Origin of the sequence: Sphingobium sp. BHU LFT2, assembly GCF_018604485.1 — a bacterium.
In the GTDB taxonomy this organism is placed as follows: domain Bacteria; phylum Pseudomonadota; class Alphaproteobacteria; order Sphingomonadales; family Sphingomonadaceae; genus Sphingobium; species Sphingobium yanoikuyae_A.
Genome location: NZ_JAFCGW010000004.1, coordinates 342,122 through 398,125 on the forward strand (window position 1 = coordinate 342,122; position 56,004 = coordinate 398,125).

The 56,004-nt window shown below is 65.0% G+C and carries 54 protein-coding genes (2 of these 54 only partly in view); 19 read left to right on the forward strand and 35 right to left on the reverse strand.

Features of this window, described 5'->3' with window-relative positions:
- A protein-coding gene (locus JQK15_RS11040) for an ATP-binding protein (RefSeq protein ID WP_004211373.1) crosses the window boundary here: on the reverse strand, positions 1-632 show its 5' portion. It extends 184 nt beyond the left edge of the window; the window shows 632 of its 816 coding nt (coding positions 1-632); its start codon is at positions 630-632; its stop codon lies off the left edge, out of view.
- A 110-nt stretch (positions 633-742) separates the two neighbouring features.
- On the opposite strand from JQK15_RS11040, the gene JQK15_RS11045 reads away from it, so the two are divergent.
- Positions 743-1,699: an L-threonylcarbamoyladenylate synthase gene (locus tag JQK15_RS11045; RefSeq protein WP_214865486.1), complete on the forward strand. Its 957-nt coding sequence runs from the start codon at positions 743-745 to the stop codon at positions 1,697-1,699.
- A 26-nt stretch (positions 1,700-1,725) separates the two neighbouring features.
- On the opposite strand, the gene JQK15_RS11050 is transcribed toward JQK15_RS11045, so the two are convergent.
- The 7 genes from JQK15_RS11050 to JQK15_RS11080 all read right to left on the reverse strand — a co-directional run bounded on the left by JQK15_RS11050 (position 1,726) and on the right by JQK15_RS11080 (position 8,384).
- A complete protein-coding gene (locus tag JQK15_RS11050; RefSeq protein WP_037517836.1) occupies positions 1,726-1,992 on the reverse strand; it encodes a hypothetical protein in 267 nt (88 codons plus the stop codon).
- 114 nt (positions 1,993-2,106) lie between these two features.
- Entirely contained in the window at positions 2,107-2,640 is a 534-nt protein-coding gene (msrA, locus tag JQK15_RS11055) for a peptide-methionine (S)-S-oxide reductase MsrA (protein ID WP_004211369.1), read from the reverse strand.
- 45 nt (positions 2,641-2,685) lie between these two features.
- Positions 2,686-4,407, reverse strand: coding sequence for a long-chain-fatty-acid--CoA ligase (locus tag JQK15_RS11060; RefSeq protein WP_026109646.1), 1,722 nt, complete (start codon positions 4,405-4,407; stop codon positions 2,686-2,688).
- Positions 4,408-4,555: 148 nt separating this feature from the next.
- A complete protein-coding gene (locus JQK15_RS11065; protein WP_010337928.1) occupies positions 4,556-5,239 on the reverse strand; it encodes a DUF1013 domain-containing protein in 684 nt (227 codons plus the stop codon).
- Between the two features lie 115 nt (positions 5,240-5,354).
- Entirely contained in the window at positions 5,355-6,383 is a 1,029-nt protein-coding gene (locus JQK15_RS11070) for a glycosyltransferase family 4 protein (protein WP_214865488.1), read from the reverse strand.
- Positions 6,384-6,397: 14 nt separating this feature from the next.
- Positions 6,398-7,261 carry a UDP-2,3-diacylglucosamine diphosphatase gene (locus JQK15_RS11075; protein WP_010337926.1) on the reverse strand — a complete coding sequence of 288 codons (864 nt, stop codon included), beginning with the start codon at positions 7,259-7,261 and terminating at the stop codon, positions 6,398-6,400.
- A gap of 115 nt (positions 7,262-7,376) precedes the next feature.
- Positions 7,377-8,384 carry an NAD(P)H-quinone oxidoreductase gene (locus JQK15_RS11080; protein ID WP_214865490.1) on the reverse strand — a complete coding sequence of 336 codons (1,008 nt, stop codon included), beginning with the start codon at positions 8,382-8,384 and terminating at the stop codon, positions 7,377-7,379.
- 102 nt (positions 8,385-8,486) lie between these two features.
- Between JQK15_RS11080 and JQK15_RS11085 the strand changes: the two genes are divergently transcribed.
- From JQK15_RS11085 to JQK15_RS11115, 7 genes are all read left to right on the forward strand, one after another.
- Positions 8,487-8,684, forward strand: a complete 198-nt coding sequence (locus tag JQK15_RS11085) for a DUF1192 domain-containing protein (protein WP_004211362.1) — start codon at positions 8,487-8,489, stop codon at positions 8,682-8,684.
- A gap of 156 nt (positions 8,685-8,840) precedes the next feature.
- The gene (clpA, locus tag JQK15_RS11090; protein WP_214865492.1) at positions 8,841-11,177 is read left to right on the forward strand and encodes an ATP-dependent Clp protease ATP-binding subunit ClpA; all 2,337 of its coding nucleotides are present in this window, start codon (positions 8,841-8,843) and stop codon (positions 11,175-11,177) included.
- 346 nt (positions 11,178-11,523) lie between these two features.
- Entirely contained in the window at positions 11,524-11,847 is a 324-nt protein-coding gene (locus tag JQK15_RS11095; RefSeq protein ID WP_214865494.1) for a hypothetical protein, read from the forward strand.
- A 294-nt stretch (positions 11,848-12,141) separates the two neighbouring features.
- Positions 12,142-12,822 (forward strand): esterase/lipase family protein, encoded by a 681-nt coding sequence (locus JQK15_RS11100; RefSeq protein ID WP_251007694.1) that lies wholly within the window; start codon positions 12,142-12,144, stop codon positions 12,820-12,822.
- 88 nt (positions 12,823-12,910) lie between these two features.
- Complete coding sequence (locus tag JQK15_RS11105) at positions 12,911-14,149, forward strand: hypothetical protein (protein WP_214865496.1); 1,239 nt, start codon at positions 12,911-12,913, stop codon at positions 14,147-14,149.
- A gap of 109 nt (positions 14,150-14,258) precedes the next feature.
- Complete coding sequence (locus tag JQK15_RS11110; RefSeq protein WP_214865498.1) at positions 14,259-16,322, forward strand: alpha/beta hydrolase family protein; 2,064 nt, start codon at positions 14,259-14,261, stop codon at positions 16,320-16,322.
- 62 nt (positions 16,323-16,384) lie between these two features.
- The gene (locus JQK15_RS11115) at positions 16,385-17,014 is read left to right on the forward strand and encodes a glutathione S-transferase family protein (protein ID WP_037516414.1); all 630 of its coding nucleotides are present in this window, start codon (positions 16,385-16,387) and stop codon (positions 17,012-17,014) included.
- Between the two features lie 77 nt (positions 17,015-17,091).
- Here the strand turns inward: JQK15_RS11115 and JQK15_RS11120 are convergent, their stop codons facing one another.
- The 8 genes from JQK15_RS11120 to JQK15_RS11155 all read right to left on the reverse strand — a co-directional run bounded on the left by JQK15_RS11120 (position 17,092) and on the right by JQK15_RS11155 (position 25,214).
- Positions 17,092-17,826 carry a Bax inhibitor-1/YccA family protein gene (locus tag JQK15_RS11120; RefSeq protein ID WP_214865500.1) on the reverse strand — a complete coding sequence of 245 codons (735 nt, stop codon included), beginning with the start codon at positions 17,824-17,826 and terminating at the stop codon, positions 17,092-17,094.
- A 123-nt stretch (positions 17,827-17,949) separates the two neighbouring features.
- Positions 17,950-18,621 carry a cyclase family protein gene (locus tag JQK15_RS11125; protein WP_048939074.1) on the reverse strand — a complete coding sequence of 224 codons (672 nt, stop codon included), beginning with the start codon at positions 18,619-18,621 and terminating at the stop codon, positions 17,950-17,952.
- Complete coding sequence (locus JQK15_RS11130) at positions 18,618-18,875, reverse strand: CBU_0592 family membrane protein (protein ID WP_037515777.1); 258 nt, start codon at positions 18,873-18,875, stop codon at positions 18,618-18,620. Before JQK15_RS11130 ends, JQK15_RS11125 begins: the two co-directional genes overlap by 4 nt.
- A 79-nt stretch (positions 18,876-18,954) precedes the next feature.
- Positions 18,955-21,624 (reverse strand): aconitate hydratase AcnA, encoded by a 2,670-nt coding sequence (gene acnA / locus JQK15_RS11135; protein WP_214865502.1) that lies wholly within the window; start codon positions 21,622-21,624, stop codon positions 18,955-18,957.
- Between the two features lie 318 nt (positions 21,625-21,942).
- Positions 21,943-23,697 (reverse strand): DUF885 domain-containing protein, encoded by a 1,755-nt coding sequence (locus JQK15_RS11140; protein ID WP_214865504.1) that lies wholly within the window; start codon positions 23,695-23,697, stop codon positions 21,943-21,945.
- Between the two features lie 54 nt (positions 23,698-23,751).
- Entirely contained in the window at positions 23,752-23,955 is a 204-nt protein-coding gene (locus JQK15_RS11145) for a DUF5818 domain-containing protein (protein ID WP_004211342.1), read from the reverse strand.
- A 3-nt stretch (positions 23,956-23,958) separates the two neighbouring features.
- On the reverse strand, positions 23,959-24,144 hold the full coding sequence (locus JQK15_RS11150) for a DUF1328 domain-containing protein (protein ID WP_017502243.1): 186 nt from the start codon (positions 24,142-24,144) through the stop codon (positions 23,959-23,961).
- A gap of 71 nt (positions 24,145-24,215) precedes the next feature.
- Positions 24,216-25,214: a 2-hydroxyacid dehydrogenase gene (locus tag JQK15_RS11155; RefSeq protein WP_214865506.1), complete on the reverse strand. Its 999-nt coding sequence runs from the start codon at positions 25,212-25,214 to the stop codon at positions 24,216-24,218.
- A gap of 102 nt (positions 25,215-25,316) precedes the next feature.
- Here JQK15_RS11155 and JQK15_RS11160 point away from each other — a divergent pair, with 102 nt between their 5' ends.
- From JQK15_RS11160 to JQK15_RS11170, 3 genes are all read left to right on the forward strand, one after another.
- The gene (locus JQK15_RS11160; RefSeq protein WP_004211336.1) at positions 25,317-25,814 is read left to right on the forward strand and encodes an SH3 domain-containing protein; all 498 of its coding nucleotides are present in this window, start codon (positions 25,317-25,319) and stop codon (positions 25,812-25,814) included.
- Between the two features lie 536 nt (positions 25,815-26,350).
- Complete coding sequence (locus tag JQK15_RS11165; protein WP_214865508.1) at positions 26,351-27,286, forward strand: hypothetical protein; 936 nt, start codon at positions 26,351-26,353, stop codon at positions 27,284-27,286.
- A 40-nt stretch (positions 27,287-27,326) separates the two neighbouring features.
- Positions 27,327-27,863, forward strand: coding sequence for a CAP domain-containing protein (locus tag JQK15_RS11170; RefSeq protein WP_214865510.1), 537 nt, complete (start codon positions 27,327-27,329; stop codon positions 27,861-27,863).
- A 250-nt stretch (positions 27,864-28,113) separates the two neighbouring features.
- Here JQK15_RS11170 and JQK15_RS11180 read toward each other — a convergent pair whose 3' ends face one another.
- The 4 genes from JQK15_RS11180 to JQK15_RS11195 form a co-directional block, all read right to left on the reverse strand.
- Complete coding sequence (locus tag JQK15_RS11180; RefSeq protein ID WP_169861497.1) at positions 28,114-28,311, reverse strand: hypothetical protein; 198 nt, start codon at positions 28,309-28,311, stop codon at positions 28,114-28,116.
- Positions 28,312-28,440: 129 nt separating this feature from the next.
- Positions 28,441-29,754 (reverse strand): amidohydrolase family protein, encoded by a 1,314-nt coding sequence (locus JQK15_RS11185; RefSeq protein ID WP_214865512.1) that lies wholly within the window; start codon positions 29,752-29,754, stop codon positions 28,441-28,443.
- Positions 29,751-31,154, reverse strand: a complete 1,404-nt coding sequence (locus JQK15_RS11190) for an amidohydrolase (protein ID WP_214865514.1) — start codon at positions 31,152-31,154, stop codon at positions 29,751-29,753. Before JQK15_RS11190 ends, JQK15_RS11185 begins: the two co-directional genes overlap by 4 nt.
- Entirely contained in the window at positions 31,151-32,680 is a 1,530-nt protein-coding gene (locus JQK15_RS11195) for a peptide MFS transporter (RefSeq protein ID WP_214865516.1), read from the reverse strand. The genes JQK15_RS11190 and JQK15_RS11195 overlap by 4 nt, the downstream gene beginning before the upstream one ends.
- A gap of 164 nt (positions 32,681-32,844) precedes the next feature.
- Here JQK15_RS11195 and JQK15_RS11200 point away from each other — a divergent pair, with 164 nt between their 5' ends.
- Both JQK15_RS11200 and JQK15_RS11205 read left to right on the forward strand, forming a co-directional pair.
- Positions 32,845-33,423, forward strand: a complete 579-nt coding sequence (locus tag JQK15_RS11200; protein ID WP_214865518.1) for a nitroreductase family protein — start codon at positions 32,845-32,847, stop codon at positions 33,421-33,423.
- Between the two features lie 73 nt (positions 33,424-33,496).
- Complete coding sequence (locus tag JQK15_RS11205; RefSeq protein ID WP_004211328.1) at positions 33,497-33,841, forward strand: GntR family transcriptional regulator; 345 nt, start codon at positions 33,497-33,499, stop codon at positions 33,839-33,841.
- 30 nt (positions 33,842-33,871) lie between these two features.
- On the opposite strand, the gene JQK15_RS11210 is transcribed toward JQK15_RS11205, so the two are convergent.
- From JQK15_RS11210 to JQK15_RS11240, 8 genes are all read right to left on the reverse strand, one after another.
- Complete coding sequence (locus JQK15_RS11210; protein ID WP_214865520.1) at positions 33,872-35,887, reverse strand: tetratricopeptide repeat protein; 2,016 nt, start codon at positions 35,885-35,887, stop codon at positions 33,872-33,874.
- Positions 35,888-35,890: 3 nt separating this feature from the next.
- Positions 35,891-37,255, reverse strand: coding sequence for a PEP-CTERM-box response regulator transcription factor (gene prsR, locus JQK15_RS11215; RefSeq protein ID WP_214865522.1), 1,365 nt, complete (start codon positions 37,253-37,255; stop codon positions 35,891-35,893).
- On the reverse strand, positions 37,255-39,336 hold the full coding sequence (gene prsK, locus JQK15_RS11220) for an XrtA/PEP-CTERM system histidine kinase PrsK (protein ID WP_214865524.1): 2,082 nt from the start codon (positions 39,334-39,336) through the stop codon (positions 37,255-37,257). Before prsK ends, prsR begins: the two co-directional genes overlap by 1 nt.
- A 10-nt stretch (positions 39,337-39,346) precedes the next feature.
- Positions 39,347-40,735 (reverse strand): TIGR03013 family XrtA/PEP-CTERM system glycosyltransferase, encoded by a 1,389-nt coding sequence (locus tag JQK15_RS11225; RefSeq protein ID WP_122129364.1) that lies wholly within the window; start codon positions 40,733-40,735, stop codon positions 39,347-39,349.
- 205 nt (positions 40,736-40,940) lie between these two features.
- Entirely contained in the window at positions 40,941-41,198 is a 258-nt protein-coding gene (locus JQK15_RS11230; protein ID WP_004211319.1) for a hypothetical protein, read from the reverse strand.
- An 82-nt stretch (positions 41,199-41,280) separates the two neighbouring features.
- Positions 41,281-42,027 (reverse strand): sigma-70 family RNA polymerase sigma factor, encoded by a 747-nt coding sequence (locus tag JQK15_RS11235; protein WP_251007695.1) that lies wholly within the window; start codon positions 42,025-42,027, stop codon positions 41,281-41,283.
- A gap of 82 nt (positions 42,028-42,109) precedes the next feature.
- On the reverse strand, positions 42,110-42,241 hold the full coding sequence (locus tag JQK15_RS27275; RefSeq protein WP_004211316.1) for a hypothetical protein: 132 nt from the start codon (positions 42,239-42,241) through the stop codon (positions 42,110-42,112).
- Between the two features lie 92 nt (positions 42,242-42,333).
- Positions 42,334-43,128 (reverse strand): response regulator, encoded by a 795-nt coding sequence (locus JQK15_RS11240; protein ID WP_004211315.1) that lies wholly within the window; start codon positions 43,126-43,128, stop codon positions 42,334-42,336.
- 330 nt (positions 43,129-43,458) lie between these two features.
- On the opposite strand from JQK15_RS11240, the gene JQK15_RS11245 reads away from it, so the two are divergent.
- Together JQK15_RS11245 and JQK15_RS11250 are read left to right on the forward strand one after the other, a co-directional pair.
- Positions 43,459-43,653 carry a NepR family anti-sigma factor gene (locus JQK15_RS11245; protein ID WP_214865526.1) on the forward strand — a complete coding sequence of 65 codons (195 nt, stop codon included), beginning with the start codon at positions 43,459-43,461 and terminating at the stop codon, positions 43,651-43,653.
- Positions 43,654-43,712: 59 nt separating this feature from the next.
- On the forward strand, positions 43,713-45,266 hold the full coding sequence (locus JQK15_RS11250; RefSeq protein WP_214865527.1) for a sensor histidine kinase: 1,554 nt from the start codon (positions 43,713-43,715) through the stop codon (positions 45,264-45,266).
- Between the two features lie 7 nt (positions 45,267-45,273).
- On the opposite strand, the gene tgt is transcribed toward JQK15_RS11250, so the two are convergent.
- Both tgt and JQK15_RS11260 read right to left on the reverse strand, forming a co-directional pair.
- On the reverse strand, positions 45,274-46,404 hold the full coding sequence (tgt, locus tag JQK15_RS11255; RefSeq protein WP_099234149.1) for a tRNA guanosine(34) transglycosylase Tgt: 1,131 nt from the start codon (positions 46,402-46,404) through the stop codon (positions 45,274-45,276).
- 59 nt (positions 46,405-46,463) lie between these two features.
- Positions 46,464-46,646, reverse strand: a complete 183-nt coding sequence (locus JQK15_RS11260) for a hypothetical protein (RefSeq protein WP_004211308.1) — start codon at positions 46,644-46,646, stop codon at positions 46,464-46,466.
- A gap of 235 nt (positions 46,647-46,881) precedes the next feature.
- Between JQK15_RS11260 and JQK15_RS11265 the strand changes: the two genes are divergently transcribed.
- The gene (locus JQK15_RS11265) at positions 46,882-47,817 is read left to right on the forward strand and encodes a crotonase/enoyl-CoA hydratase family protein (RefSeq protein ID WP_004211306.1); all 936 of its coding nucleotides are present in this window, start codon (positions 46,882-46,884) and stop codon (positions 47,815-47,817) included.
- A 3-nt stretch (positions 47,818-47,820) separates the two neighbouring features.
- On the opposite strand, the gene JQK15_RS11270 is transcribed toward JQK15_RS11265, so the two are convergent.
- The 3 genes from JQK15_RS11270 to groES all read right to left on the reverse strand — a co-directional run bounded on the left by JQK15_RS11270 (position 47,821) and on the right by groES (position 52,077).
- Entirely contained in the window at positions 47,821-49,812 is a 1,992-nt protein-coding gene (locus JQK15_RS11270; protein WP_214865529.1) for a putative bifunctional diguanylate cyclase/phosphodiesterase, read from the reverse strand.
- Positions 49,813-50,053: 241 nt separating this feature from the next.
- Positions 50,054-51,697, reverse strand: coding sequence for a chaperonin GroEL (groL, locus tag JQK15_RS11275; RefSeq protein ID WP_004211302.1), 1,644 nt, complete (start codon positions 51,695-51,697; stop codon positions 50,054-50,056).
- A gap of 92 nt (positions 51,698-51,789) precedes the next feature.
- The gene (gene groES, locus JQK15_RS11280; RefSeq protein WP_004211301.1) at positions 51,790-52,077 is read right to left on the reverse strand and encodes a co-chaperone GroES; all 288 of its coding nucleotides are present in this window, start codon (positions 52,075-52,077) and stop codon (positions 51,790-51,792) included.
- A 1,021-nt stretch (positions 52,078-53,098) separates the two neighbouring features.
- Between groES and JQK15_RS11285 the strand changes: the two genes are divergently transcribed.
- Positions 53,099-53,536, forward strand: a complete 438-nt coding sequence (locus JQK15_RS11285) for a universal stress protein (protein ID WP_214865531.1) — start codon at positions 53,099-53,101, stop codon at positions 53,534-53,536.
- A 97-nt stretch (positions 53,537-53,633) separates the two neighbouring features.
- Entirely contained in the window at positions 53,634-54,503 is an 870-nt protein-coding gene (gene yghU, locus JQK15_RS11290) for a glutathione-dependent disulfide-bond oxidoreductase (protein WP_214865533.1), read from the forward strand.
- A gap of 145 nt (positions 54,504-54,648) precedes the next feature.
- On the opposite strand, the gene JQK15_RS11295 is transcribed toward yghU, so the two are convergent.
- A complete protein-coding gene (locus JQK15_RS11295) occupies positions 54,649-55,260 on the reverse strand; it encodes an NAD(P)-dependent oxidoreductase (RefSeq protein WP_214865535.1) in 612 nt (203 codons plus the stop codon).
- 109 nt (positions 55,261-55,369) lie between these two features.
- Between JQK15_RS11295 and JQK15_RS11300 the strand changes: the two genes are divergently transcribed.
- Positions 55,370-55,762 (forward strand): winged helix-turn-helix transcriptional regulator, encoded by a 393-nt coding sequence (locus JQK15_RS11300; protein WP_214865537.1) that lies wholly within the window; start codon positions 55,370-55,372, stop codon positions 55,760-55,762.
- On the opposite strand, the gene JQK15_RS11305 is transcribed toward JQK15_RS11300, so the two are convergent.
- Positions 55,759-56,004, reverse strand: partial view of an acyltransferase family protein gene (locus JQK15_RS11305; RefSeq protein WP_214865539.1) — the final stretch only. Its footprint extends 783 nt past the window's final position; 246 of the gene's 1,029 nt are visible here — the last part of the coding sequence; the start codon falls outside the window, past its right edge — the gene reads right to left on this strand; it ends in the stop codon at positions 55,759-55,761. The genes JQK15_RS11300 and JQK15_RS11305 overlap by 4 nt on opposite strands.

Consider the following 56,004-nt stretch of genomic DNA (forward strand, 5'->3'; position numbering starts at 1 on the left):
AGGCTGAGGCCGAACCGGTCCGATAGCGCCATCTTGTCATCGACCACGTCGCGCGGATTGATCGGATCATCCTGTTCCGACAGGTTGCGCGGCACGATATGGCGGCGGTTGGACGTCACATAGAGGCGGACATTGGCCGGGCGCGCAGCGGTGCCGCCCTGGAGCAGCGAGCGCAGCGCGCGGGCATCGCCCACGCCTTCGTCAAAGCCCAGATCGTCGAGGAACAGGATGAAGGGCCGGGTCGTGCTGCGCAGCAGGGTGAAGAGCGCCGGCAGGCTGGCCAGTTCATCGATCGCGCATTGCAGCAGGGCGATGTCCTGCCCTTCCGCCTGCAGCTTGCCGACCACCGAAGCCACGGTCGCCGACTTGCCGGTGCCGCGCGCGCCCCACAACAGCACGTCATGCGCGGCATGGCCGGCGGCATGGCGGCGGCTATTGTCCAGCAGCGCGCTCTTCTGCGCATCGATGCCGGTCAGCAGATCATAATCCACCGGGTCGAACGCATCCACCGCGCGGATCGCCACCCCGTCCCACACATAGGCGGGAGCAGCCGCAAGGTCGGCAGAGGAAGCCGGCGGCGGCGCGAGCCGTTCCAGCGCTTCGGCGATACGGGTCAGCAGGGCGTCGTTCATGGCGCGGGATTAGCCGGGCCGCGCCGTTGCGGCAAGCTTTGCCAACAATGTCATGTCACTGTCGCAATGGCCTTTTACTGCAGCGTTCCGGGGTCTATATCGCGGGGGTCGTGACTATCCCAAATCCTGCCTTTTCCACCAGGGTCTGCCGCTATGGCGCGGAAGCGCTTCGCGAGGCAGCCTTGCTGATCCGCGCCGGCGAGCCCGTCGCCGTTCCCACCGAAACCGTCTATGGCCTGGCGGCCGATGCCACCGATTCCCAGGCGGTCGCGGGCATCTACAGCGCCAAGGGGCGGCCCAGCTTCAACCCGCTGATCGTCCATGTCGCCGACATGGAGATGGCGCGGCGGCTGGCCGATTTCTCGCCCCAGGCCGAACAGCTTGCCGCCCGCTTCTGGCCGGGCGCGCTGACCATGGTGCTGCCGGTGCGGGCCGATAGCGGCCTGTCGCCGCTGGTGATGGCCGGCCTGCCGACCGTGGCGCTGCGCCTGCCGGCCCATCCGGCGATGCGCGCGCTGATCCGCGAGAGTGGTAGGCCGCTGGCTGCGCCTTCGGCCAATCGCAGCGGATCGATCAGCCCCAGCCGGGCCGAGCATGTGCTGGCGAGCCTCAACGGCAAGATCCGCATGATCCTGGACGAAGGCCCGACCAGCGAAGGGCTGGAATCGACCATCGCCGCCCCCGAAGCGGACCGCATCCGCCTGCTCCGCCCCGGCCCGATCACGGCCGCGATGCTGGAGGAGGCAAGTGGCCTGCCGGTCATCACGGGGAAGGACAATGCGAAGATCGAGGCGCCCGGCCAGCTCGAAAGCCATTATGCGCCGTCGAAGCCGGTGCGGCTCAACGCGCTGCGGGCGGAGAAGGACGAATATCTGATCGGCTTCGGGCTGATGCCCTGCCATCTGAACCTGAGCGTCGACGCGGATCTGCGCGAGGCGGCGGCCAATCTGTTCGCGGCGCTGCACGTCGCCGACGCCAGCACGCAGGAGCGGATCGCGGTGGCCCCCATCCCCGACGAGGGGATCGGCACCGCCATCAACGACCGGTTACGCCGCGCCGCGGCCTGACCGGTCGATCTGGCGAATTTCGGGGCTCAGCCGCAATTGTCGTAACCGGCCTTGCGGCATTCGCGGCGGCGCTGTTCGTCGGCCTTCTTGCGCGCCTTGCCTTCCTCGGCCTCCTGCTTGCGCATCTTGCGGCCATAATTGCGGTCGGCCTCGTCCTGGCTGGTCGTCGCCCAGTCGGCCGCCTGCGCACCTGCGCGCACCGGCAAGGTCACGATATCCACCGCCGTCCTGGCAATGCAGCCCGGCAGCATCAGCAGCATCGCCGGCGCCAGCAGCATGATCGTCCTGGTCATTCTCAAAGTCCCCCGACTCGTCCGTTGCGCTGCATCTGCCATGGTCGACATTAACCATAAGCTAAGAACGCGGCGAAACGGGACGAGCCGTCGGGAAATCGGCCAGGCCGAGGATTATTCCTCGATGCGGGCGGCAAAACCCTTGCGCAGCTTGGCCAGCTTGGGCGGGATCACCGCCATGCAATAGGGGTTCTGGTCGCCGACCCGTTCCCAATATTTCTGGTGATAATCCTCGGCCGGATACCAGGGGGCGTCCGCCTCGATCGCGGTCACGACCGGATCGACCTGGTCCACCTGTGCCCGCGCGATGCCGGCCAGTGCCTCGGCCTGCTGCTCGGCCGAATGGGGGAAGATCGCCGAACGATACTGCGTCCCGATGTCGTTACCCTGGCGGTTCAGCGTGGTCGGATTGTGGGTGGCGAAGAAGATGTCGAGCAGGTCGGCATAGCTGATGACGGCCGGGTCGAAGGCGATGCGGATCGCTTCGGCATGGCCGGTATTGCCGGTGCAAACCTCCTCATAGGTCGGATCGACCTTGGTCCCGCCGATATAGCCGCTCTGGACCGATTCCACGCCCTTGAGCGTCTGGTAGACTGCTTCCGTACACCAGAAGCAGCCACCAGCCAGCGTTGCGATTTCCTGCGCCATATATCGATAATCCTTATCCAGCTTTGGCGCGCTAGATAGGAGCAATCAGGCCGCGGTTCCAGTCTGCGCCGCATTCTGGGCCATCGCCTGTTCGGCCTTGGCCCGTTCTTCGGCGACCAGTTCCTTGCGCGACAGCTTGCCGACCAGCGTCTTGGGCAGGCTGGCCCGCACCTCGACCTCACAGACCCGCTCATGCTTGCCCAGTTGCGGGTTGAGCCAGTCCTTGAGGCCCGGCCCGTCGATGGTCGCGCCTTCGTTCAGGGTCACGAACGCCTTGGGCTGCTCGCCGCGATAACGGTCGGGCACGCCGATCACCAACGCCTCCTTCACCGATTCATGATGATAGAGGACCGATTCCACCTGGCTCGGGAAGACCTTGAAGCCGCCGACGGCGATCATGTCCTTGAGCCGATCGACGATCCGCACATAGCCGTCGTCATCAACCTCGCCGACATCGCCGGTGCGCAGGAACTCGCCCACGAACACCTGCGCATCCGCGTCCGGCCGGTTCCAATAGCCCTTCATGATCTGCGGGCCGGCAAACATCAGTTCGCCCGGCTCGCCCTCGGGCGGGGGCTGGGTCGGATCCTCGCGGCTGACGATCTTGACGCGGGTGCCGGGCACGGGCTGGCCGACGGTGCCGGTCTTGTTCAACCCCTCATAGGGGTTGGCGCAGACGATCGGGCTGGTTTCGGTGAGGCCATAGCCCTCGATCAACCGTGCGCCGGTCACCGCCTCGAACTTCTGCTTCACCTCCATCGGCAGCGGCGCGCCGCCCGAAATGCAGGTGCGCAGCGACGAGAAATCGATGTTCGGCAGGGCCGGATGATCGAGCAGCGCCTGATACATGGTCGGCACGCCGGGCAGCGACGTCGCCTTGGTCCGCTGCACGGCCGAGAGCACCTGCACCGCCTCGAACCGGGGCAGCATCACCATCTCGCCACCATTCATGACGGTCCGGTTCAGCGTGCAGGTATTGGCGAAGACGTGGAAGAAGGGCAGCACCGCGATGATGCGGTCGTCGCCCTCGCCCGCGTGCGGGTCGATCCCCTGCGCCTGGCGCGCGTTGGCGGTCAGATTCTGGTGGGTCAGCATCGCGCCCTTGGGCGTGCCGGTGGTGCCGCCGGTATATTGCAGCAGCGCGACGTCGTTGACCGGATCGATGTCGGCGACGATGCATTCGCCGGAATTGGCGATCAGCCGGTCGTAGCGGATGACGCGCGGATCATGCGGCAGCGGCGTCGTCTCGCCGCGCTTGAACAGACGGAAGAGGATGCTCTTGGCAGTCGGCAGCACCTCGGCAATCGAACCGACCACCAGCTTTTCCAGGCTGCTATTGTCCAGCACCTTGAGCGCGGTCGGCAGCAGTGCCTTGGCCGACAGGGTGAACAGGATCTTGGTGCCGCTATCCTCGACCTGATGCTCCAGTTCGGCGGCGGTGTAGAGGGGGGAGAAGTTGACGACGATCGCGCCGGCCAGCAGCGCGCCATAATAGGCCGCGACATAATGCGGGGTGTTGGGCAGGTAGAGACCGACCCGGTCCCCCTTCTTCACGCCCATAGCCTGCAAACCACAGGCGATGCGCCTGATGTCGTCCATCATCGCGCCATAGCTGAACTTGCGCCCCATGAAGTCGATCATGTGGGCCTGCGGGTGGGCGGTGGCGCTCTGCGTTACCATGTCCCCCATCGACATCGGCGGGAACGTCTGCTCCCACGGCGTAGGGTGCTGATAATGCTCGCGCCAGATCTTTTCTCTGCTCTCCATTTACAGAAGTGTAAGTGGCCCGAGCGCTTTACGCAAGCGTCAACCTGTGTCTGGATTGTAGCAAAAAGGCCGCGCCGGAAAGCCGGCGCGGCCCTTGAAAATGCTGCATTGCAGCGGGTCGGAAAGAGCGTCGGATGACGCTACGTCTTCAGACCTCGCCCTTGTTGCTGCTGAACGGATCGAGGATCGTCGCGGCGCCCGAAATCAGCTCGGACTCGCTCTTGAGCGCCTGCTCGATGCGGCGCGCATTATCCTCGCGCTCGCGGCGCAGTTCCTCGATCAGCGCCTCACGATCGCCATCCAGACGCGAATCGGTCGGCATCTCGATGCCGGCCTTCTTCGCCGCCTTGCTGACCAGCGCATCCAGTTCGCGCTGCGAGCACAGGCCCAGCGTCACCGGATCCTTGGGCGTGATGTTGCTGATGTTCCAGTGGCTGCGATCGCGGATCGCGGCGATGGTGGTGCGGGTGGTGCCGATCAGCTTGCCGATCGCGCCGTCCGAAATCTCCGGATGGTTGCGCAGGATCCAGGCGATGCCATCGGGCTTGTCCTGGCGCTTGCTGACCGGGGTGTAGCGCGGGCCCTTGGTGCGACGGACCGGTTCGGGGCCCTTGAGCATCTTGAGCTTGTAGTCGGGATTGCTCTCGCCCTTGTGGATTTCGTCCATGGTGATTTCATGGGCGCGCACCGGATCGCGGCCGGTATATTTGATGCCGGCAGTGTCATCGGCGATGGCCTGGACTTCCAGGATGTGGAGCCCGCAGAATTCCGCGATCTGGTCGAAGCTCAGAGCGCTATTGTCGACCAGCCAGCTGGCGGTCGCATGGGGCATGAGGGGCTGGGACACGGGGTCTTCTCCGGCTCTAAAAACGATAAGGGCCGCCCAAGCAGGGCGGCCACGACATGTCAGGGATAGAGCATAGCGGGGCTTGCGGCAAGGAAAAGCGTCAGGCGGCGCTGTCCATCACCACCGGATCGATCGGATGCAATCCGGCCAGGAATTCCTGCGCACTGCGCTCCCAGCTAAAGCTACGCCCATAGGTGGCACAGGCAGCCCGATCGCACAGCAGCGCTGCGGCGATGGCATCCTCCAGCCGCTCCGACAGCGCGCCGGTTTCCGGCGTGACGATATCGATCGGTCCGGTGACCGGATAGGCTGCGACCGGCGTGCCAGCGGCCAGCGCCTCGATCATCACCAGCCCGAACGTATCGGTGCGGCTGGGGAAGACGAACACGTCCGCGCCGGCATAGATCGCCGCCAGATCGGCACCGAACTGCGCACCCAGGAAACGGGCGTCGGGATAAGCCCGTTCCAGCGCCCCGCGCGCCGGGCCGTCGCCCACGATCACCCTGGTTCCGGGATGCTCGCTGGCCAGGAAGGCTTCCAGATTCTTCTCGACCGCGACCCGGCCGACATAGAGCTGGATCGGGCGCGGCAGATCCGCCAGCAGGGCCGAGGGTGCGAGATCGCCAGCAAAGGTCTTGAGGTCCACGCCCCTGCCCCATTTGCGAACATTGGCGACGCCATGGGCACGCAATTGCTGCCGCACCGACCGGGTCGACACCAGCACCGCCTGCGCCGGGCCATGGAACCAGCGAATATAGCGCCAGAACCAGGCCGCCGGCAGGCCGGTGCGCTGCGACACATAATCGGGGAAATGGGTGTGATAGGCGGTGGTGAAGGGCACATTGCCGCGCAGGCACCAGCGCCGGGCGGCAAAGCAGAGCGGCCCTTCGGTCGCCAGATGGACGGCATCGGGACGGAAGGCGGCGATCGCCTGCCCCACCACGCCCGATCGCACCAGTGCCAGCCGGATTTCGGGATAGGTCGGACAGGGAATGGAGCCATAGAGATCGGGCGAGATCACCTTCACCTCATGGCCCATATGCTCCAGTTCGGCCTGGATCGTCTGCAGCGTGCGCACCACGCCATTCACCTGCGGCGTCCAGGCGTCGGTGACGATCGCGATCCGCATGCCCCCTCTCCGCGTCAGGCCGCCATCAGCGCCGGCGTCTTTTCGCCGCGCTTGGCGATCTCGTCGGCCCAGTGCAGCACCTCCATCGCGCCGCTGGCATGTTCGACCAGCGCGGTGCAGCCCTCCACCCAGTCGCCATCATTATAATATTCGATGCCCTCGATCTCGCGCATCTCGGCATTGTGGATATGGCCGCACACCACGCCGTCGACGCCGCGCGCGCCGGCTTCATGCGCCACCACTTCCTCGAAACGGGAGATGAAGGACACGGCATTCTTGACCTTGTGCTTGGCCATCTTGGACAGTGACCAATAAGGCAGGCCCATGCGCCGGCGCACCGCGTTGACCACCACGTTGAGGCGCATCAGCGTCGTGTAGGCCGCGTCCCCCACGAAGGCGAGCCAGCGATGCGCCAGCATGATCGTGTCGAACTCGTCGCCATGCAGCACCAACAGCTTGCGCCCGTCGGCGGTCTCGTGGATCGCCTTGCGGCGAATCTCGACGCCGCCGAAATTCATGCCGGTGAACTGACGGAACATCTCGTCATGATTGCCGGGGATATAGACGACACGGGTGCCGCGCTTGGCCCGCTTCATGATCCGCCACAGCACGTCATTATGCGCGGCGGGCCAGTAGAAGCGCTTCTTGAGCCGCCAGCCATCGATGATGTCGCCGACCAGATAGATGGTGTCGCTGTCGACGCTGTCCAGGAAATCGATCAGCATCGTCGCGTTGCAGCCGCGCGTGCCCAGATGGATGTCGGAAATCCAGATGGTGCGATAGCGGCGACGCGCGCCTTCCCGTTCGGGGATGTGGAAGCGGTCGTCAGCCCCCTCCTCCAGTTCGCTCAGGAAGGGCAAGCGCGTGATGGCGTCCATGTCTACGTCCTCAAGGGCTGTTGTCCTTGAGGCCGAATCCCTAGCGCCGCTCTGTTACAATTCCGCACCGAATATGACGGAAATGCTACGGTTTGGCGGGTTTCCCCGCCGCCCCTCACACCGTCAGCACGATCTTCCCGAAATGTTCGCCCGCATCCATGCGGGCATGGGCCTTGGCCGCGTCGGCGAGGGCAAAGCGCTGGTCCATTGCCGGGCGCAGCTTGCCCTGTTCGACGAAGGGCCAGACGGTGCGCATGATCTCGTCCGCGACCAGGCTCTTGAAGCCCGAGGAGCGCGGCCGCAGCGTCGATCCGGTCAGGGTCAGGCGCTTGGACATCACCGTCGGCAGGAAGATGCTGGTCTTGGCTCCACCCAGCACCGCGATCGACACATGGCGGCCATCTTCCGCCATGCATTCGATGTTGCGCGGGACATAGTCGCCGCCGACCATGTCGAGCACCGCCTGCACCCCCTGCCCGCCGGTGATGCGCTTCACCTCGGCGACATAGTCCTGGCTCTTGTAATTGATCGCATGGGCAGCGCCCCATTCGAGCGCCTGCGCGCATTTGTCGCCGCTGCCGCAGGTGACGATGATCTCTATGTCGAACAGGCGGCAGAGCGAGATCGCCATGGTGCCGATGCCGCTGGTGCCTCCATGAACCAGCACCCGGTCGCCGCCAACCACATAGGCGCGCTCGAACAGGTTGGTCCACACGGTGAACAGGGTTTCGGGCAGCGCCGCCGCCTCGACCAGGTCATAGTCCGCCGGCACCGGCAGGCACTGGCCGGCCGGGGCAATCGCATATTCGGCATAGCCCCCGCCCGGCAGCAGCGCACAGACGCGCTGGCCCACCAGCATGTCGGCGGACCGGCCGGCGGCGACGATCGTGCCCGCCACTTCGAGTCCGGGAATGTCGGATGCGCCGGGCGGCGGCGGATATTTGCCCTGCCGCTGCAGCACGTCGGGCCGGTTGACGCCGGCGGCGGCGACGCGGATCAGCACCTCATCCTCGCCCGGCACCGGCACCGGCCGCTGTTCCGGCACCAGGGCGTCGGGACCGCCCGGCACCGGGATGCCGATGGCCGTCATCTGCGATGGAATCGTGAAACTGTCGAGGATCATATGCGCCCCCCCGGGCCAGAGATATTGCGCCGCACCCAAAATCGACGGACGGAGCTTCGCTTCTTATTGACAGACTAGCCTACAGGGTCAACATTACCCTTTATGGACATGGACAATGATCTGCCGAGAAAGGCCGATGATCCGCTGGCCCAACTGCTCCGACAGGATCTGGGTCCCCTGTCCGTTGCGGAACTGGAAGCGCGCATCAGGGCGCTGGAAACCGAAATCACCCGCACTCGAACAAAAATTGAAAGCGCCGTTAACCATAAGGCAACTGCCGAGGCGTTATTCAAGCGATGAACCCGCGCCTCGCCCCTGACGGCCCGACCATGGGCTCCACCGGGCATGGGCAGTCTGGCAATTCCGGCGGTCAGGGCCTCTCCCTTGAACCGTCGTCGAGCAATGCCGACATAAGGTTCAAGTCAGCCCCTAACCGGGGCCAGGAGTAGAAAAGACATGCCATCTTTCGCAGCCGCCCTTGAAACCACCCTGCACAATGCGCTGACGCATGCGTCCGAGCGCAAGCATGAATATGCGACGCTGGAGCATCTGCTGCTCGCGCTGATCGACGATGAACATGCGTCGAAGGTGATGCAGGCGTGCGGCGTGGAACTGGGCGAACTGGCCGATGCCGTCACCCAGTATCTCGACACCGAACTGGACAGCCTGAAGGTGGAGGGCGCCAGCGACCCCTCGCCCACCAGCGGCTTCCAGCGCGTCGTCCAGCGCGCCATCCTCCATGTCCAGTCGTCCGGCAAGGATGAGGTGACGGGCGCCAATGTCCTCGTCGCGCTCTTCTCCGAACGCGAATCCTATGCCGTCTATTTCCTGCAGCAGCAGGACATGAGCCGCCTCGATGCCGTCAGCTATATCAGCCACGGCGTCGGCAAGGGCACGCCCACGCCCGAGCGTCAGGAGACCAAGGGGGCAGCCGAGGAGGAAAAGAAGGTGCAGGACGGCAAGGGCAAGAAGGACAGTGCCTTGGAGCAGTTCACCGTCAACCTCAACGAGAAGGCGGAACGCGGCAAGGTCGATCCGCTGATCGGCCGGTCGTCGGAAGTCGACCGCACCATCCAGATCCTGTGCCGCCGTTCGAAGAACAACCCGCTCTATGTCGGTGATCCGGGCGTCGGCAAGACCGCGATCGCGGAAGGCCTGGCGCGCAAGATCGTCGAGGGCGAAGTGCCCGACGTGCTCAAGGAAGCGGTCATCTATTCGCTCGACATGGGCGCGCTGCTGGCCGGCACCCGCTATCGCGGCGATTTCGAGGAGCGGCTGAAGGCGGTCGTCACCGAACTGGAGAAGATGCCGCACGCCGTCCTCTTCATCGACGAGATCCACACCGTCATCGGTGCCGGCGCGACCAGCGGCGGCGCGATGGACGCCTCGAACCTGTTGAAGCCGGCCCTGTCGGGCGGAACGATCCGCTGCATCGGCTCGACCACCTACAAGGAATTTCGCAATCATTTCGAGAAGGACCGCGCCCTGCTGCGGCGCTTCCAGAAGATCGACGTGAACGAACCTTCGGTCGAGGACACGATCAAGATCCTGACCGGCCTGCGCACCGCGTTCGAGGAACATCATCACGTCAAATATACGCCGGACGCGATCAAGGCGGCGGTGGAGCTGTCGGCGCGCTACATCAACGACCGCAAGCTGCCGGACAAGGCGATCGACGTGATCGACGAAGTGGGCGCGATGCAGATGCTGGTGGTGCCCTCCAAGCGCAAGAAGACGATCACCCCCAAGGAGATCGAGGCGGTCATCGCCACCATGGCGCGCATCCCGCCCAAGACCGTGTCGTCGGACGACAAGAGCGTGCTGGAATCGCTGACCACCGATTTGAAGCGCGTCGTCTTCGGCCAGGATCAGGCGATCGAGGTGCTGTCCTCCGCGATCAAGCTGTCGCGCGCCGGCCTGCGCGATCCCGACAAGCCGATCGGCAACTATCTCTTCTCCGGCCCCACCGGCGTCGGCAAGACGGAGGTGGCGCGCCAGCTCGCAACCCTGCTCGGCATCCCGCTGCAGCGGTTCGACATGTCGGAATATATGGAACGCCATTCGGTCAGCCGCCTGATCGGTGCCCCTCCGGGCTATGTCGGCTATGACCAGGGTGGCCTGCTGACCGATGCCGTCGACCAGCAGCCGCACAGCGTGCTGCTGCTCGACGAGATCGAGAAGGCGCATCCGGACCTGTTCAACATCCTGTTGCAGGTGATGGACAATGGCCGCCTGACCGATCACCACGGCAAGACCGTCGATTTCCGCAACACCATCCTCATCATGACCACCAATGCCGGTGCGTCGGACATGGCGAAGGAATCGATCGGCTTTGGCGAGCTGACCCGCGAGGATGTGCAGGAAGATGCGGTGAAGAAGCTCTTCACCCCCGAATTCCGCAACCGTCTCGATGCGATCGTGCCGTTCGGCTATCTGCCGCCGGAAATCGTGGCCCGCGTCATCGACAAGTTCGTGCTGCAACTGGAACTGCAACTGGCCGATCGCGACGTCCACATCACCCTGGACGAGGACGCCAAGGCCTGGCTCACCAAGAAGGGCTATGACAAGCTCTATGGCGCCCGCCCGATGGGCCGCCTGATGCAGGAAAAGATCAAGCAGCCGCTGGCCGAGGAACTGCTGTTCGGCAAGCTGGTCCATGGCGGCGAGGTCCATGTCCATATGAAGGACGATGCCGACGGTGTGGGGGCCCTCGCCTTCCAGATCACCCCCGCTGCGCCCAAGAAGGGCGGCAAGAAGGGTGGCAAGGCCAAGACGCCGGAAGGCACGAAATAAGCGGCTTCACAGGCCCATGGGAAAGGCGGCTCGAGAGGGCCGCCTTTTTTATTCCTCCCCGGCACGGTGAGGGGGACCGTGCGCAGCACGGTGGAGGGGCACGCGCCACAAAGAGCCGCATCCCCGCGCCGCTACGCCGCCCTCTTTTTCCGTCATTGCCGCACAGGCGGTTAGCCGTCCCCCACTGCCTCCGTGCCGCCGCGGCTCCGCGCGAAAATGAATCACGCGGAGCCGCGGAAAAGAAAAGGGAAGGCGAATTGGGATGGGAAGCGGACAGACGGCTTTGGAGTTGCACAGTATGATTAGCACTCATTGCGCTGATCGCCTGCTTCGATAAGCTGCAGATATGGAGATGGACGAGCTACGCGGCCGCTTGGCAGCCATCTTGGCTGTTGAAGAACGAGAGCCGACTGACTGGGTTGAAGTGGAACGGCTGGCTGGCGAGCTTCAGCGGGAACTACCAATCGATGCCACGCCAGAAGCTGTTCATCGCTACCTTGATGACGCGGATATTCGCTCCCGCAAAAGCGCATACGCAGCACATCAGAGGCAGGAGGTGCGCCGGTACGTCGATTTCGGAGAGTATGATGACGGCATCCCCGTTCCTTGGTGGGGATGCGCTCTGGTCCTTCTGGCTGGCGCAGGCATCGTTAAATGGCTGCTGCTGTAGGGACGTTAATGTTCGCAAATGGTCGGTTTCTTGCCAGTCACAACCGGCGTCATCCTGACGACAGTCAGGATCCATTCTGCGCCACGGCGGATGGGGAGCGCTGAATAGATCCCGGATCAAGTCCGGGATGACGAAGATGGTAAGGGCAGCTTTTGGTCGCTTCCAGACCATCCTCCCCTGCAAGGTTCGGCAAAGTCGCGCGCCTCTGCCGAACCTTGCAGGGGAGGAATTTACAGCCGCTTCTGGTGGTCAGCGCCCTCCCCCTACACCCACATGCCCTTGCCTGCGTCAGCGTTGCATGACACCCATGCCATCATGCTGCCCCACACCCAGTCCATCCTCCTCCTCCACGGCTTTGGCGGGCATCAGGTGCAGACTGCCCTCCTCGCCCGCCGCCTGCGCGATGCAGGCTTCATCGTCGCCAATATCGGCTATCCCAGCTGGCGCTGGCCGCTGCCCCGCGTCATCGATCATCTCCACGCCCGCATCATCGCCAGCCCGGCCTACGCCGCCACGACCGTCCATTGCGTCGGCCATTCGATGGGCGGCCTCATGCTGCGCGCCTGGCTCGCGCGCCATCGTCCCGATCATCTCGGCCGCGTCGTCATGCTCGGCACGCCCAATGGCGGCAGCGAGATTGCCGACCTTCTCTACCGCCTGCGCCTCCATCCGCTGATCCTGAACCAGGCCGGCGCGCTGCTACGCACTCGCCGCGATGCGATCACGCTGGCGGCGCTGGGTGAGGTCGACTATTCGCTCGGCATCATCGCGGGCGACCGGCCGATGAATGGCCTGCTCCCCAGCCGCATCTTCCGCGCGCCCAATGACGGCAAGGTCAGCGTCGCCGCCACCCATTGTCCGGGCGAAAGCGACCATATCACCCTGCCCGTCGCTCACACCGCGATGATCTACACCCGCCCCGTCGCCGATCAGGTCGTGCATTTCCTGCGCCATGGGCAGTTCGCGCGCACTTAGCCCCCCTCTCCCCGCCCACCGCAAATTCTGCTAAGCCGACTCCAGAACAGAAAGGTCGCATGTCTTCCACGCTTTCATAGGGGAATGCATGTCCACTTCGCTTCATCTGCGGTCCGCCGCGCCACGCGCCGCGCTGCTCAGCTTCAGCTTCGTCCTTCTCGCCACGCCCGGCGCCAGCCAGCAGGCCGGCGGACCGATCGCCCGTTATTCGATGGATGCCGGCACCATGTCCGGCATGGCCGCGATGGCAGGCGGCGGCGGCATGGGCGGGGCCATGTCGATGATGATGGGCGGCGGCAACCAGCCGGTCCATGAACTGGTGCTGCGGCTGGGATCGACCCAGGCCGCCAGCGGTTCGCCGGCAGCCGAGCATTATATGCCCGCCGGCGCCCGGCTGGGCGCCTCCGTCCCGCTGGTCACACCAAAGGTCACGCCGAGCGACGAGCCGGCGCTGCCCGGCGAGAAGCCCAAGGGGCGGCTGCTCATCTATTGGGGATGCGGCGCGACCGCCGGGCCGAACCAGCCGGTGGTGATCGATTTCGCCAAGGTCGCGCGCGGCCAGTTTCCGCCCGGCCTCTACATGACCGGCGCGGCGATCCCGCAGGAATGGCAGGTCCGCTTCACCAACAGCAAGACCTATGGCGAATGGCCCAATGGCCAGACACGCAAGACGCTGTCGGGCAATTCCTCGCTGATCGGCGATCATCGCATCGCCGGCAATTATTCGCCCGAGATCAAGTTCGCGCTGAACCAGGACTTCATGCCGCCGATCACGGGCCGTGCCAGCCCGGCGGCTGGCGGCGCCACCCAGTTGAGCTGGAACGCGGTGCCCAATGCGACTGGCTATTATGCCTGGGTGTTCGCGGCCAAGCAGGGCGGCGACATGGTGTGGTGGGCGTCATCGGCCAGCCAGGCGTTCGGCGGGCCGGTATGGGACTGGCTATCCCCCGGTGCCGTGCGCAAGCTGATCGGCGACAAGATCGTCATGCCGCCCAGCCAGACCAGTTGCACCGTGCCGTCGCAGGTGGTGCAGTCGGGCGGCGAGATGCTGATGGGCAGCCTCTATGCCTATGGCCCGGAAGCCAATTTCGCCTATCCGCCGCGCCCGGCCGATCCCAAGATCGCCTGGAAACCGGAATGGATCGCCCGCGTGCGCTATCGCTCCAACACCATGTGGATGCTCAATGGCCCGGACATGGGATCGATGATGAGCCAGGGCAGTGACGACAGCGCCGACGCCTCGGGCGACAATCCGCCGCCCAAGAAGAAGAAATGCAAGGGCGGCCTTGGCGGGATGCTGGCCGGCGCGATGGGCGCGGGCTGCTGAAGCGACAGCCGGGGCGCGACACCACACGTCGCGCCCCGGCCACGAGTTGCACTTGAAACGAAAGGAAAATCCGGCAAGTCTCGCGCCATTCTTCCGTTTCGAGGTTTTCATGCGACACAAGCTATTGGCCGCGCTGCTGCTCGGCGCCGCCCTTTCCCCCCTGCCGCTCGCCGCCCAGTCGGCCGCCCCGTCGACCAGGTTCGAGGGCCGCGACATCTTCGCGCTGCAGGTCGCGACCGATCCGCAGATCAGCCCCGACGGCAAGAGCGTCGCCTATGTCCGCCGCCAGGGCGACATCATGACCGACCGGCAGAAGGGCGCGATCTGGCTGGTCGACACCGCCACCGGCGCGCAGCGCCCGCTGGTCACCGACGCCAGCCAGCCGCGCTGGTCGCCCGATGGCAAGCGCATCGCCTATATCGCCGCCGATGCGGGCAAGCCGCAATTGTTCGTGCGCTGGCTCGACACCGGCGCGACCGTGCGCGTCACCACCCTGCCGGACGGCCCACAGTCGGTCACTTGGTCGCCCGACGGCAAGTCCCTTGCCTATATCATGCGCGTGCCCGCCGACCCGATGAAGCTGGGCAAGGCGCCCGACAAGCCGGAGGGTGCCGAATGGGCCAAGCCGCTGGAGGTGATCGACCGGGTCGATTATCGCAATGATGGCGGCGGCTATGTCCAGGCCGGCTATGACCATATCTTCCTGGTGGCGGCCGATGGCGGCCCGGCGCGGCAGCTGAGCTTTGGCGATTATCAGGATGGCGGCCCGTTGAGCTGGACGCCCGATGGCCGCGCCATATTGTTCAGCGCGGTGCGCAAGCCCGACTGGCAGCAGAAGGTGTTTGATCCGGAAATCTACACGCTCGACATCGCCTCGGGGGCGATCAGCCCGCTCACCAGCCGCGAAGGCCCGGATGTCGCGCCGGTCGTATCGCCCGACGGCAGCAAGATCGCCTATCTCGGCTATGACGACAAGCGCCTCTCCTACCAGAATAGCTATCTCTACGTCATGAACCGCGACGGCAGCGGCGCCCATGCGATCACCGCCAGTTTCGACCGCAGCATCGATCGCGCCTATTGGGCGGCCGACGGCAAGTCGCTCTACGCCCAATATGACGAGCGCGGCGTCAACCGCCTTGCCCGCATCAGCCTCGACGGCCATGTCACCGAACTGGCGAGCGGCCTTACCGGCACGGCGTTCGACCGGCCCTATAGCGGCGGCGATTTCAGCGTCGCAGCCAATGGCACGCTCGCCTTCACCAGCGGATCGGCGTTGCGCCCGGCCGACCTGTCGGTCAGCAGCGGCGGCAAGAGCCGCCAGCTCACGCGCCTCAATGAGGATTTCCTGGGCCACAAGGCGCTGGGACAGGTGAAGGAACTGGCCGTCACCGCGCCTGACGGCCGGACCGTGCCGGCCTGGCTCGTCACCCCGCCCGGCTATCAGCCTGGCACCCGCGTGCCGTTGCTGCTGGAAATCCATGGCGGTCCGCACACCGCCTATGGCCCGCATTTCTCGACCGACGACCAGCTTTATGCCGCCGCCGGCTATGCCGTGCTCTACACCAACCCGCGCGGCTCCACCTCCTATGGCGAAGAGTTTGCCCAGCTGATCCATCACAAATATCCCGGCGACGACTATGGCGACCTGATGGCCGCGGTCGATGCCGCGATCGCGGCGGGCGTGGCCGATCCGGACAATCTGTTCGTTACCGGCGGTTCGGGCGGCGGCGTGCTGACCAGCTGGATCATCGGCAAGACCGACCGGTTCAAGGGTGCCGCTACGCAGAAGCCGGTGATCAACTGGATCAGCGAGGCGCTGACCATGGACAATACCCTCTTCACCTCGCGCTACTGGTTCCCGGCCAAGCCGTGGGAAGATCCGATGGGCTATTGGAACCGCTCGCCGCTCAGCCTGGTTGGCAACGTCAAGACTCCGACCCTGGTGGTCGTGGGCAGCGAGGATTATCGCACCCCGGTCAGCGAAGCGGAGCAATATTATGGCGCGCTGCAGATACGGGGCGTGCCGACCGCGCTGGTGAAGGTGCCGGGCGCGAGCCATGGCGGCATCGCCGCCCGCCCGTCGCAATCGGCGGCCAAGGCGGCGGCGATCATCGCCTGGTTCGATCGCTATCGCGACAAGCCTGCGGCGGCGGCCACCGCACCGGCCCAATGATCCGGCTAGCCGGAGCATATCGTTCATGATATGTTCCGGCCACTTTCCAAGGAGGATGCACAATGGCGGACCCGGTTCTTCTCTACACCAACCCCATGTCCCGCGGGCAGATTGCCCGCTGGATGCTGGAGGAGGTCGGCGCCCCCTATGAGGCGGTGATCCTGGATTATGCCGGCGGCATGAAGACCGCCGACTATCGCGCGATCAACCCGATGGGCAAGGTGCCGGCGATCGTCCATGGCGGCAAGGTGGTGACCGAATGCGCCGCCATCTGCGCCTATCTGGCCGACGCCTTCCCGGCCGCCGGCCTGGCGCCGGCGACCGATGACCGAGCCGACTATTATCGCTGGCTCTTCTTCGCCGCCGGTCCAGTGGAGGCCGCGGTCACCAACAAGGCGATGGGCTTCGTCCTGCCCGAAGGGCGCGAGCGCAGCGCGGGTTATGGCTCGCTCGACGACACGCTCGACACGCTGGAAACAGCGGTCACCGGCCGCAGCTGGATCTGTGGCGGCACCTTCACCGCAGCGGACGTCTATGTCGGCGCGCAGATCGACTGGGGGCTCGCCTTCGGCACCATCCCCAGCCGCCCGGCGTTCGAGGCCTATGCCGCCCGACTGCGCGAGCGCCCGGCCTATAAGAGGCAGAAGGAGATCGACAACGCCCTGATCGCCGAGATGCAGAAACAGGGCTGAGCCGCCCCCTCCCCACAAAGCAAAAGGCCCGGCGGAGATGTCCGCCGGGCCTTTTTTGACTTGCCGTTCGACCGCTATCAGCGACGATCGCCGAACAGGCGCAGCAGGAACAGGAACATGTTGATGAAGTCGAGATAGAGGTTCAGCGCCCCCATCACCACCGACTTGCCCATCATGTCGGTGCCGGCGACATAGCTGTAGATGCTCTTGATCTTCTGCGTGTCATAGGCGGTCAGGCCCGCGAACAGCAGCACGCCGACGAAGCTGATCACCAGATCCATCATGCTGGAACGCAGGAAGAGGTTGATCAGGCTGGCGACCAGCAGGCCGACGACACCCATGATCAGGAAGGTGCCGAAGCCCGACAGATCCTTCTTGGTGGTGTAGCCGAACAGGCTGAGGCCGGCGAAGGCCGCAGCGGTCGCGAAGAAGGTCTGCGCGATCGACGTGCCGGTATAGACCAGGAAGATCGACGACAGCGACAGGCCCATCACGGCGGCATAGGCCCAGAACAGGCTCTGCATCGCGACGGTCGACAGCTTGTTGATGCCAAAGCTCATCACCATGACGAAAGCCAGCGGCGCGAACATGATGACATATTTCAGGATGCCGGGGCCGGCGAGGATTTGGAGCGCCAGACCGCTCGACGCGAACAGCATCGCGACAACACCGGTCAGCAGCACGCCGCTCGCCATATAATTATAGACCGACAGCATATATTTGCGCAGCCCGGCATCGAACGCCTCGCTGCGCGCGGCGCTGGCATTGCCAAAGCCTGCGATGTCGGAACGGGGGTCGGACCAATTGGCCATGGGTAAAATCTCCTTGGACGGCCTTTCTCGGCCGATCGTCATAGTATCGGCGCTAACGCCTCTCAGTTCAAGCGAAAGCCGAAGGCTAACAGCGATGTCATGCCTGAAGGCTACGCTAAAAGATCATGTCAAATTGACTTGCGCGAAGGCTCGGACCGGGAATGTGCCCATGCCGACGATCTTGGGCGGCACCGCGGTGAAGGCGAAGCCGGCATCCGGCAGCATGGCCAGATTGGTCATATGTTCGCAGATCAGCACGCCCGCCCCCAACAGCTCGCGATGGACCGGGCGGCCGGTGCCGGGCCGCGTATCGTCGATATTATGGCTGTCGATGCCGACCAGCCGGGCGCCGCGCGCCACCAGCATCTGCGCCGCCGCTTCGGTCAGGAAGGGGTGATCCTCATAATAGGCGGGCGTGCGCCAGTGCCGGTCCCAACCGGTGTGGACCAGCACCGCGCGGCCGGCGACATCGATCCCATCCAGATCGGCGGCGTCGGTCGCCAGGCCCACGGCCTCGAACGGCCTGCGCACCACGATCGCCGGCAGGCTGGCCAGCCGGTCGAGATCGAGCATGGAGAGGTCATCGCCCTCCTCGAAACGGTGGAACGGCGCGTCCAGATAGGTGCCGGTGTTCGACACCATGTCGATCCGCCCCATCTGAAACGCGCTGCCATCGGCATAGTTAGCGCGCGACTGTTCGCGGGTCCAGTAATCGCAGATATGCGGCGCGGCGACGCCCTTATAGGTGGTCATGCCATGTTCGATGGCGTGGCTGAGATCGATGAAGCGGGTCATGACGGGGACATTCTCCTACGGAAGATGCGCCACAGGGTGGAAAAGCCGACGACCGCCCAGATGATGTTGAGCACCATCGAGGGAAAGGCGCCATGCCACCAGGTGTTGAGGATGAAGAAGGCGGCGCCGACGGCGTTCAGCCACTGGAAGGTCGCCGACCCGCCCGACAGCCGCCCGGTCGAGACCCCGACATAGGCGATCAGCACCAATATCGCGCCGGCCCAGCCGACGATCTCCACGAACAGCGCCACCATCCACCCCCAAATGAAAAGGGCTCCCTCCTTCCGGAGAGAGCCCTCATTCCTTAGCTCAGCGCGTCAATCGATCAAGCGCTCAGGCCGCCAGCTTGCGCAGCACATATTGCAGGATGCCGCCGTTGAGGAAATATTCCAGCTCGTTGACGGTATCGATGCGGCAAAGCGCGGTGAAGCTGAAGGTCGAACCGTCGGCGCGGGTGACCTGCACTTCGACATCCTGGCGGGGCTTGAGGTCGGCGACACCGGTGATGGTGAAGCTGTCATCGCCCTTGAGGCCCAGCGTGTCGCGGGTCTGGCCATCCTTGAACACCAGGGGCAGCACGCCCATGCCGACCAGGTTCGAGCGATGGATACGCTCGAAGCTCTCGACGATCACGGCGCGCACGCCGAGCAGGTTGGTGCCCTTGGCCGCCCAGTCGCGCGAAGATCCGGTGCCATATTCCTTGCCGCCGATGACGACCAGCGGCGTGCCGTCGGCCTTGTGCTTCATCGCCGCGTCATAGATCGGCATGACTTCGCCCTGATAGCTGGTCATGCCGCCTTCGACGCCGTCGAGCATCAGATTCTTGATGCGGATATTGGCGAAGGTGCCGCGCATCATGACTTCGTGATGGCCACGGCGCGAGCCATAGCTGTTATAGTCGGCCTGGGCGACCTGATGCTCGCTCAGCCACTTGCCCGCGGGCGAGGTCGCCTTGATCGAACCGGCCGGGGAGATGTGGTCGGTGGTGATCGAGTCGCCGAAAATCGCCAGCGGCATGGCACCGATGATGTCGGTGACCGGCGCCGGGGTCATGGTCAGCCCCTCGAAATAGGGCGGGTTGGCGACATAGGTCGACCCGGCGCGCCACTTGTAGGTGTCCGACCCGGTGACCTCGATCGCCTGCCAATGGGCGTCGCCCTTATAGACATTGGCGTAGCGGGCGCGGAACATCTCCCGGTCGACCGCTCCCGCCAGGGTGGTCGCGACCTCGTCATTGGTCGGCCAGATGTCCTTGAGATAGACCGCTTCGCCATCCTTGCTCGTGCCGATCGGGGTGGTGATGAAGTCCTCGATCACCGTGCCCTTGAGCGCATAGGCGACGACCAGCGGCGGCGAAGCGAGGAAGTTGGCACGCACGTCAGGCGAGACGCGGCCTTCGAAATTGCGGTTGCCCGAGATGACGGCGGCTGCAACCAGGCCATTTTCGTTGATCGCCTTGCTGATCGGCTCGGCCAGCGGGCCGGAATTGCCGATGCAGGTGGTGCAGCCATAGCCCACCAGGTTGAAGCCGATCGCGTCGAGATGCGCCTGCAGCCCCGCCTTTTCCAGATAGTCGGTGACGACCTGGCTACCGGGCGCCAGCGAGGTCTTGACCCAGGGCTTGGGCTTCAGGCCCAGCTCGTTCGCCTTCTTGGCGACCAGGCCGGCGGCGATCAGCACATTGGGGTTGGAGGTGTTGGTGCAGCTGGTGATCGCGGCAATGGTGACGTCGCCGTCGCCAATGTCATAATCCTTGCCCTCGACCGGAACGCGGGTCTGCGCCTTCTTGTAGGTATTCACCATGTCCGCGTTGAACACATCGTCCACTTCGGGCAGCGCAACGCGGTCCTGCGGGCGCTTGGGACCGGCGAGGCTGGGCACCACGGTGGACAGGTCCAGCTCCAGCGTATCGGTGAAGATCGGCTCGACCGACGGATCGATCCAGAAGCCCTGCTGCTTGGCATAGGCCTCGACCAGCGCGATATTCTCGTCGCTCCGACCGGTCAGACGCATATAGTCGAGCGTCTTGTCGTCGATGCCGAAGAAGCCGCAGGTCGCGCCATATTCGGGCGCCATATTGGCCAGCGTCGCCCGGTCGGCGAGCGACAAGGTGGCAAGGCCGGGGCCGAAATATTCGACGAAGCGGCCGACCACGCCGCGCGCGCGCAACATCTGAGTGCAGGTCAGCACCAGATCGGTGGCGGTCACACCTTCCTTGAGGTTGCCGGTGAACTTGAAGCCGACCACTTCGGGGATCAGCATCGATACCGGCTGGCCCAGCATCGCGGCCTCCGCCTCGATCCCGCCCACGCCCCAGCCCAGCACGCCCAGGCCATTGACCATGGTGGTGTGGCTGTCGGTGCCGACGCAGGTGTCGGGATAGGCGATGGTCGCGCCGTCGGCGCCCTCGCTCGACCAGACGCCCTGGGCGATATTTTCCAGGTTCACCTGATGGCAGATGCCGGTGCCCGGCGGCACGGCGTAGAAATTGGCGAGGCTCTTGCTGCCCCATTTCAGGAAGTCGTAGCGCTCCATGTTGCGCTGATATTCGATCTCCATATTGTCCTGGAACGCGCGGGGCGTGCCGAACTCGTCGACCATGACCGAATGGTCGATGACGAGGTGGACGGGCACCTGCGGGTTGATCTTGCTGGCGTCGGCGCCCAGCGCATTCATCGCGTCGCGCATCGCGGCCAGGTCGACGACGCAGGGCACGCCGGTAAAGTCCTGCAACAGCACGCGCGCCGGGCGATACTGGATCTCGCGCTCAGCCTTGCCCTTGTCATTCTGCCAGTCGACGATCGCCTGAATGTCGTCGGTGGTGACGGTCACGCCATCCTCGAAGCGCAGCAGATTTTCGAGCAGCACCTTCATCGAGAAAGGCAGGCGCGAAACATCGCCCAGCTTCGCAGCCGCCTTCTCCAACGAATAATAGGCGATGTCCTTGCCGCCGACATTGAGCGTGTCGCGCGTGCCGAGAGTATCCTGTCCGGTGGCGGTCATAAGATATGCGTCTCCTCGCATAGGCCCGGCCATGCGGAAGGAAGCGTCGCGTTCCCACCAGAAGCCACGAAGACGCGGCAAGGTGGAGGGAGGCGCCCCAACCTATGGTCGAAGCAAGTGTGTCCCGATGAGCGGTGGCATACAGATTGCCACCGCCAAGTCAAAGGGACAAAATGGTCGAAACCGCCTTTATTTCCGCCATTTTTGCTTACTGAAAATCATTCGCAGCGACGCGCACATGGGGCGCACTTTTATTGTGCGGGAGGCGTGGAAATCGCTCCCGCCCCGCCCCATATCTTGCCTTTATCGGCGCTCTTCTCAGCGCGCCTTTTCCGCGGCGATCCAGCCGTCGATCTGGCTTTCCAGCACAGTGAGCGGCACCGCCCCCTGCGACAGCACCGCGTCATGGAAACGGCGCAGGTCGAATTTGGGCCCAAGCTGCTGTTCCGCCCGCGCCCGCAGTTCGCGGATCTTGATCTCGCCCAGCTTGTAGCCCAGCGCCTGTCCCGGCCAACTGATATAGCGATTGACCTCGGCATCGATATTGGCGTCGCTCAGGGCGCTGTTCGCCTTCATGAAGGCGACGGCCTTCGCCTTGTCCCAGCCCTTGGCATGGATGCCGGTGTCGACCACCAGGCGGCAGGCGCGCCACATCTCGTAGGACAGGCGGCCCATCATCTTTTCGGGCGTGTCGTAGAGGCCCATCTCCTCGCCCAGATATTCGGTGTAGAGCGCCCAACCCTCGACATAGGCGGTGAAACCGGCGAGATATTTGCGGAAGGGCGGCAGCGGCAATTCCTGCTGCAACGCGATCTGATTGTGATGGCCCGGCACCGCTTCATGCGCGGTCAGCGCCGGCAATTCCCAGAAGGGCCGCTGGTCCAGCTTCGAGGTGTTGACCCAATAGGTGCCGGAAATTCCTGCCTCGGGCGCGCCGGGGCCATAATAGGCGGTGGTCGTCCCCTCCGCTTCGGCCGCCGGGATCGGCTTGATGCCATAGGGAAGGCGCGGCAGCGTGGCGAAATAACGCGGCAGCAGGCCATCGATCGTCTTGGCCTGGCGCGCGGCGACGCGCAGCAGTTCCTCGGGCGTCTTGGCGTAATAGCTGGGATCGGTGCGCAGATGCTGGATGAAGGCGGCGCGGCTGGGATAGCCCGCCTTGGCCGCAATCTCATCCATCCGCTTGCCGATGCGGGCGACCTCGTCCAGCCCTATTGCATGAATCTGATCCGGCGTCAGGTCGGTGGTGGTGTGGGTGCGCACCCGGCTGGCATACCAGGCCGCGCCCCCCGGCAGGGTCGATGCGCTGTCGCTCTTGCGGCATTTGGGCAGATAGTCGGCCACGAACAGGTCATGCCATTTGCCATATTCGGGCGTGATGACATCGCGGATCACCGCCACCGCGCGCGCCTGCAGCGCCGCCCAGTCGGCGTCGCTGATGTCGCGCGGCTTCGTCCGCGTGAAGGGCTCGTAGAAGCGTGTGCCCTCCGGCGGCCCGGCGACGATACCGCTGATCCCCTTGGCAAAACCGCCCAGCACCGAACAGGGCAGCACATAGCCGCCCTTGATCGCCTGACGGGTGATCGCCATGCCGTCGCCATTCTGCTTCGGGTAGAGCGCCAGGCGCTTCAAATAGCTCTCATAATCGGCGCGGGTGTAGAAAGGCAGGCCGTCGGCCATGCCGGAAAAGCCCTGATGCCAGCTATAGTAAGTGGTGAAGAGCATCAGCCGTTCGGCCTGATGCTTGTCGCTGGCGATATCGTCGCGCAGCATCCACAGCAGCACCGCGCGATTGACCTTGTCGGCCGCGTCCAGCCCCGCCTCCGGCACGGCGTCCAGCCGGGTGACGAAGCCCTGCTCCGCCTTGATCTGGGCATCGCGTGCGGCCAGCGACAGGTCGGAAATCTGGTCGTCATAGTCGCGCACGCCACGCGCGGTCGCTTCCACCGGATGGACCGACAGATACCATGCCCAGTGATCGTCGATCACCTGGGTCAGTTGGTCATGGGGAGTCTGGGCTTGGACCAGGGCGGGCGCCGCAACGGCGAGCATCAGGGAAATGATCTTGCGCATGGGCGCAACTGATCGCGCGGCGCAACGATTCTGGCAAGATGGCCAGGTGCCAGATCAGGCGGCGGCTACACCATCCGCTTCGACAATGTCGTCGCCGGCATAATAGCCGCGCACCCGGACCCGCTTTTCGACATGGTCGACCGGCACACGCAGCAGCACCAGTCGCCAGGTGCCGCCAAGATCGCGCTGGAGCAGGAAGCCGGCCTCATCGCGCAGCAACCGCCCGGTTTCATCCACTCCAGCGCCAATCTCGATCATAACTTAGTCTATGGCATCCTTGATGCCCTTGCCGGCCAGCAGGCCCAGCACAAGGAAGATCAGGAACAGGGCGATGGCCACGCCGAACAGCAATTTGGCGATGCCGACGAAGGTGCCGGCCGCGCCGCCGAAGCCGAGGACGGCGAGCACGGCCGCGATCACAAGGGCAATGATGGCAAGACGAATCATGGTGGGATTCCTTCCGTTTCTCTGATGTTTCCAAACGGAGGAAGGCGCGCATTGTTCCGCGCGCGCAGCGATCAGACCCAGCCTTCGAGCACCTGATTGGGCGGGCGGTGGCCGTCGGCCCAGGTGCGGATATTGGCGATGACGCGGGCACCGGTGGCGTCGCGCCCCTCGAACGTCGCCGAACCGACATGGGGCAGCAGGGTGACATTGGCAAGCGCCAGCAGCCGCGGATCGACCGCCGGCTCATGGGTGTAGACGTCAAGCCCGGCACCGGCAATCCGTGCTTCAGCGAGCGCAGCGATCAGTGCCGGCTCATCGGTGATTTCCGCGCGGGAGGTGTTGATGAGATAGGCGTCGGGCCGCATCAGGCCGATCCGCCGCGCATCGATCAGGCCGCGGCTATCGGCGTTGAGCGGGCAATGGATCGAGACGATGTCGCATTCGCGCAGCAGCGCGTCGAGATCGTCATGCCAGCTGGCCTCCAGTTCCTGCTCCACCTCGAAAGGCAGGCGGTGGCGGTTATGGTAGGCGATGGAGAGGCCGAAGGCCCTGGCGCGGCGGGCGACGGCGCGACCGATGCGGCCCATGCCGATGATGCCCAGCTTCTTGCCGCCAATGCGATGGCCGAGCATGCCCGACGGGCTCCAGCCATGCCACTGGCCCGAGCGCACCAGCTTCTCCCCCTCCGCCAGGCGGCGGGGCACGGAGAGGATCAGCGCCATGGTCATGTCGGCCGTATCTTCGGTCAGCACGCCGGGCGTGTTGGTGACGATCACCCCCCTGGTCCGCGCGGCGGCGAGGTCGATATGGTCGACGCCGCTGCCGAAGCTGGCGATCAGTTGCAGCCGGTCGGGCGCGCTGGCGATCAGTTCCGCGTCGATCTGGTCGCTGATGCAGGGCACCAGCACGTCGCACTGCGCCATGGCGGCGGCGAGTTCGGCCCGGTTCATGGGGATGTCGCCGGTATTGAAGCTGGCGTCGAACAGTTCGGCCATGCGCGCCTCCACATTGGGCGGCAGGCGGCGCGTCACGATGACGCGCGGCGTTGCGGGGCGCGGTTTCCTGGCCATAGCATGGCCGCTATTCCCGCCTGCCCCGCCGGTCAAGCGGATATGCGGCTGCCTGCGATTGAAAGCTTGTCGCGACCGGCTGGACAAGCGTATGGAAAGATCATGGGTGATATGGGCAAAGGGTCGGGCATGAAGCGCCTGCTGCTGGGCGCGGGCATGATCGCGGCACTGACCAACATGAGCGGCGCGGCGGCGGCCCCGGCCAAGCCGGTGCCCTATTGGGCGTCGCTGTCGCATGACGAGGCGCGGATGCGCGTCGGCCCCAGCCTCGATTACCCGTCCAACTGGGTCTATCAGCGCCGCGACCTGCCGGTGAAGGTGGTGCAGGTGCTGGGCCTGTGGCGCAAGGTGGAAGACCCTGACGGTGCCCAGGGCTGGATGCATGTCCGCCTGCTGAGCGATACCGCCACGGCGATCGTCACCGCGGCGCAAGCACCGATGCACGAGGGCGCGAGCGAAACCAGCCGCACCCTGTTCCGCGCCGAAAAGGGCGTGGTCGGCCGGATCGGTTCCTGCTCGAGCGGCTGGTGCGCGTTCGACGTGAAGGGCCAGAAGGGCTTCGTGAAGGCGAGCGACGTGTGGGGCGCCACCAGCGGCTAAGCCCGGCGCGGCAAAATAGGAAATGCCGCGCTTAACTTCGCATATTTCCCGCACATCCTGACATTTTCGTGCCGATGATGGAAATTATCGTGCGAGGCCGAGGACGCGCGCGGACGATGGGAAAGAGCCGGCGACGGTATAGCGGAAAGCCGGCGCTGTAGGACAGACGCCACGGCCCCGGCGCCATCGCCCCTAAGGATTTTCCGCCATCGGCCATCCGGAATAGCCCGATTGTTTCGCACCCGACATCGTCATAGCAATCCGTTTGTCGCAGCGCGCCGGGATTGACCCCGACATCTGCCTGGACATGGGGGACAGCGATGGCTTGGAGCAGGCGCGCATTCATCGGCGCAACGGCAGCATCGGTCACAGGCCTGTCCCTGATACCGGGCCTGATACCAGCCAGGGCGAATGCGCAGGCGAACCGGCAAAAAACCTATGGCGTCGTCGAAATCCGGCGGGGCGGAATGAGCGTCGCAGCCTACCGGTTTGACCGTGACCAGCTGGGCCGACGAAAGCTTTCAGGCTTCGAGCGCATGGCGCCGGAACCCACCGGCAAGGCGTTCGTCGAAACCGAACTGGCCAGCCCGCTCGGCCCCGCAGCGGATGACGCCATGGCCGCCCAGAGCGTCGACATCGTGGCCGGCCATATCGATCGGCTGAAGTCCCAACATGGATTGCAGACCAGCGACATTGCCGTGCTGGTCTCGGGCGGCCTTATCGACTTCGCGCCGGGCCGGGTGGAGCAATTCATCGCCGCCCTGCCCGCACGAACGGGCATCACCCCCGAAATCATATCGATCAAGGACCAGGCCCGGCTGGGCTATGACTGGATCGTGCGCCCCGCTGATCGCCGCAATGTGATGCACGTCAACATCGCCAGCGGCACTATCAAGGGCGGCTATTATGACCAGCATGGCCAGTTTGTCGCCCTTTCGGCGCCCTATGGACCCAAGACGATGGCCGGTGCGGTCAAGCTTCGCTGGCCGGACATCCGCACCGCCACCGTCGGCCAAAGGGCGTCGGAATTTTACGGCGATACGGTGGCGCCAGTGCTGGCGCCACAGATTGCAACGGAACCCCCGCCCCGGCAACGCCCGAACCTCTATCTGACGGGAGGGATCGTGACGGCAACCGCCGTGATCTTCCGCCCGAAGGCCATTATCCACCCTCATCCATGGGTGGAGATGCAACCCGATGATTTTGCGAACCTGCTCGGCCTGATCGCAAGCGGCACCCCTTATGGTGGGCCATTACCCGCGCCCCTGGCCGGCGAGGAAGGCGACCGCGTGCGCGACGCCCTGCGCCGGGTGCGGAACAGTTTCAACCCGCATGAGATGGCCGCCGGGGCGGCCATCGGCGATGGGCTGGCGCGGCAGTTGCGCTTTGACCAGCGGACCAGGCTGGCGCTGCCCCAATTGGCCGGCACCCAGATATGGGTTTCGCAATATCTGCTCGAAAAATTCGGCTGATGCCCCGCGCCCGATCCACCATCAGAGCAAGGAGAGGTTGATGATGCTGGAGCTTCTCACGCGCCCCTCGATACAGCGATCAGCCGCCATTCTGCTGGGCCTTATCGCCGCACTGCCGGTCCAGGCCCAGAATCGGCTCGACAATTTCGACCAGCGCGTCCTGGCCGCCCATAATGCGGAGCGTGGCCAGATTGGCGTGCCCAACCTTAGCTGGAGCCCTGCGCTCGCCGCCGACGCGGCGCGATGGGGCGCCAATCTCCAGACGCTGAGCGATCTCGAACATGATGGTTCGCTGGTCGCCGAGGGCGAGAATCTGTGGCGGGGCAGCAAGGGCGCTTATACGCCCGAAGACATGGTCACCATGTGGATCGACGAGAAGGCGGCGTTCAAGAACGGCGTGTTCACCGATGTGAGCACATCGGGCCAGTGGGAAGATGTCGGCCATTACACGCAGGTGATCTGGCGCGACACGACGCAGGTAGGATGTGCGCTCGTCACCGTGGCCAGCGGCGAGGATGAGATACTGGTCTGCCGCTATCTCGACGGCGGCAATGTCACCGGCCAGATGACCTACTAATCGCGCGTGATCATGCGGCGCCTGTCGCGCAGGGAGGGCAGCATTCCTGTCAGAAGTCGACCATGACCGAGAGCCAGAGGCGGCGCCTTTCCCGGTTAATCGAATGGGTCGGCAGGTCGCGCCATGGACTGCCCTTTCGAACAGTCCACAGCACGACCTCCATGAATAGCTGATTGTTCCTGCCGCTGCGTCCGGGGGCAGTTTGCCCAGATAGTGCGCTTCTATCGTCGCCCAGCTGGATTCACGGCCCCTAGAACAGGCCGCCGTCTATATCCGGCTCGGGGCTGTCCTGCATGCCTCTGGTCTGGATGGCCATTTCCACTTCGCCCGCCAGCAGGGCGGCGTCGTTGCCGGTGAAGCCGCTTTCGGCATCGATCAGATCATCCAGCTTGAAGCGGGCGGCAAACATCTGGAACCGCTCAAGGGCTTCATTCAGTTCATCTGGCATGGGGCCTCTCCTATATCGCGGTTGCGTCCTGCCCCAACGAGGCGGGGTCGCCTTTGGTGCCATGGCCCCCGCATTTTGCCGGCAGATGGGCGCGGCATGAAAAAGGGGGCCGTGGCCCCCTTCCCCATCTTACCATTCATAGGCCTTGGGCAGGCTGCCCTCAGCCGGGGTGGCGTAGCGGTCGCGCAGCTTGGTCTGGCGATTGTCGATCGGCTGCTGGAAGCCGTCGATCCACACCGCGACCGGCGCCGATTCCATTTCCAGCGGATCGCCGTCCCAGATCACCACGTCGCCCGCCTTGCCGGCCTTGAGCGAGCCGATCCGGTCGCCCAGCCCCATCGCCTCGGCCGGGGCTGAGGTGATGCTGCGCAGCGCCTGGCCCCAGCTGAGGCCGGTGGCGCCCGGCACCTTGTTGAGGGCGACCATATTGCCCGCCTGCTGGGTGGCGAGGCGCAGTTGCAGCGCTTCGTCCCGGTCCATCAGGCCCATGGCGACGGGCACGCCCGCCTTCACCATGCGGCCGACATTGCTCTGGGTCGCCGCCAGCTTCTCGAAGCTGGAAGGCAGGTCGTCGAGCCCGCCGGCGATCACCGGCACCTTGGCGGCGGCGATCTGGCTGGCGACCATCCAGCCCTCGGTCGCACCGGCGAGGATCAGCTTCAGCGCCGGGAAGTCCTTCCGGAGCGCCAGCACGCCGAGAATGTCGCGCGCGCTTTCGACATGGATCATCAGCGGCATGGCGCCGGTGACGACCGGGACCAGCGCCTCGGCATCGACGCGGTTGAGCAGCGCGTCCTTGGACCGGCCATCATAGCTGGCCGGGGCCTTGGCATAATCCTGCGCCTCGCGCAGCATCATCTTGAAGGTGAGATAGGCGGCCGGACGGCTGCCGCCGGCATCCTCCGCCCCCTCTTCGCCCATCTCGACATATTGGAAGGCGCGCGCCTTGGTGATCGGGTCCATGTCGGCACCCAGATCGACCACCGCGCCCTGCCCGGCAAAGATGCCGTTGCCGGTCGCGGGCACGACCACCGCGCGGGTCACGCCGGCGGTGCGGCTGATCGCGATCGGATTGGCGAGCGGGTTGATCGCCGGCGCAACATCGATCGCGGCCGAGAAGGGCGTGCGGGCGTTGATGTCGTTGGTTTCCTTGACGCCGGGCACTTCGGCCAGGCCGACGCGCGAGAAGCCCGAGACGATGCCGGGCGTCACCCATTTACCGCTGGCGTCGATGGTCTTGGCGCCGGCCGGCACGGCGACGCCGGCCCCGGCGGCCACCACCTTGCCCGCGGAAATGACCACGGTGCCATTCTGGATCGGTTCCGACCCGTCCCCGATCGCCAGGGTGGCGCCGGTAATCGCGATGGTCTGGGCCAGGGCCATGGGCGAGGCGGCAACGGCCAGCAGCGCGGCGGCCGCGCGAATTGCGGTCTTCATCGTCATTTCACGTCTCCCGCGCCGATCTGGCCGAGTTCGAAGTCGGTTACCGGGCGCCGCTTGGGATCATTGGCGTCATAGAGCAAGGCGCCGTCGACCCAGACCTTTTCCGGCCGGGTATAGGTGCTGAACGGGTTGCCGTTCCACAGCACGACGTCGGCCATCTTGCCGACCTTCAGGCTGCCGGTCTGGTCGGCGATGCCCATCGCCTTGGCCGGGTTGATGGCGAGCCAGGTCCAGGCGATCTCGTCAGGGATGTTCAGCCCCATGCGACGGCCCGCGCCCAGCGCCTTGGCCGCTTCCTGGTTCAGACGCTGAATGCCATTCTCGTCATCGGAATGGACGATGGCGCAGGCGCCGGCCTGATGGACGAGCGGGACATTTTCCTTGATCCCGTCATAGGCTTCCATCTTGAAGCCATACCAGTCGCCCCACATGGCGGCGCAAATGCCGTTCTCGCGCAGCAGGTCTGCGATCTTGTAGGCCTCGACCGCGTGGTGGAAGGCAGTGACCTTGTAGCCGAACTCCTTCGACATATCGATCACATTGGCCATCTCGTCAGCGCGGTAGCAATGGTTCTGGACCAGGATCTTGCCTTCCAGCGCGTCGGCCAGCGTCTCCATGCCCAGGTCACGGGTCTGGTCCTTACCGGCGGCGCGCTTCTTCTGATATTCGCGCGCCTTGATCCAGGTCTGGCGATCGACCGCCATATTGCCCATGCGGGTGCTGGGTTCGCGGCCCTTGGCGCCATAGACACGCTTGGGATTTTCGCCGCAGGCCATCTTCAGGCCATAGGGCGCGCCGGGGAATTTCATCCCCTGCATGGTGCGGGCCTGGACATTCTTCAGGATCACGCTGCGACCGCCGAACAGATTGCCCGAACCGGGCAGGATCTGCAGCGTGGTGACGCCGCCATTGGCGAGTGCGCGACCAAAACCGGGATCCTGCGGCCAGACCGAATGTTCGGCCCAGACATGCGGGGTGACCGGCGAGGTCATTTCATTGCCGTCCGAATGCGCGTCCACGGCAGGCGAGGGATAGACGCCCAGATGGCTGTGAATGTCGATGACGCCGGGCGTCACATATTTGCCGGTGCCGTCGAACACCGCGATGTCGGCCGGGATCGGCGTGTCGGGGCCGCCGATCGAGGTGATCTTGCCACCCGACAGGAAGACGACGCCCTTGTCGATCCGCCCGCCTTCACCGTCAAAGATGGTTGCGCCGCGGATCGCGGTCGCGACGCCCGGATAGGGCTTGTAGGTCGAAGGATAGGGATTGTCCGGCTCGGCCGAACTGCCCTGCGACGGCGGTGCGGGCTGATCCTTTTCCTTCCTGGCGACCGCCGGCGCGGTCATGCCGGTCGCGACCAGCGCCAGCCCCAGCAGCAGCTTGCTGCGTGCGTTCATGCCTGTTTCCCCTTTTCAGCGGCAATGAGATCGAGATGCATCATGCGTTTCACATAGGGCGAGACCAGCAGCACCAGGCCACCGACCACCACGGAAAACCAGCCGATGCGGCTGTAGACGTCCAGCACCTGGGTCACGTCGCCCGCCTCGCCGCTGCCGGTGGCGCGCGCGATCAGGCCGGCGATGAAATTGCCCGCGGCCATCGCCAGGAACCAGGTGCCCATCACCAGCCCGACCATGTTCGACACCGACAGGCGCGTCATCGCCGACAGGCCGACCGGCGAGAAGCAGAGTTCCGCCATGGTGTGGAGCAGATAGATGAGGAAGACGAAGATCACCGGCGTCAACGACTGCCCGGCCATCGCCGCGCCCGCGACCAGCACCAGGAAGCCGGCGCCGCACAGGATGAGGCCGATGCCGAACTTGGCGGGCGAGGATGGTTCCAGCCGGCGCTTGTCGAGGAAGGTCCACAGCACCGCGAACAGCGGCGCGAGCAGGATGATGTAGATGGAATTGACCGACTGGAACAAAGAGGCCGGCACGTCCCAGCCCAGGATGACGCGATCGACATTGCGGTCGGTGAAGATGTTGAGCGAGGAACCGGTCTGTTCGAACAGGCCCCAGAAGAGCGGATTGAGCGCGATCAGGAAGAGCGCGGCGAACATCCGGTCGCGCTCCACCCTGGTCAGCACCGTGACCGAGCGCCAAAGGATGTAGGCGACGGTCAGGGCCGAGAAGATCAGCAGCGTATAGCCCAGCAGTTCGGCATAGCGGATGACCATCCAGATCGCCGCCGCGCCCAGCGCGGCGCTGGCATAAATGGTCCATTCCTGCGAGATCGTGCCGATCGCCGGCGCGCGCAGCTTTTCCGGCGCGGGCGGCTCGCCCTTGCCCAGCAGCCAGGGCCGCAGCCAGACGAACATGACGAGGCCGAGCAGCATGCCGACGCCGGCCGCGCCGAAGCCCCAGTTCCAGCCCCACAGTTCGCCCAGCAGGCCGCAGACGATCGGTCCGCTGGCGCCGCCCAGGTTGATGCCCATGTAGAATATGGAGAAGGCCGGGTCGCGGCGATGATCGTCACGGGCATAAAGTTCGCCCACCAGCACCGAGATATTGGCCTTCAGGAAGCCGGTGCCGACGATGATGCTGGCCAGCGCCAGATAGAAACCGTTGAGATAGAAGGCATCCTGCCCCCCCGGCCCTTCGGTGATGGCGATCAGGAAATGGCCGATGGCGATGAACACCCCGCCCACCAGCACCGCCTTGCGCGGGCCCAGGAACCGGTCGGCCAGATAGCCCCCTATCACCGGGGTGATATAGACCAGCGAGGTATAGGCGCCGTAGAGGATATAGGCCTTGTCCTCGCCGAACAGGAAATGTTTGGTGAGGTAGAAAATCAGGATGGCACGCATGCCATAATAGGAAAAACGTTCCCACATTTCCGCGAAGAACAGCAGGAACAGGCCGCGCGGATGGCCGAGCCAGGTCTTGCCTGCCTCCGCCGGTACGGTGATTGCGGTCGCCATCGGACCCCCTTGAAATTGTCTTTTTGTGCCGGCCGGCGAGAGCGGCGGCGTTATGGCGCGGACCCTAGAGGGGAAAGGTGGGCAGAGTCAAAGCAGGGTTGAAGCGATAGGAAGTGCGCCCTTCGCCCTTGCGCCCGGCGGCAAAGCGTCCCATTTGGCAACCGATGTTCAACGACCTTTCCAGCCCCCTCACCCTGCTGCAGACCCGCCGTTCCGGCAAGCCGCGCGACCTGATCGCGCCCGGCCCGGACGATACGCAGCTGCGCCAGATTCTCGAAGTTGCGCTGCGCACGCCCGATCATGGCAAGCTGGCGCCCTGGCGCTTCGTGATCGTGCCGCAGGACAAAAGGGAAAAGCTCGCGGAAGTGCTGGAGGCCGCCTATCGCGCCGAGAAACCCGAGGCGGGGCGGCTGGAGATCGAGGCGATGCACCAGTTCGCGCATCAGGCGCCGACCCTGGTGGTGGCGCTGTCCAAGCCCGTGGCGGGCAGCAAGATTCCGGTCTGGGAACAGGAATTGTCGGCCGGCGCCGCGATCATGAACCTGCTGCACGCCACCCATGCGCTGGGCTTTGCCGGCGGCTGGCTGACTGGATGGCCGAGCTTCAATGACGATGTGCGCGACGCCTTTGGCAGCGCGGACGAACGGCTAGCCGGATTCGTCTTCATCGGCACGCCCTCACGCGCGCTGGAAGAACGGCCCCGGCCAGATTATAACGATATCGTATCAACATGGGACAGATAATTGCCGAAAATACGGGCTTTCACGTAACAAGGTCCATTGACCTGCACGGCTGTATTATGGCACTGATGCACTTATGAGCGACGAATCCAAACCCGTCTATCTCCGCCTTCGCGAGATCATTGCCGCCTCCATCCTGGATGGGGACTATCGCGATGGCGACCTCCTCCCCTCGGTCCGCGCCTTTGCCGCGCAGCAGGGCGCCAATCCGCTGACCGTGGCCAAGGCCTATCAGAGCTTTCAGGATGACGGGCTGGTCGTCGTGAAACGCGGCGTGGGCATGTTCGTCGCCGATGGCGCGACCCGCAAGCTGCGCGAGGCGGAACGCAGCCGCTTCCTGGAAAGCGTGTGGCCGCCGGTCGCGGCACAGATCCGGCGGCTGGGCATCCGGCTCGACGAACTGGACAGCCAGAAGGTCTGAAGAAGAGCGCCCCTCGGGGCGTTTTTTTTTTTACAATGAAGCGAGCGCCTTCACCGCCTGCTGGCGATCGGGGAAATTGGAGGCTGCCGCGTGCGACAAAGCGCGCTTCGCCTCCGCCTTGCGCCCGGCGGCGGCATAGGCCTGCCCCAGATGGAGCTGGAAGGGCGGGTTTTGCGGCGCGAGGGCAACCGCCTTTTCGAGCAGGTCGATCGCCGCCGGCCCCTGCGCATCGGTGCGCAGCAGCACCAGGCCATAGATGTCGGCGGTGACCGGATTGGCCGGCATCAGGCGATAGGCCTGGGCGGCATAGAGGCGCGCCTTGCCGGGCGATCCCGTTTCCAGGCTCGCGCGGGCCAGATCGGCCATCAGCAGCGCATCATGGCCGCCCGTCTGGGCCTGTACCGCCTGCAACAGCCGCAGCGCGCCGCGCCAGTCATGCGCCTGCATCGCCGCCCCGGCCGCCAGTCGCTGCATCTCCACATCCATCGGATTCTGCGCCAGGAACAGGCGGACGAGTTGCAGCGCGCGGGCGGGGTCGCCCGCCGCACTCCAGGCCGCGACCAGCCGCAGCGCGGCATTGCGATCGAACCGGATATTGGCCGCCGCCTCGAAACTGCGTGCGGCATCGGCGGGCCGGCCGGCAGCGACCAGCGCATCGCCCAGCACGACATGGGCGGCCGGCGCGCCGGGATTGGCGCGCGCCAGCAGCGCGGCGCGGTCGACCGCCTCACCCTTGCGCCCCTGCATCAGCAGCGCGCGGATATAGGGGATATTGTCGGCCGCAGTGGCGATATCGGCCGGCGGCGCCATGACGGCGTTCGTGCCGCCCAGCAGGTCCGACGAGGGACGCACCGGCCAGGAGGCGCGGGCCAGCAACGCATCGGCCTGCGCGCGATCGCCCAGTTGCTCCTGCGCGCGGGCCGCCAGCGTCAGCACATAGGGATCGGCATCATGGCGATCGACAAGGGGCGCGAGCGTCGCCGCCGTGCCGGCATAGTCGCCGGTCAGATAGGATGCGCGGGCCAGCAGCGTGCGCGCCACGCGATTGTCGGGCTGCATCGCCACCAGCGGCCCCAGCGCATCGGCCGCCAGCACGGCATTGCCATCCGACAGATGCAGCACGCCACGCAGCAACCGGGTCGCCGGCTCGCCATCCAGCCGGCCGTCGGCGCGGGCCAGCAGGGTGCGGGCAAGATCGATCTGGCCGGCGCGGGCGGCGATCACCGCCTGAAGGAACCAGGCGCGCGGATTGCCGGGATCGAGCGCCAGGATGCGCCGGCTGACGCTGAGCGCGCGGCTCGCGCGGCCGGCATCGGCCAGTGTCGCGGCATATTCGGTGAGCGGGGCAAGCGCATTGGGATGATCGTCCAGCGCCCGTTCGAACCAGGGCAGCGCCGCCACCAGCCCATATTGATCGCGGATCAGCATGCCGCGCAGGGTCAGCGCATCCGGATCGCCCGGTGCCAGCGTCAGCGCCTTGTCCGCGGCCGCAATCGCCCCGGCCTGATCGCCCAATGTCAGGCGGAACCGGCCAAGATCGACCCAGGTCCGGGCTGCGCGCGGGGCGAGGTGCAGCGCATCGTCAAAGGCGCGCTGCGCGGCGTCATTGTCGCCCTTGGCCTGCCAGGCGCGGGCGGCGACACGGGCGGCCTCGGCCGACTTGGCTTCGCCCGCCTGCACCGCGCGCAGAGCGCCATCGGCATCGCCCTGCAACAGCAGTGCCTGCGCCAGCAGCCCATTTATGTCCGCGACGCTGGCGCCCAGCCTGCGCGCGCGCAGCAGATCGGCCTGCGCCCCGGCGCCATCACCCAATTGCACCAGCGCGCGGGCATGGCCCAGTCGCGCCGACAGCGACGCCGGATTGCCGCGAATGGCGTTCATCAGCTCGATCCGGGCGGTGCGCGCATCGCCGGCATCCAGCGCGGCCAGTCCGCGCGCGAGCGCCGCACTGCCGTCCGCCTCATGCACGCGCCACTGCCACAGGCCGGCCAGCGCCAGCAGCAGCAGGGCAAGGCCCGCCAGCAGGATCAGGCGTGAGCGCCGCATCGATCAGCCCTGCATCTTATATTGTTTGAGCAGGTCGTAGAGGGTCGGCCGGCTGATCCCCAATATCTTGGCGGCGCTGGAAATATTGCCGTCGGTACGGGCGATCGCCCGGCGAATGGCGCGCCGATCGGCCATTTCGCGCGCGGCCTTGAGATTGACGAGCTCGCTGCCCTCCGCCCGATCACCGTCGAGATCGAGATCGGCCGCCGTCACATGCTTGCCATCGGCCATGATGACCGCGCGCTTCACGCGATTTTCCAGTTCGCGGACATTGCCCGGCCAGCCCCAGGCGTCGAGTGCGGCGAGCGCATCGGGGGCGAAGCCCTTGACCTGCGGGTTCATGTCCTGCGCGAAGCGGGTAAGGAAGTGGCGCGCGAGCAGCGCCGGATCGCCCGGCCGGTCGCGCAGCGCGGGGATGCGGATGACGATCTCGGCCAGGCGATAATAGAGATCCTCGCGGAAGCTGGCGGCGGCGATCATCGCGTCGAGATCCTGATGGGTGGCGCAGACGATGCGCGTGTCGACCGCGATCGGCTGGCGCCCGCCGATCCGCTCGATCACTCGTTCCTGCAGGAAGCGCAGCAGCTTTACCTGCAGGGGCAGCGGAATGTCGCCGACCTCGTCCAGGAACAGGGTGCCGCCCTGCGCCTGCTCGATCTTGCCGGGGGTGGTCTTGACCGCGCCGGTGAAGGCGCCCTTTTCATGCCCGAACAGTTCTGATTCCAGCAGGGTTTCGGGGATGGCCGCGCAATTGATCGCGACGAAGGCACCACCGCGACGCGGGCTGGCATCATGCAGACCCTGCGCCAGCAATTCCTTGCCGGTGCCGCTGGCGCCCAGCAGCATGACCGAGACATCGGCACTGGCGACCCGCTCGATCGTGCGGGCGACCCGCATCATCTCCGGCGCGCCGGTAATCATCCGGCCGAGCACCCTGCCCCCCTCCGGCGCGGCTTCGGCGAGGCGCGCATTTTCCTGTTCCAGCGCGTGGACATGGAAGGCGCGGCGGACGATCAGGCCCAGTTCGTCAATGTCGACCGGCTTCTGGTAGAAATCATAGGCACCGCCGGAAATGGCATTGAGCGCGCTTTCCCGTGCGCCATGGCCCGACGCCACGATCACCTTGGTATCGGGCTTGATGCGCAATATCTCCTCCAGCGTGGCAAAGCCCTCACTGGTGCCGTCCGGGTCCGGCGGCAGGCCCAGGTCGAGCGTCACCACATCGGGCGCCTCCATCCGCAGCATCTCGATCGCTTCGAGCCGGTCGCCGGCGATGAAGAGCTGATAATCCTCATAGGCCCAGCGCAATTGCCGCTGAAGGCCGGGATCATCCTCGACGATCAGCAATTTGGGGCGGGTGTCGCTCATCAGGCGGCCTTTCCTTGAACATCATCGCGCGCCGGCGCGGGCGCCAGCGGCAGGCGCAGGGTGAAACGGCTCCCCACGCCGGGTTTGCTTTCCACGTCGATCCGGCCGCCCATCGCCTCGGCCAGGCTCCGCGCCTCGAAGGCGCCGAGGCCAAAGCCGCCGGCCTTGCTGGACGAAAAGGGCTTGAACAGATCGCGGCGGATGAATTCGGCGGTCATGCCGCAGCCATGATCGACCACGGCCAATGTCGCCTGGCTGTGCGCGCTGCCCAGATGCAGTTCGACCGGGCGATCGGCATCGCTGGCGTCGATCGCATTCTGCAGCAGATGGACCAATATCTGTTCAACCCGCGCCGGATCGGCGAGCGCCACCGGCAAGTCACCGCTGACGGTGATGGCGCGCTGGCGGGCGCGGCTGCGCACGACCTGATCGACCAGCGGCCCCAGCGCCACCGGGCGCGGCTCTTCGGGCCGACCCTTGTTATGCTGCGACAGGCGGGCGAGCATGTCGTTCATCTTGCCCACCGACTCCTTGAGCGTCAGCAGCATGTCGGCGCGGAAATCGGGATTGTCGGCGTGCCGCTCGGCATTGCGCGAGAGCAGGGACAATTGGCTGACCAGATTCTTGATGTCATGCGCGATGAAGGCGAAGCGGCGGTTGAACTCGTCGAAGCGCTGGGCGTCGTCGAGCGCCTGCTGCCCCTGCGCCTCGCTGATATGGGTCGCCGCCTGACGCCCGGCGGCGCGCAGCATGTCGAAATCCTCCCAGTCGAGGCGGCGGTCGATCGGCGGCGGCGCAAGCAGGATCGCGCCGATCAGCCGGCCATAATGGAGCAGCGGCACCAGCGCCCAGACATGGGCATCCTCGATCAGCCAAAGCGGCAGGTCGAAGGTGGCGTCGCCATCGCGGATGCGACCGACATCGACGATCCAGCCGCTCCCTTCCCAGCTTTCCAGCTGATCGAGCGGCAGGGACAGGCCGGCGATCGGCTCCTGCGGCCAGTTCCATTGCGCCTCGAACGCGAGCCGACCGTCATCGGTGCGCAACAGCAGCAGGGCGGCGGGGGAATCGGTGATGTCGGCGACCGCCTTGGCCACCCGCTCGCCCAGCGGCGGGGCATTTTCGCCCGGACGGCCGATGGTTTCGCCAAAGCGCATCCATTCGGTGCGATAGTCGTAGCGATGCTGGAAGAAATGCTTGGCGACCTGCACCTTCCACAGCGCCCGCATCTGTGGCGAGGGCAGCAGGACGAGCGCGGTCACCGCCACGAAGAAGACCGCGCCAATCTCCACCACTCGCGCATAGGGGCCGGCGATCATCTCGATCAGCACCGCCGCCGCGGTCAGCACCACGACATAGAGGCCGACCGCCACCAGCGAGAGCGACTGGAAGGCGATGGTCCGCGACAATTGCAGCCGCCCGGCCATTTCCTTGCGCATGCCGATGGCGATGACCGGCGCCAGCAGCGCCATCAGCGGCCCGCGCAGCGCATAGAGTTCGTTGACCCGGTCCATCGCGAAATAGCCGATGACATAGAGATTGAGGTCATAGGTCCACATCGCCGCCAGCGCGCCGAGCAGCAGCGACACCCGCCCGCGATCGCGCGAGGGCCAGGCGGTATAGAGATGATGGACCAGCAGCAGGCAGCCGATCGCGGTCATCATCCGCAGCACGAGCGAGACCGCCACCAGCATCTGGTGCAGGTCGCTGCGGACCGGCAATTGCCGCCAGGTGAGATCGGTCGAGGTCTGGAGGAAGATGAGGCCGGCAACCGCGAGATAGACGAGGCCGACGGCGACTAGCGCGCCGCCGCGCGAGGCCGGCCCGCGCCGCAGCATGACGAACAGCAGCATCAGCCAGGCCGCGTTGCGGACGCTTTCCCCGATGCCCGAGAGCGGCTTGTCGACGCCGCCGAACGAGACATAGAGCGCCCAGCAGGAGGTCAGCAGCAGCGCGCTGGCCAGCATGCGCGGCTCGGCCGCATCGTCCCGGCGCCGCAGGATGAAGATGCCAAGCGCGGCGAACAGGACCGCGGCCAGTGCATGGCCCCAGTCGCCGATGAATTGCAGCAGCGCGCTCATGGCCTGCCGCTCAGCGCGCGCCGTCGGGCCAGAGGATCACCCGCACCGTCTGGATCAGGATCAGCAGGTCCAGGAAGGGCGTGTAATTCTTGGCATAATAAAGATCATATTCCAGCTTGTGGCGAGCGTCCTCGATCGACGCGCCATAGGGATAGTTGATCTGCGCCCAGCCGGTGATGCCCGGCTTCACCATGTGCCGTTCCGCATAATAGCGCAGATGCTGTTCCAGATCCTCGACGAACTGGCGCCGTTCCGGGCGCGGGCCGACGAAGCTCATCTCGCCCTTCAGCACGGTCCAGCTCTGCGGCAGTTCGTCGATGCGCAGCTTGCGCAGCCAATAGCCCAGGCGCGTGATGCGCGGATCGTCCTTCTCCGCCCAGACCGCCTGACCCTTGACCTCCGCATCCTGGCGCATGGTGCGCAGCTTCACGATCCAGAATTCCTGGCCATAGAGGCCGACGCGCTGCTGCCGGTAGAAAGCCGGGCCACGACTGTCGAGCTTCACCAGCAAGGCGGCGAACAGGATGATCGGGCCGGTCAGCAGCAGCAGGATCGAACTGGCGATGATGTCGAAGATGCGCTTGGCCATGCTGGACAGCCGACGACCGGCGGAAAAACCGTCGGAAAAGATCAGCCAGCTGGGATTGACGCTGTCGAGATCGACGCGCCCGGTCTCGCGCTCCAGGAAGGTGGACAGGTCGTTGACATGGACGCCGGTGGTCTTGATCCGCAGCAGGTCGGACATGGGGATGGCGTTGCGCCGCTCCTCCAGCGCCAGCACGACCTCGCTGGCATTGAGACGCACCACATAATCGGACATGTTATAGATGGCGGTGCGGTTGATCGCCTCCTCCACCACCTGGTCGCCGTCATTCATGGCGATATAGCCGACCACCAGGAAACCGGCGCCGCGCTTCTGTTCCAGGTCGCGGATGCGGTTGGCGCGCCGGCCAGCCCCCAGCACGACAAGGCGGCGCTTGAACGCCTCGCCGCCGAGGAGCGACCCCAGCAGCATGCGGGCCAGCAGCAGCAGCCCCATCGCCAGCCCCATCGCGTAGAGCGAATTGGAGCGCCACAGCGTGATGCCGGGCAGCAGGAAATACATGACCGAGAGGAAGATGACGCCGAGCGAGATGGCGACGAGCAGGCGGGCGAAGGCGAAGCGGATCGATTGCAGCGCTTCGGGGCTGTAGACGCCGACCGCGATCATGCCGGTCTGGATGGCGAAGGCAAAGCTCAGCAGCGGGCCGATGCGGGTCGCGATCGGCTCGACATCCATGCCGATCTGGTGCGCGCGCAGGATCCAGCCCGCTTCCGCCGCGCCGATCAGCAGCAGGAAATCGAGCAGGCCGAGCAGCAGTACCGCATGAGGGACATAATGTTTGAACAGCCTGATCATCGTATCGCGCTTCTTCCCGCAGCACCGCCCCTCCGGTCGGGAAGGGCCGCCAACTGGAGTCGGCCCAGCCTTACAACAAGCTGTAAGGAAATCCGACAGGGCTCAGACCCTGCCTGAAAATGGCAAAGAAAATCTGAAGATGGCGCCAATGGCTGTAAATCAAGGCGACACCGGATCGCCTTGCCCCGCCCGATCGCAAGGAGGTTCAGTTGTTGTTGCGCAGCTTGTCCGCGGCATTGCGCGCGGCTTCACCCACGATCCGGGCACCATTGTCGACCGAATCCGCCGCCTGGGTAATGGCGTCGGCGCGCCGATCCTCCCGGCTTTCGTTGGTGAGGTAGAAGAAGCCGATCGCCAGGATCAGGGCCAGCGCCACCAGCGCGAAGACGATGCCGCCGCTGCCTTGCGGACGATCCGAGCGTCGCCCGGTCCGATCCTGTCGATGTTGCGGGTCGCTGCCCATGGCTTCCATCCTTCCCATGGCCTTTCAACCGACAAGCCGGGCGGATCGTTCCCGATCACGCCGGGGCAAGTGCATCCCGCCCTCAATCCTCGACGGTCTTGCCACCCATGTCGTCATCGCCGTCGTCGTCGGCACCATGGTCGACCAGATTGTCGGAGATGCGACCCCGGCTCAGGCGATCGACATCGTCCATGATCTCGTCCAGCACCGCCGTGTCGGTCGTTTCCTGCGTCCGGCGCGAGGGCAACGCGCCCTCCTCCAATATCTGTTCGAGCGCGGCGCGACCGCGGGCCACGCGGCTCTTGATCGTACCGACCGCAACGCCGCAGATCTCCGCAGCTTCCTCATAGGCGAAGCCACCCGCGCCAACCAGGATCAGTGCCTCGCGCTGGGGCTGGGGCAATTGCAGCAAGGCGCGCTGCATGTCGCTGAGTTCGACATGCTTGTCCTGCCCCGCGGGAGCAGCGAGCAGCCGGTCGGCGGTCAGGTCGTCCCAGTCGCCGCGGAAACGCGAGCGGCGCATCTGCGAGAGATAATGGTTGCGCAGGATGATGAAGGTCCAGGCGCGCATGTTGGTGCCGGCCTGGAAGCGGGCACGGGCGGCCCAGGCCTTGAGCAGGGTTTCCTGGACAAGATCGTCGGCGGTGTCGCGATTGCCCGACAGGGAGCGCCCGAAGGCGCGCAGATGCGGAATGACCGCGGCCAGTTCTCGCTTGAACTCGCCGTCCGACAGTGCCTCGCGCGGCGCCTGGTTCAGCCCTTCATCCACGGCAGCAACCCCCGTTTCGACTGTCGCCCTCGCTGCATGAACCGAAGTCGTCAAAGCCATATATGCATCCGCACCCTAGTTCGATTACCGCCAAAGGCCAATTCCCAAGATACCCCTAGAAACGCCCATTTTTTCCACTGCCTTACCGCCAGAGAACCAGCAGCATAACGATCACGGCCAGTGCGAGCGAAATGCCCAGCACATAGCGAACAACGTGCGGCGTGGCACCGCCCCGTGCGTCCTGCGTCGAGATATGCTGCTCCTCGTCGGCCATCGGCCCTCTCCGAATCGTTACGCATATTTAACGCGTTAAAGCCGGGAGGGTTCCGCCGACCGTCACAAAGGATCGGCCGGCGGGAAGACAGGTCAGGCCGGGGCGGTTGCTTCGTCGAAGAAAAGCGCCTGCGAGATCGCGGCCTTGACCGTCGAGCGCTGGAACGGCTTGGTGATGAGGAAGGTCGGCTCGGGCCGTTCGCCGGTCAGCAGTCGTTCGGGGAAGGCGGTGATGAAGATCACCGGCACCGAGAATTCGGCGAGAATGTCCTTCACCGCGTCGATGCCGCTCGAATCATCGGCCAGCTGGATATCGGCCAGCACCAGGCCGGGCCGCTCCGCCAGCGCCTCGCGCACCGCATCCTCGCGGGTGACGGCGATGGCGGTCACGTCATGACCAAGGTCGCGCACGATCGTCTCGATATCCATCGCGATGATCGGCTCATCCTCGATGATCAGAACCTTGGCACGGGTCTGCGCCTCGATCTCCTCCAGCGCTTCCTCGACCAGGGCTTCGACATCGGCGGTGTCGAGACCGATCAGATAGCCGGCATCTTCCGTCGTGAAGCCTTCAAGCGCGGTCAGCAGCAGCGCCTGACGCGGCAGCGGGGTCAGCCGGGCCAATCGGGCATGGGCGATCGCCTCCTGCCCGATCGAGCCCGAGAAGCCGGGCTCGTCATCCAGATGCGAGGACGACCAGATCGCATGGAAGGTCTTGTAAAGGCCGAGGCGAGGATCGACACCGCTGGGAAACTCCTCCGGCGCGGCGACGATCGCTTCGAGCGTGGCGCGGACATAGGCATCGCCATGAGTCTGGCTGCCCGTCAGCGCGCGCGCATAGCGCCGCAAGAAAGGAAGATGGGGGTGCAGTTGCTGTCCAAGCGACATCGGTAAGTCTTCTCCCTGCCCTGTCGGGCCTGTTGTCCGAAACATCGGCTCGCCGGAGGATGGGATGACGATGCCGCGCTGGCAAGCCCCTCTCCCCCTGCCGCCGAATGACCGACGGTGCAAAAAATGCTTCGAATGCCGGAACCATCGACACCAAGATTTGTTTCACTCTCGTTCGGTTTTTTCGACGGTAACAGCTTTTTGGTGAATTTGCCCAGCTTGGTGAATTGACGCCGCTATGCGTTGCGGCGAAATAGCGGACAGGCTGGCGTCACGGATTTAGCTTCAAAGGGGCTGATTTTGGTTTCTTCAACAACGGAACGGGACAGGATGGGAGGGGATATTGACGTCGGCACGACCATCCGCGACCGCGACATGAAGACTGCGCCCGAACCACGCAAGCGCCGCACGGTCGCGAAAAAGGACGAGGCCCAGGTGTCCCAGGTGCTCAAGTCCGTCTATCAGCGCACGGTCGACGAAGATATTCCCGCCGAAATGCTGGACCTGCTCAGCAAACTGGACTGATCAACGCTGGTCGGGGCGGCATTTCCCTGCCGCCCATACAAGGACCCTCTCGATCCCCCATGACCATGTTCGGCGTCTATCTCCGGTCCACCGGCGTCAAGATGTTCCTCATCCTGACGCTCGCGCTGCTGCCGCTGGGGCTGATCGCGCTGGTGGCGTCGCTGCAGGCGATCCGCACCGCCGACCTGGAGAAGGAAGCGCTGCTGCGTGTCGCCGTGACCCAGAGCGCGCGTAAGCTGACCGCCGATCTCAACGCCGATCGCACCGCGCTGGGCCTGACCGTCAACGCGCTGGCCGATGGCAAGGCGGACGGCGAAATCTGCAACCGCCTCTCCTTCTTCCTTACCGCGCAGGACCGCAGCGGCATCCGATTCTATATCTATGACCGATCCGGCAAGAAACTGTGCGGATCGGCCACGCCGGAGCCGGCCGGCATTCCGCCCACACGCCGCTTCATCGGTCCACGCGTCGAACTGCTGTCGTCCGGCGACTTCCTGCTGTCGCGCACCCACAGCCATGATAACCGCGTCGCGGCGCTGGCCTATTATTCGCGGCCGCATCTCGAAAGCGTCGCCGATCCGGCGACCGCGCTGCAGAACCGGCAACTGAGCCTGCGCCAGGGCGAGCGGCAGATGATCGTCAGCCGCCCCGGCAGCCGGATCGACGGCCATAGCAGCAGCCTGTCCGCCCGGCTCGACCCGCCCGACATATTGCTGACCATGACGGTGCGCGAGCCGCCCGCGACGATCGCCCGATTGCTGTCGCTGTTCCTGCCGCTGGTGATGTGGTTCGCGGCCGCTGCGATCGGCTGGTTCGTGGTCAATCGGCTGCTGATCCGCCCGCTGGTGCTGCTGCGGCGCCAGGTTGCCGCCTATCAGCCTGGCGAAGTGCTGGAGCCGCTGCGGCGCATCCGCACGCCCGCGCACGAGATCAGCGACCTGGGCGACACATTCCGCGAGATCAGCGAGGATGTCGCCACCCATGAGGCGGAAATGGCCGCCGCGCTCGACACCCAGCGCAAGCTGACGCGCGAGGTGCATCATCGGGTCAAGAACAACCTGCAGATCATCGCCAGCCTGATCAGCCTGCACGCCCGGTCGGCGCATGAGCCCGAAGCAGTTTCGGCCTATGGATCGATCCAGCGCCGGGTCGATGCCCTGTCGGTCGTCCATCGCAACCATTTTGCCGAGCTGGAGGACAATCGCGGCGTCGGCGTGCGTCCGCTGATCAGCGAATTGTCCGCCAGCCTGCGCGGCACCGCCCCGCATGAGGCGCGCCGTTTCGGTATCCAGATCGACAGCGACGATGATCTGCACATCAGCCAGGATGTCGCCGTTCCGGTCGCCTTCCTGGTGACCGAACTGGTCGAACTGGCGATGCTGTCCGATCCGCGTGCGACGATGCGGATTTCGGTGCATCTGGAGGCCGATCGCAACGACCGCGCCCTGTTGCAGATGGCGTCGCCCGCGCTGCGCGCCGGGCCGGAAATGACTTTATTGCTGAACGAACGTTATGGCCGGGTGCTGACCGGCCTGTCGCGCCAGCTCCGCTCCCCGCTCGATCATGATGCTGCAACGGGCCGCTACAGCATCGCGATCAGCGTCATTCCCTGAAAAAGCGTCAGACCCGCTGATAGTCGCGGCGGAAATCGGCCGTGAAGGTCGACAATGTGCCGGCCGCGATATTGTCACGCAGGCCCTGCATCAGTTCCTGATAGAAATGGATGTTATGCTGGGTCATCAGCATCGCGCCCAGCATCTCGCCCGACTTCACCAGATGATGGAGATAGGCGCGGCTCCAGGTCGCGCAGACCGGGCAGCCGCAGCGCGGATCGAGCGGGCCCAGATCCTCGTTGAACTTGGCGTTGCGGATGTTGAGCGGGCCGGCCCAGGTGAAGGCCTGGCCATTGCGGCCCGACCGGGTCGGCAGCACGCAATCGAACATGTCGATGCCGCGCTCAACGGCGCCGACGATGTCGTCGGGCTTGCCCACGCCCATCAGGTAGCGCGGCTTGTCCTGCGGCAGCATGTCGGGCGCGAAGTCGAGCGTGGCGAACATCGCCTCCTGCCCCTCGCCCACTGCCAGGCCGCCCACGGCATAGCCGTCAAAGCCAATCTCGATCAGCTTCTCCGCCGAAATCTTGCGCAGCCCTTCGTTGAGCGAGCCCTGCTGGATGCCGAACAGGGCCGCGCGATCGGCATGGTCGCCGCCCGCGTCGAAGCCGTCGCGCGAGCGCTTGGCCCAGCGCATCGATCGCTCCATCGACCTGGCGGCCTCGTCATGGGTGCAGCCATTCTTGGTGCATTCGTCAAAGGCCATGACGATGTCGCTGTCGAGCAGCCGCTGAATCTCCATCGAGCGCTCGGGGCTGAGCATATGCTTGGAGCCGTCGAGATGGCTGGAGAAGGCGACGCCCTCCTCGCTCATCTTGGTGAGGGCGCTGAGGCTCATCACCTGATAGCCGCCGCTGTCGGTCAGGATCGGCCGGTCCCAGCCCATGAAGCCGTGCAGCCCACCCAGCCGTGCCATGCGTTCGGCGCCGGGGCGCAGCATCAGATGATAGGTGTTGCCCAGGATGATGTCGGCGCCGGTGGCGCGCACTTCGGCCGGGCGCATCGCCTTGACGGTGGCGGCGGTGCCGACCGGCATGAAGGCGGGCGTGCGGATCTCGCCGCGGCGCATCTGGATCGCGCCGGTGCGGGCCTTGCCGTCGGTGGCGGCGATCGAGAAGGAAAAGCGGGGCTTGGTCATCGCCGCGCTCTAGGAGCGAACGCCCGCGCGCACAAGAGCAGCGCGGTCGGAGCGCCGTTTCAGCCGGCCCGGCGGACGCCGTCGAACAGGGTCATCGCGTCGATATCGAACCCCTCGACCCGACGATAGCGGCCGATGAAGCGCAGACAATCGGTGGACAGGCGCAAGGTCCAGGGCTGGCCCTGCGCATCCTGTAGCGTGAGTGTCACATTCTTGCGGGCCGGAAGGCGATGCATGTCCATGCGATCGCTCTAATTAACAATGGTTAACAAAGGGCTGAGCAGTCGGGCTGAAAAGGGGAAACGAAAATTTCTGTTGCGATATCGCAACAACAATCTCCATTTTGGCGCATTTACCGCGCTTTCCGGGCAACAGTTGCGGATAAAAATGGTTAATGATCTGTCAACTATTTGTCCCGCACTGCATCATAAGCGCCGACCGTCGAAGGTTCAGATTCAAGAGAAAAATGGGGCGCACATGATTGATTCAGGACGCTTTAGTGCAGCTGACGAGCGCGCGACCGAGGTCGAAGCGGCATTCGAGATCGAAAGCTTTGGCGAGGATGCCGTAACGTCATCCCCCGCCCCTTCCCAACTGTTCGACCTGGGCCAGATCGACGTGCAGTGGGAGGCCGAATCCGAAACGCTCTGGGCGTTCATGACGCCGGCCAACCGACCCAATTTCAGCATGACCATGCTGCGCGACGTCCGCTACTGGTATGCCGAGACCAAGCGGCTGTTCGACGCTGGCCAGTTGCCGGTCAAATATATGGTGGCCGGCTCCCGCTTCCCCGGCGTGTTCAACCTGGGCGGCGATCTGGAACTGTTCGCCGGCTGCATCGAGCGCGGCGACCTGCCCGGCCTGGTCCAATATGGCCATGCCTGCATCGACGTGGTCCATCGCACCTGGCGCAATGGCGACATGCCGGTGGTATCGATCGCGCTGGCGCAGGGCGATGCGCTGGGCGGCGGGTTCGAGGCGCTGCTCTGTTTCGACGTGGTGATCGCCGAGCGCAGCGCCCGTTTCGGCCTGCCCGAAATGCTGTTCGGCCTGTTCCCCGGCATGGGCGCCTATTCGATCCTGTCGCGCAAGCTGGGCCGGCTGGCGGCCGAGCGCATGATCCTGTCGGGCAAGGTCTTCACCGCGGAAGAGATGTTCGACATGGGCATCGTCCATACGCTGGTGGAGGATGGCGAGGGGGAAGCGGCGGTGCGCGATTTCGTCGCCCGCAATCGCCCGCACCATGCCGGCCATGTCGGCGTCTATGAAGCCGGGCGCCGGGTCGATCCGCTGCACCATGACGAACTGAAGGATATTGTCGAGAATTGGGCCGCTTCGGCGCTCAAGACCGACCTCAAGGATATCCGCATGATGCGCCGGCTGGCGTCGGCGCAGACGCGGCTGACCAAATAAGGATCAGGCCAGGCGGCGCTGGCGGATCAGCGCCGCCATGTCATGGACATCGGCCCTGTTGCGGTTGAGCAGGGCCTGCAACTCGCCGATCGGGACCGGCCGGCTGAGGACGAAGCCCTGAACGTTGGTGAAGCCGGTTTCGCGGGCGTAGCGCAACTGTTCCTCGGTCTCGATCCCCTCAGCCACCGTCTCCACCTCCAGCGCGCGGGCCAGATAGGCGACGGACTGGGCGATGGCGCGGTCGCGGGGATTTTCGCCGACGCCGCGCATGAAGCTCTGATCGACCTTGATCGTGTCGAACTCATGGGTGCGCAGGGCGCCCAGCGAGGAATAGCCGGTGCCGAAATCGTCGAGCGCCAGGCGCAGGCCGATGCGGCGCAATTCGCTGAGGATCAGATGGGTGCGGCGGTCATCTTCCAGGAAGATGGATTCGGTGACTTCCAGTTCCAGCCGCCGCGCCTTGAGCCCCGACTGGAGCAAAGCGGAAATGACGGCGCGCGGCAGGCCGTCGGTCTTGATGAGCGCGGGCGAGATATTGACCGCGACCCGGATCTCCTCGTCCCAGCCCATCGCGTCGCGGCACGCCTGGGCCAGCGCCCAGTTGGTCATCGGCTCGATCAGGGCCGAGCTTTCGGCGATCGGGATGAACTCGGCCGGGGAAATCCAGCCCAGTTCCGGATGCTGCCAGCGCATCAGCGCCTCGCAGATGGTGATCCGGCCAGTCTCGGTATCGAAGATCGGCTGATAATGAAGTTGCAACTCGCCATTGGCGAGCGCGCTGCGTAGCCCGGTCTCCAGCTCATAGGTGCGGTTCTGCCGCTCCTTCATGGTCCAGTCGAACTGGGCATGGCGGTTTCGGCCCGCATGCTTGGCCTTGTAGAGGGCAAGGTCGGCATGCTGCAGCAGTTCGTCGCCATCGGCGCCATCTTCGGGCGCGACGGCAATGCCCATCGAGGCGGAGATGGTCAGGTGATGACCGCCAACTTCGAAATCGCCGGCAAGAATGCGGGTGATGTCGCCCGCGATCACTTCGGCCTGGATGCGGCTGACGCCGGGGCAGATCAGCACGAACTCGTCGCCGCCGAAACGCGCGACATGGCCGCGCCGGTCGAGTGCACGGGTCAGCCGCTCGGCCACCTGGCACAGAAGCTGGTCGCCGACGATATGGCCCAGCGTGTCGTTGATTTCCTTGAACCGGTCGAGGTCCATCCACAGGACGGCGGTCTGATCCGCATCGGAAATGCGATTGTCGAACAGGTCGCGCAGCCGCATCTGCATCGCCATGCGGTTTTCCACGCCGGTCAGGCTGTCATAGCGGGCCAGCCGCTCGAACTTGATCGCGAGGTTGCTCTTCTCCTGCTTGCCCTGCATCGCTTCCAGCACGATGCGGTGGGTGGTCTTGGTGATTTCCGCCATGGCGAAGATCATCAGGAAGCAGAGCACGCCAAGGACGACATAGCCGACGCCGCCGGCGATCAGCAGGCCGATCGAGGTTGGCAGCATGGTGAAGCAGGTCTGGCCGACCGCGACATGGACCCGGCCGGCATTGCGGCCGGAAATGCCGCCCGCATAGGAGGCGACCATGCCGACGGCCAGCACATGCAGGGTCGCATCCTGGCTGATCGTCAGGGTCGCAAGCGACTGAAGCCCGAGCAGCGCGGCATAGATCCAGGCGCCCATTTCATAGGCGATTCCCCAGATCGGACGCGCCGGACCATCCTGATGCGCCAGCGCGCGCTGGAAATAGACGGCCGAAATGGAGCGACTGATTCCCACGATCAGGACCAGCGCGGCGATGATGTGCATGGTCAGGACATGGGCCTGCCACGCGATCACAAGGCTGAGCGAACCTCCTGAAATCGCGCCGGAAAGTAGCGATGCCGGGGAGGCATAAAGCGCCTTGACGAGGCTATCCTGCACCTCAGCGCTCTGCTGGGTACGGGGCGCAAAGCGCGCGCGCAGGACTGCGCACAGATGGCGGACGAGGCGTGACACGTGCCAGCATAGTGGCGGATCAGCCTTGAGATTTGGTAAACCAGATGCCCACCAAAGCAGATCAATTCCGCTGCCCGATCAACAATATCCCCCTACCCCTACCCGGCCAAGGCACCGTCATATGGGGCCGGAAACAGGCTGTAGGACAGCGGAAAGGACGGGCACGAAAAAGGCCGGTGGATCGCTCCACCGGCCCCTTTCTTGTCGCATGTGCGAGAACTTCGTTTCGGTCGCGACCGAATTAGAAGTCCATGCCGCCCATGCCGCCCATGCCACCCGGCATTGCGGGCATGGCGGGCTTGTCTTCGGGCAGTTCCGAAACCGCAGCTTCGGTGGTGATCAGCAGACCAGCAACCGAGGCAGCGTTCTGGAGCGCGGTGCGCACGACCTTGGTCGGGTCGATGACGCCGGCGGCAACCAGATTTTCATAGGTGTCGGTCGACGCGTTGAAGCCGAACGAGGTGTCGGTCTGGTCAAGCAGCTTGCCCGAGACAACGGCACCGTCATGGCCCGCGTTGGCGGCGATCTGGCGAACCAGCGCGGTCAGCGACTTGCGGACGATGTCGATACCGCGGGTCTGGTCGTCATTGGCGCCAGCGACGCCTTCGAGAACCTTGGTCGCGTAGAGCAGCGCGGTGCCACCACCGGGAACGATGCCTTCTTCGACGGCAGCGCGGGTCGCGTGCAGGGCGTCGTCGACGCGATCCTTGCGCTCCTTCACTTCGACTTCGGTCGCACCGCCAACCTTGATGACGGCCACGCCGCCAGCCAGCTTGGCCAGGCGTTCCTGCAGCTTTTCACGGTCATAGTCCGAAGTGGTGACTTCGATCTGCGCACGGATCTGCTCGGTACGGCCCTTGATCGAGTCGGCATCACCGGCGCCATCGACGATGGTGGTGTTGTCCTTGTCGATGGTGACGCGCTTGGCGGTGCCCAGCATGCCCAGGGTGACGTTTTCGAGCTTGATGCCGAGGTCTTCCGAGATCACTTCGCCCTTGGTCAGAACGGCGATGTCTTCCAGCATGGCCTTGCGGCGGTCGCCGAAGCCCGGTGCCTTGACCGCAGCAACCTTCAGGCCGCCGCGCAGCTTGTTGACAACCAGGGTCGCCAGCGCTTCGCCTTCGATGTCTTCGGCGATGATGAGGAGCGGACGGCCCGACTGCACCACGGCTTCCAGGATCGGCAGGATCGACTGCAGATTCGAGAGCTTCTTCTCGTGGATCAGGATGTACGGATCAGCCAGCTCGACAGCCATCTTTTCCGGGTTGGTGATGAAGTAGGGCGACAGGTAGCCGCGGTCGAACTGCATGCCTTCGACAACGTCCAGCTCGAAGTCGAGACCCTTGGCCTCTTCCACGGTGATGACGCCTTCCTTGCCGACCTTTTCCATGGCTTCGGCGATCTTCTCGCCGACTTCCTTGTCGCCATTGGCCGAGATGATGCCGACCTGGGCCACTTCGGCCGAACCGGCAACCGGCTTCGAGCGCGACTGGATGTCCTCGACAACCTTGGCGACGGCGAGATCGATGCCGCGCTTCAGGTCCATCGGGTTCATGCCGGCGGCAACCGACTTCATGCCTTCGCGCACGATGGCCTGGGCCAGGACGGTCGCGGTGGTGGTGCCGTCACCGGCGATGTCGTTGGTCTTCGAGGCCACTTCGCGGACCATCTGGGCGCCCATATTCTCGAACTTGTCCTTCAGTTCGATTTCCTTGGCGACGCTGACGCCGTCCTTGGTGATGCGGGGGGCGCCGAAGCTCTTGTCGATGACGACGTTGCGGCCCTTCGGGCCCAGGGTCACCTTGACCGCGTCGGCCAGGATGTCGACGCCGCGCAGGATGCGCTCACGAGCGTCACGCGAAAACTTTACGTCCTTCGCTGCCATGATCTAATTCCTTTGAAAAATAGGGAAAAATGGAAAACCGAAATTCTGCGGGTTGCTGTCGCTCAGGCGACGATACCCAGCCCGTCGCCTGCTTAGGCGACAATACCCAGAATGTCCGATTCCTTCATGATGAGCAGGTCTTCACCGTCGACCTTGACTTCGGTGCCCGACCACTTGCCGAACAGCACGCGATCGCCGGCCTTGACGTCCAGCGGAGTGACCTTGCCGTCTTCGGCCTTCGAACCCGAACCGACGGAGACGATTTCGCCTTCCTGCGGCTTTTCCTTGGCGGTGTCGGGGATGATGATGCCACCGGCCGTCTTCGCTTCCGCTTCAATGCGGCGAACGAGAACGCGGTCATGCAACGGACGGAATGCCATGATGATTGCCTTTCCCTTTGTGCTGGGATGGGTCCGGCGCGGCCCGCAAGAGGAATGTCCCCGTGCGACATTGTGCCCCGCCTTGTCCTTCTCCCGATGAACTCTCTCATTGTTAGCACTCGCAGATGGAGAGTGCCAGCGGCATGCATATGGAAAAGTCGTTTCGCCGGTCAAGGGCGGGACGGGATAAAAATTTTCGCCGTCCCGATGGATCGGGGATCGATCGGACCGGCACGCAGGCCATAGCGCAACCACCCGGCCCCGTCATGCCGGGCGCGACGGACCGCACGGGGATTGCGACGCGACAGGCGGCAGGACTGGTAACAGCACAGGGACACGCGCCTGTCGAAGTTCACAGTGTAAACGGGGTTTCCGGGATCTTTGCACCGCCAACGCGCCGGGAACGCGTCGACTACGCGCCTGTCGCGCGTCGGGGGCATGGGGTGCGGGTCAGTGGCGCGCGCCCGTCATGCGGCGACGAAGCGACGGTGACGCGATACATAGGCGCCTGCCGCGCATCGATGAGGCTACAGGCGAGGCAGAGGCGGCGATGCAAAGAAAGGCGCTGATCCATCGCGCAGGGTAGATCAGAAATCGGGCATGTAGGACAGTCGCGGTGAAGCGAGCATCTCCGCTCGCAATGACGATATCCGGCTTTGACAGCTAACGACCACTTGCGGACCTGTTCCCCCTCCCGCATGCGGGAGGGGAATGGCGGAAAACCACCCTTTTCGTCATTCCCGCGCAGGCGGGAATCCATCTCCTGACCTCGCATCTTGTCCGAAGCTGGTGAGATGGATCCCCGCCTGCGCGGGGATGACGTTGTGAAACAGGTGGCCAGCTTCCCACCCCACTCCGCCATCTCAGCGACGGGTGGGAATGGCCGCGCCTGCCGCCTCCCCCATTGCCCGGCGATTGCGGCATGTCCTTATTCATGTCGCGTCGGGAATCTTTGATGGCTGGGGCATCCCGCGCGCGCGTCACTGGTTGGACGGCGCATAAGCGATAAAAGGAGAGCGCCATGCCCTATGCCACGATCGTCGCCGCCGTCGATGTCAACGCCCCTGACCTCGCCCGTGCCGCCATTGCCGGCGCGGCCGATGTGGCGGGGGACGAGGGCGTCGTCCATCTGCTCTATGTCCGCTATTATCTGCCGACCCGCTATTCCGAACTGCTGGACGGCAGTTTCGACGAGCATGAGGAGCGCGATGCGCTGGCGGCGATGAAGACATGGGCGAGCGAGGCCGGGCTGGCGCCCGATCGCACCCATTTCCTTACCCGGCGCGGGCGGGTGCGCGACGAGGTGCTGAGCGAGGCGGCGCGGCTGAAGGCGGACCTGGTGGTGATCGGATCGCACCAACCCTCGCTCACGTCCAAGCTGCTGGGGTCCAATGCGTCGGCGATCATCCACCAGTCGCCGGTCAGCGTGCTGGTGGTGCGGACGCAGGCAGCGGAATAGCAGAAATAATCAACAGGGGTTGAGCGGCGCTCGGTTGCGGCGGGCGGGCGCCGTTCCTACCTGCCGGGCATCAGAGATTTATCGGAGCGATGCCCGCATGACCGACAGCTATACCCCGCCCGCCGTCTGGATTTGGGACAAGGACAAGGGCGGCGCCTTTGCCAATATCAACCGGCCGATCGCCGGCGCTACCCATGACAAGCCATTGCCGGTCGGCCCGCATCCGCTCCAGCTCTATTCGCTGGGCACGCCCAATGGGCAGAAGGTGACGATCCTGCTGGAGGAATTGCTGGAGGCGGGCGTCACGCAGGCCGAATATGATGCCTGGCTGATCCGCATCGGCGATGGCGACCAGTTCGGCAGCGGCTTTGTCGAGGTCAATCCCAACAGCAAGATCCCCGCGCTGATGGATCATAGCGTGTCGCCGCCGCAGCGCGTGTTCGAATCCGGCGCGATCCTGCTCTACCTGGCCGAAAAGTTCGGCAAATTCCTGCCGACCGATCCAGCCAAGCGCACCGCGGCGCTGAGCTGGCTGTTCTGGCAGATGGGCAGCGCGCCGATCCTGGGCGGCGGCTTTGGCCATTTCTTCGCCTATGCGCCGGAAAAATACGAATATCCGATCAACCGCTACACGATGGAAGTGAAGCGGCAGCTGGACGTGCTGGACCGGCATCTGGCGGAGAATGACTATCTGGCCGGCGACGAATATTCGATCGCCGATATCGCGGTGTGGCCCTGGTATGCGGGCGTGCTGCTGAACCGGGTCTATGGCGCGGCGGAGTTTCTGGACGCGGGCAGCTACAAAAATGTGCTGCGCTGGGCGAACCAGATCGATGCGCGCCCGGCGGTAAAGCGCGGGCGGATCGTCAACAAGACCAACGGGCCGCTGGAGGATCAGCTGCACGAGCGGCATGATGCCGGCGACTTTGCGACCAAGACGCAGGACAAGCTGGAGGGGGTGGCCTGACACCCATTCCATATCTTCCATTCGTTTCGAGCCTGTCGAGAAACGGGAAGCACGGACGGAGGGGCCAAGATGCGCGGTCACGCACCGGCCCCTCCACCGCCTGCGGCGGTCCCCCTCCCCAAGCCGAGCTTGGGGAGGAATTTGCTTAATAGCCTACAGTGAAGCGCTGGCGGATGTGCTTGGGCGTTTCGATCTCGTCGGCGAGCGCGATGGCATAATCGGCATAGGAAATGCTGCTATTGCCCTCGCCATCGACCAGCAACTGGTCGGTGCCGAGACGGAATGTCCCCTTGCGATCACCGACGAAGAACAGGGCGGAGGGCGAGAGGAAGGTCCAGTCGAGATCCTCCACGCCGCGCAGATAGGTCAGGAAATCGCCGCCCCGGCCGGCTTCGGCCTTATAGGCTTCGGGGAATTCCGGCGTGTCGATCAGCTTGACGCCCGGTGCGACCTCCAGGCTGCCGGCGCCGCCGACCACCAGATAGCGGGCGACGCCCGACGCACGGACCGCGCCGACCAGCGAGGCCGGATCGGTGTCCGCGAACATGACGGCGCTCACCACCGCATCATGGCCGGCAAGCAGCGCGCTGAGCGCGGCCGCATCATTGACGTCGCCGGCGACGGCGGTGACGCCGGCGTCCTGCACCGCATTTTCGGGATGGCGCGAGATCGCCGTCACCTGATGGCCGCGGCGGGCCAGTTCCGCGCTGATTTCCCGCCCGGCACGGCCGCTGCCGCCGATGATCGCGATCTTCATGTTCCATTCTCCATGGGTAGTTACCAATGGAAACCAGATAGCGATCCTGATATCATAGTCGCAAGAAGGCACTTTGCCATCACCTGGTTACGCCGAGGATACCGACCCCATGACCGCGCCCACGCCCCTGCCCCGGATCGGCGACGCCTATGATCCCGATTGCCCGACCCGCCATGTGCTGGACCGGATCGGCGACAAATGGGCGGTGCTGGTGATGCTGACATTGAAGGACGGGCCGGTGCGGTTCAACGATCTGCGCCGGCGGATCGGCGCCATCTCACAAAAGATGCTGTCACAGACATTGAAGAGCCTGGAGCGCGACGGGCTGGTGAGCCGCGCCGCCTATGCCACGGTGCCGGTGACGGTGGAATATCGGCTGACGGAGATGGCGCAGGGGCTGATCGGCATATTGGACCAGATCACGCGCTGGGCCGAGGGCCATGTCGGCGCGATCATGGACGCGCGCCGGGCGCATGACGCGCGGGAGGCCGAGACCGCCTAACCGGCCTGGGTGGCGCGCTGGCCCTGTGACGCGGTGCGTTCACGCCACCAGCGGTTGATGCGGCGGGCGGCGGGACGCTCCACGCCATAGGTGAGCGCGCTCGCCAGCAGCAGCGAGGCTGCGGTCGCGAGCAGGAAGCCGATCCAGGTCGACAGGCCGGCGCGATCGACCAGGTTCATGATCGCCAGCCCGGCATTATGGTGGATGAGGTAGAGGGCATAGCTGATCGCGCCCAGCCAGAG

Excerpts from the sequence above, each read along its gene's own strand:
- JQK15_RS11140 (WP_214865504.1), bottom strand. The coding sequence starts at position 23,697 with ATGCGCAAGATCATTTCCCTGATGCTCGCCGTTGCGGCGCCCGCCCTG.
- JQK15_RS11085 (WP_004211362.1), top strand. The coding sequence starts at position 8,487 with ATGGACATGGACAATGATCTGCCGAGAAAGGCCGATGATCCGCTGGCC.
- JQK15_RS11300 (WP_214865537.1), top strand. The coding sequence starts at position 55,370 with ATGACCGCGCCCACGCCCCTGCCCCGGATCGGCGACGCCTATGATCCC.
- JQK15_RS11125 (WP_048939074.1), bottom strand. The coding sequence starts at position 18,621 with ATGACCCGCTTCATCGATCTCAGCCACGCCATCGAACATGGCATGACC.
- JQK15_RS11170 (WP_214865510.1), top strand. The coding sequence starts at position 27,327 with ATGATGCTGGAGCTTCTCACGCGCCCCTCGATACAGCGATCAGCCGCC.
- prsR (WP_214865522.1), bottom strand. The coding sequence starts at position 37,255 with ATGAGCGACACCCGCCCCAAATTGCTGATCGTCGAGGATGATCCCGGC.
- JQK15_RS11130 (WP_037515777.1), bottom strand. The coding sequence starts at position 18,875 with ATGGTGGCGCTGTTCGTGGAGATCGTCGGCTGGGCCGGCGCGATATTG.
- JQK15_RS11150 (WP_017502243.1), bottom strand. The coding sequence starts at position 24,144 with ATGATTCGTCTTGCCATCATTGCCCTTGTGATCGCGGCCGTGCTCGCC.
- JQK15_RS11095 (WP_214865494.1), top strand. The coding sequence starts at position 11,524 with ATGGAGATGGACGAGCTACGCGGCCGCTTGGCAGCCATCTTGGCTGTT.
- JQK15_RS11050 (WP_037517836.1), bottom strand. The coding sequence starts at position 1,992 with ATGACCAGGACGATCATGCTGCTGGCGCCGGCGATGCTGCTGATGCTG.
- JQK15_RS11190 (WP_214865514.1), bottom strand. The coding sequence starts at position 31,154 with ATGAACGCACGCAGCAAGCTGCTGCTGGGGCTGGCGCTGGTCGCGACC.
- yghU (WP_214865533.1), top strand. The coding sequence starts at position 53,634 with ATGACCGACAGCTATACCCCGCCCGCCGTCTGGATTTGGGACAAGGAC.
- groL (WP_004211302.1), bottom strand. The coding sequence starts at position 51,697 with ATGGCAGCGAAGGACGTAAAGTTTTCGCGTGACGCTCGTGAGCGCATC.
- JQK15_RS27275 (WP_004211316.1), bottom strand. The coding sequence starts at position 42,241 with ATGGCCGACGAGGAGCAGCATATCTCGACGCAGGACGCACGGGGCGGT.
- JQK15_RS11185 (WP_214865512.1), bottom strand. The coding sequence starts at position 29,754 with ATGACGATGAAGACCGCAATTCGCGCGGCCGCCGCGCTGCTGGCCGTT.
- JQK15_RS11250 (WP_214865527.1), top strand. The coding sequence starts at position 43,713 with ATGACCATGTTCGGCGTCTATCTCCGGTCCACCGGCGTCAAGATGTTC.
- JQK15_RS11200 (WP_214865518.1), top strand. The coding sequence starts at position 32,845 with ATGTTCAACGACCTTTCCAGCCCCCTCACCCTGCTGCAGACCCGCCGT.
- JQK15_RS11205 (WP_004211328.1), top strand. The coding sequence starts at position 33,497 with ATGAGCGACGAATCCAAACCCGTCTATCTCCGCCTTCGCGAGATCATT.
- JQK15_RS11065 (WP_010337928.1), bottom strand. The coding sequence starts at position 5,239 with ATGCCCCATGCGACCGCCAGCTGGCTGGTCGACAATAGCGCTCTGAGC.
- JQK15_RS11115 (WP_037516414.1), top strand. The coding sequence starts at position 16,385 with ATGGCGGACCCGGTTCTTCTCTACACCAACCCCATGTCCCGCGGGCAG.
- tgt (WP_099234149.1), bottom strand. The coding sequence starts at position 46,404 with ATGACCAAGCCCCGCTTTTCCTTCTCGATCGCCGCCACCGACGGCAAG.
- JQK15_RS11195 (WP_214865516.1), bottom strand. The coding sequence starts at position 32,680 with ATGGCGACCGCAATCACCGTACCGGCGGAGGCAGGCAAGACCTGGCTC.
- JQK15_RS11110 (WP_214865498.1), top strand. The coding sequence starts at position 14,259 with ATGCGACACAAGCTATTGGCCGCGCTGCTGCTCGGCGCCGCCCTTTCC.
- clpA (WP_214865492.1), top strand. The coding sequence starts at position 8,841 with ATGCCATCTTTCGCAGCCGCCCTTGAAACCACCCTGCACAATGCGCTG.
- JQK15_RS11230 (WP_004211319.1), bottom strand. The coding sequence starts at position 41,198 with ATGGGCAGCGACCCGCAACATCGACAGGATCGGACCGGGCGACGCTCG.
- JQK15_RS11105 (WP_214865496.1), top strand. The coding sequence starts at position 12,911 with ATGTCCACTTCGCTTCATCTGCGGTCCGCCGCGCCACGCGCCGCGCTG.
- JQK15_RS11210 (WP_214865520.1), bottom strand. The coding sequence starts at position 35,887 with ATGCGGCGCTCACGCCTGATCCTGCTGGCGGGCCTTGCCCTGCTGCTG.
- msrA (WP_004211369.1), bottom strand. The coding sequence starts at position 2,640 with ATGGCGCAGGAAATCGCAACGCTGGCTGGTGGCTGCTTCTGGTGTACG.
- JQK15_RS11145 (WP_004211342.1), bottom strand. The coding sequence starts at position 23,955 with ATGATCGAGATTGGCGCTGGAGTGGATGAAACCGGGCGGTTGCTGCGC.
- JQK15_RS11235 (WP_251007695.1), bottom strand. The coding sequence starts at position 42,027 with ATGGCTTTGACGACTTCGGTTCATGCAGCGAGGGCGACAGTCGAAACG.
- JQK15_RS11120 (WP_214865500.1), bottom strand. The coding sequence starts at position 17,826 with ATGGCCAATTGGTCCGACCCCCGTTCCGACATCGCAGGCTTTGGCAAT.
- acnA (WP_214865502.1), bottom strand. The coding sequence starts at position 21,624 with ATGACCGCCACCGGACAGGATACTCTCGGCACGCGCGACACGCTCAAT.
- JQK15_RS11080 (WP_214865490.1), bottom strand. The coding sequence starts at position 8,384 with ATGATCCTCGACAGTTTCACGATTCCATCGCAGATGACGGCCATCGGC.
- JQK15_RS11155 (WP_214865506.1), bottom strand. The coding sequence starts at position 25,214 with ATGGCCAGGAAACCGCGCCCCGCAACGCCGCGCGTCATCGTGACGCGC.
- groES (WP_004211301.1), bottom strand. The coding sequence starts at position 52,077 with ATGGCATTCCGTCCGTTGCATGACCGCGTTCTCGTTCGCCGCATTGAA.
- JQK15_RS11245 (WP_214865526.1), top strand. The coding sequence starts at position 43,459 with ATGGGAGGGGATATTGACGTCGGCACGACCATCCGCGACCGCGACATG.
- JQK15_RS11070 (WP_214865488.1), bottom strand. The coding sequence starts at position 6,383 with ATGCGGATCGCGATCGTCACCGACGCCTGGACGCCGCAGGTGAATGGC.
- JQK15_RS11240 (WP_004211315.1), bottom strand. The coding sequence starts at position 43,128 with ATGTCGCTTGGACAGCAACTGCACCCCCATCTTCCTTTCTTGCGGCGC.
- JQK15_RS11165 (WP_214865508.1), top strand. The coding sequence starts at position 26,351 with ATGGCGCCGGAACCCACCGGCAAGGCGTTCGTCGAAACCGAACTGGCC.
- JQK15_RS11160 (WP_004211336.1), top strand. The coding sequence starts at position 25,317 with ATGGGTGATATGGGCAAAGGGTCGGGCATGAAGCGCCTGCTGCTGGGC.
- JQK15_RS11265 (WP_004211306.1), top strand. The coding sequence starts at position 46,882 with ATGATTGATTCAGGACGCTTTAGTGCAGCTGACGAGCGCGCGACCGAG.
- JQK15_RS11060 (WP_026109646.1), bottom strand. The coding sequence starts at position 4,407 with ATGGAGAGCAGAGAAAAGATCTGGCGCGAGCATTATCAGCACCCTACG.
- JQK15_RS11075 (WP_010337926.1), bottom strand. The coding sequence starts at position 7,261 with ATGGACGCCATCACGCGCTTGCCCTTCCTGAGCGAACTGGAGGAGGGG.
- JQK15_RS11295 (WP_214865535.1), bottom strand. The coding sequence starts at position 55,260 with ATGAAGATCGCGATCATCGGCGGCAGCGGCCGTGCCGGGCGGGAAATC.
- JQK15_RS11285 (WP_214865531.1), top strand. The coding sequence starts at position 53,099 with ATGCCCTATGCCACGATCGTCGCCGCCGTCGATGTCAACGCCCCTGAC.
- JQK15_RS11225 (WP_122129364.1), bottom strand. The coding sequence starts at position 40,735 with ATGATCAGGCTGTTCAAACATTATGTCCCTCATGCGGTACTGCTGCTC.
- prsK (WP_214865524.1), bottom strand. The coding sequence starts at position 39,336 with ATGAGCGCGCTGCTGCAATTCATCGGCGACTGGGGCCATGCACTGGCC.
- JQK15_RS11260 (WP_004211308.1), bottom strand. The coding sequence starts at position 46,646 with ATGGACATGCATCGCCTTCCGGCCCGCAAGAATGTGACACTCACGCTA.
- JQK15_RS11180 (WP_169861497.1), bottom strand. The coding sequence starts at position 28,311 with ATGCCAGATGAACTGAATGAAGCCCTTGAGCGGTTCCAGATGTTTGCC.